The 57,671-nt window shown below is 40.9% G+C and carries 44 protein-coding genes and 2 rRNA genes (2 of these 46 running past the window's edge); 24 read left to right on the top strand and 22 right to left on the bottom strand.

Annotated features, from left to right (window positions below; translation table 11 throughout):
* Window positions 1-13: the 3' end of a T9SS type A sorting domain-containing protein gene (locus R8N23_RS03290; RefSeq protein ID WP_318170137.1), read on the top strand. It extends 332 nt beyond the left edge of the window; 13 of the gene's 345 nt are visible here — the last part of the coding sequence; the start codon falls outside the window, past its left edge; it ends in the stop codon at window positions 11-13.
* 58 nt (window positions 14-71) lie between these two features.
* Here R8N23_RS03290 and R8N23_RS03285 read toward each other — a convergent pair whose 3' ends face one another.
* Window positions 72-2,072: an OmpA family protein gene (locus tag R8N23_RS03285; RefSeq protein WP_318170136.1), complete on the bottom strand. Its 2,001-nt coding sequence runs from the start codon at window positions 2,070-2,072 to the stop codon at window positions 72-74.
* A gap of 438 nt (window positions 2,073-2,510) precedes the next feature.
* On the opposite strand from R8N23_RS03285, the gene R8N23_RS03280 reads away from it, so the two are divergent.
* The 4 genes from R8N23_RS03280 to R8N23_RS03265 all read left to right on the top strand — a co-directional run bounded on the left by R8N23_RS03280 (window position 2,511) and on the right by R8N23_RS03265 (window position 5,300).
* Window positions 2,511-2,849 carry a T9SS type A sorting domain-containing protein gene (locus R8N23_RS03280; protein WP_318170135.1) on the top strand — a complete coding sequence of 113 codons (339 nt, stop codon included), beginning with the start codon at window positions 2,511-2,513 and terminating at the stop codon, window positions 2,847-2,849.
* Between the two features lie 129 nt (window positions 2,850-2,978).
* A complete protein-coding gene (locus R8N23_RS03275) occupies window positions 2,979-4,079 on the top strand; it encodes a histidine kinase (protein ID WP_318170134.1) in 1,101 nt (366 codons plus the stop codon).
* On the top strand, window positions 4,060-4,839 hold the full coding sequence (locus R8N23_RS03270; protein WP_318170133.1) for a LytTR family DNA-binding domain-containing protein: 780 nt from the start codon (window positions 4,060-4,062) through the stop codon (window positions 4,837-4,839). Before R8N23_RS03275 ends, R8N23_RS03270 begins: the two co-directional genes overlap by 20 nt.
* Before the next feature lie 74 nt (window positions 4,840-4,913).
* Window positions 4,914-5,300 carry an energy transducer TonB gene (locus R8N23_RS03265; RefSeq protein ID WP_318170132.1) on the top strand — a complete coding sequence of 129 codons (387 nt, stop codon included), beginning with the start codon at window positions 4,914-4,916 and terminating at the stop codon, window positions 5,298-5,300.
* A gap of 2 nt (window positions 5,301-5,302) precedes the next feature.
* On the opposite strand, the gene mutS is transcribed toward R8N23_RS03265, so the two are convergent.
* Entirely contained in the window at window positions 5,303-7,909 is a 2,607-nt protein-coding gene (gene mutS, locus R8N23_RS03260) for a DNA mismatch repair protein MutS (RefSeq protein ID WP_318170131.1), read from the bottom strand.
* A 118-nt stretch (window positions 7,910-8,027) separates the two neighbouring features.
* Between mutS and R8N23_RS03255 the strand changes: the two genes are divergently transcribed.
* From R8N23_RS03255 to R8N23_RS03235, 5 genes are all read left to right on the top strand, one after another.
* Window positions 8,028-8,558, top strand: coding sequence for an RNA methyltransferase (locus tag R8N23_RS03255; RefSeq protein WP_318170130.1), 531 nt, complete (start codon window positions 8,028-8,030; stop codon window positions 8,556-8,558).
* A gap of 63 nt (window positions 8,559-8,621) precedes the next feature.
* Window positions 8,622-10,025 (top strand): class II fumarate hydratase, encoded by a 1,404-nt coding sequence (gene fumC / locus R8N23_RS03250; protein ID WP_318170129.1) that lies wholly within the window; start codon window positions 8,622-8,624, stop codon window positions 10,023-10,025.
* Window positions 10,026-10,134: 109 nt separating this feature from the next.
* Window positions 10,135-10,752: an Ezrin/radixin/moesin family protein gene (locus tag R8N23_RS03245; RefSeq protein WP_318170128.1), complete on the top strand. Its 618-nt coding sequence runs from the start codon at window positions 10,135-10,137 to the stop codon at window positions 10,750-10,752.
* A gap of 100 nt (window positions 10,753-10,852) precedes the next feature.
* Entirely contained in the window at window positions 10,853-11,635 is a 783-nt protein-coding gene (gene map / locus R8N23_RS03240) for a type I methionyl aminopeptidase (protein WP_318170127.1), read from the top strand.
* 99 nt (window positions 11,636-11,734) lie between these two features.
* The gene (locus R8N23_RS03235; protein ID WP_318170126.1) at window positions 11,735-12,439 is read left to right on the top strand and encodes a hypothetical protein; all 705 of its coding nucleotides are present in this window, start codon (window positions 11,735-11,737) and stop codon (window positions 12,437-12,439) included.
* A 59-nt stretch (window positions 12,440-12,498) separates the two neighbouring features.
* Here the strand turns inward: R8N23_RS03235 and R8N23_RS03230 are convergent, their stop codons facing one another.
* Window positions 12,499-12,888: a DUF1573 domain-containing protein gene (locus tag R8N23_RS03230; protein WP_318170124.1), complete on the bottom strand. Its 390-nt coding sequence runs from the start codon at window positions 12,886-12,888 to the stop codon at window positions 12,499-12,501.
* Between the two features lie 161 nt (window positions 12,889-13,049).
* Here R8N23_RS03230 and R8N23_RS03225 point away from each other — a divergent pair, with 161 nt between their 5' ends.
* Window positions 13,050-14,309 (top strand): HAMP domain-containing sensor histidine kinase, encoded by a 1,260-nt coding sequence (locus R8N23_RS03225; protein WP_318170123.1) that lies wholly within the window; start codon window positions 13,050-13,052, stop codon window positions 14,307-14,309.
* Complete coding sequence (locus tag R8N23_RS03220; protein WP_318170122.1) at window positions 14,306-14,989, top strand: response regulator transcription factor; 684 nt, start codon at window positions 14,306-14,308, stop codon at window positions 14,987-14,989. The genes R8N23_RS03225 and R8N23_RS03220 overlap by 4 nt, the downstream gene beginning before the upstream one ends.
* A gap of 66 nt (window positions 14,990-15,055) precedes the next feature.
* Here the strand turns inward: R8N23_RS03220 and R8N23_RS03215 are convergent, their stop codons facing one another.
* The 4 genes from R8N23_RS03215 to R8N23_RS03200 form a co-directional block, all read right to left on the bottom strand.
* Window positions 15,056-17,299, bottom strand: coding sequence for a TonB-dependent receptor (locus tag R8N23_RS03215; protein WP_318170121.1), 2,244 nt, complete (start codon window positions 17,297-17,299; stop codon window positions 15,056-15,058).
* A 5-nt stretch (window positions 17,300-17,304) separates the two neighbouring features.
* Window positions 17,305-17,664, bottom strand: a complete 360-nt coding sequence (locus tag R8N23_RS03210) for a cation transporter (protein ID WP_318170120.1) — start codon at window positions 17,662-17,664, stop codon at window positions 17,305-17,307.
* A 90-nt stretch (window positions 17,665-17,754) separates the two neighbouring features.
* Window positions 17,755-18,138: an HYC_CC_PP family protein gene (locus R8N23_RS03205; RefSeq protein WP_318170119.1), complete on the bottom strand. Its 384-nt coding sequence runs from the start codon at window positions 18,136-18,138 to the stop codon at window positions 17,755-17,757.
* A gap of 37 nt (window positions 18,139-18,175) precedes the next feature.
* The gene (locus R8N23_RS03200) at window positions 18,176-19,123 is read right to left on the bottom strand and encodes an NAD-dependent epimerase/dehydratase family protein (RefSeq protein WP_318170118.1); all 948 of its coding nucleotides are present in this window, start codon (window positions 19,121-19,123) and stop codon (window positions 18,176-18,178) included.
* Window positions 19,124-19,295: 172 nt separating this feature from the next.
* Between R8N23_RS03200 and R8N23_RS03195 the strand changes: the two genes are divergently transcribed.
* Both R8N23_RS03195 and R8N23_RS03190 read left to right on the top strand, forming a co-directional pair.
* Window positions 19,296-19,748: an Lrp/AsnC family transcriptional regulator gene (locus R8N23_RS03195; protein WP_318170117.1), complete on the top strand. Its 453-nt coding sequence runs from the start codon at window positions 19,296-19,298 to the stop codon at window positions 19,746-19,748.
* Window positions 19,749-19,788: 40 nt separating this feature from the next.
* Complete coding sequence (locus tag R8N23_RS03190; protein ID WP_318170116.1) at window positions 19,789-21,156, top strand: Gfo/Idh/MocA family protein; 1,368 nt, start codon at window positions 19,789-19,791, stop codon at window positions 21,154-21,156.
* On the opposite strand, the gene R8N23_RS03185 is transcribed toward R8N23_RS03190, so the two are convergent.
* The gene (locus R8N23_RS03185) at window positions 21,153-22,235 is read right to left on the bottom strand and encodes an aminoglycoside phosphotransferase family protein (RefSeq protein ID WP_318170115.1); all 1,083 of its coding nucleotides are present in this window, start codon (window positions 22,233-22,235) and stop codon (window positions 21,153-21,155) included. The genes R8N23_RS03190 and R8N23_RS03185 overlap by 4 nt on opposite strands.
* Before the next feature lie 36 nt (window positions 22,236-22,271).
* Entirely contained in the window at window positions 22,272-24,725 is a 2,454-nt protein-coding gene (locus R8N23_RS03180) for a TonB-dependent receptor domain-containing protein (protein ID WP_318170114.1), read from the bottom strand.
* 197 nt (window positions 24,726-24,922) lie between these two features.
* On the opposite strand from R8N23_RS03180, the gene R8N23_RS03175 reads away from it, so the two are divergent.
* The 7 genes from R8N23_RS03175 to R8N23_RS03145 all read left to right on the top strand — a co-directional run bounded on the left by R8N23_RS03175 (window position 24,923) and on the right by R8N23_RS03145 (window position 35,761).
* Window positions 24,923-25,930 (top strand): sensor histidine kinase, encoded by a 1,008-nt coding sequence (locus R8N23_RS03175; protein ID WP_318170113.1) that lies wholly within the window; start codon window positions 24,923-24,925, stop codon window positions 25,928-25,930.
* Window positions 25,931-25,933: 3 nt separating this feature from the next.
* On the top strand, window positions 25,934-26,629 hold the full coding sequence (locus R8N23_RS03170; protein WP_318170112.1) for a LytTR family DNA-binding domain-containing protein: 696 nt from the start codon (window positions 25,934-25,936) through the stop codon (window positions 26,627-26,629).
* 70 nt (window positions 26,630-26,699) lie between these two features.
* The gene (locus tag R8N23_RS03165) at window positions 26,700-28,154 is read left to right on the top strand and encodes a carbohydrate porin (protein ID WP_318170111.1); all 1,455 of its coding nucleotides are present in this window, start codon (window positions 26,700-26,702) and stop codon (window positions 28,152-28,154) included.
* Window positions 28,155-28,300: 146 nt separating this feature from the next.
* Window positions 28,301-28,639, top strand: coding sequence for a PadR family transcriptional regulator (locus R8N23_RS03160; protein WP_318170110.1), 339 nt, complete (start codon window positions 28,301-28,303; stop codon window positions 28,637-28,639).
* Window positions 28,636-31,332 carry an ABC transporter permease gene (locus R8N23_RS03155; protein ID WP_318170109.1) on the top strand — a complete coding sequence of 899 codons (2,697 nt, stop codon included), beginning with the start codon at window positions 28,636-28,638 and terminating at the stop codon, window positions 31,330-31,332. The genes R8N23_RS03160 and R8N23_RS03155 overlap by 4 nt, the downstream gene beginning before the upstream one ends.
* Before the next feature lie 142 nt (window positions 31,333-31,474).
* On the top strand, window positions 31,475-32,692 hold the full coding sequence (gene dinB / locus R8N23_RS03150) for a DNA polymerase IV (RefSeq protein ID WP_318170108.1): 1,218 nt from the start codon (window positions 31,475-31,477) through the stop codon (window positions 32,690-32,692).
* A gap of 60 nt (window positions 32,693-32,752) precedes the next feature.
* Window positions 32,753-35,761: a DNA polymerase III subunit alpha gene (locus R8N23_RS03145; protein ID WP_318170107.1), complete on the top strand. Its 3,009-nt coding sequence runs from the start codon at window positions 32,753-32,755 to the stop codon at window positions 35,759-35,761.
* 13 nt (window positions 35,762-35,774) lie between these two features.
* Here R8N23_RS03145 and R8N23_RS03140 read toward each other — a convergent pair whose 3' ends face one another.
* On the bottom strand, window positions 35,775-38,609 hold the full coding sequence (locus R8N23_RS03140; protein ID WP_318170106.1) for a glycosyl hydrolase: 2,835 nt from the start codon (window positions 38,607-38,609) through the stop codon (window positions 35,775-35,777).
* A gap of 180 nt (window positions 38,610-38,789) precedes the next feature.
* The gene (locus tag R8N23_RS03135; protein WP_318170105.1) at window positions 38,790-39,386 is read right to left on the bottom strand and encodes a hypothetical protein; all 597 of its coding nucleotides are present in this window, start codon (window positions 39,384-39,386) and stop codon (window positions 38,790-38,792) included.
* 161 nt (window positions 39,387-39,547) lie between these two features.
* Here R8N23_RS03135 and R8N23_RS03130 point away from each other — a divergent pair, with 161 nt between their 5' ends.
* Complete coding sequence (locus R8N23_RS03130; protein WP_318170104.1) at window positions 39,548-40,462, top strand: hypothetical protein; 915 nt, start codon at window positions 39,548-39,550, stop codon at window positions 40,460-40,462.
* Between the two features lie 73 nt (window positions 40,463-40,535).
* On the opposite strand, the gene R8N23_RS03125 is transcribed toward R8N23_RS03130, so the two are convergent.
* The 7 genes from R8N23_RS03125 to R8N23_RS03095 all read right to left on the bottom strand — a co-directional run bounded on the left by R8N23_RS03125 (window position 40,536) and on the right by R8N23_RS03095 (window position 50,687).
* A complete protein-coding gene (locus tag R8N23_RS03125) occupies window positions 40,536-41,426 on the bottom strand; it encodes a hypothetical protein (RefSeq protein WP_318170103.1) in 891 nt (296 codons plus the stop codon).
* A 58-nt stretch (window positions 41,427-41,484) separates the two neighbouring features.
* Window positions 41,485-42,354: an NmrA family NAD(P)-binding protein gene (locus tag R8N23_RS03120; protein ID WP_318170102.1), complete on the bottom strand. Its 870-nt coding sequence runs from the start codon at window positions 42,352-42,354 to the stop codon at window positions 41,485-41,487.
* A 144-nt stretch (window positions 42,355-42,498) separates the two neighbouring features.
* Entirely contained in the window at window positions 42,499-43,635 is a 1,137-nt protein-coding gene (locus R8N23_RS03115) for a hypothetical protein (protein ID WP_318170101.1), read from the bottom strand.
* A gap of 82 nt (window positions 43,636-43,717) precedes the next feature.
* Window positions 43,718-44,497 (bottom strand): helical backbone metal receptor, encoded by a 780-nt coding sequence (locus R8N23_RS03110; RefSeq protein ID WP_318170100.1) that lies wholly within the window; start codon window positions 44,495-44,497, stop codon window positions 43,718-43,720.
* Window positions 44,497-45,036: an NUDIX hydrolase gene (locus R8N23_RS03105; RefSeq protein ID WP_318170099.1), complete on the bottom strand. Its 540-nt coding sequence runs from the start codon at window positions 45,034-45,036 to the stop codon at window positions 44,497-44,499. The genes R8N23_RS03110 and R8N23_RS03105 overlap by 1 nt, the downstream gene beginning before the upstream one ends.
* Before the next feature lie 2 nt (window positions 45,037-45,038).
* A complete protein-coding gene (locus tag R8N23_RS03100) occupies window positions 45,039-45,401 on the bottom strand; it encodes a carboxypeptidase-like regulatory domain-containing protein (protein ID WP_318170098.1) in 363 nt (120 codons plus the stop codon).
* A 63-nt stretch (window positions 45,402-45,464) separates the two neighbouring features.
* On the bottom strand, window positions 45,465-50,687 hold the full coding sequence (locus R8N23_RS03095; RefSeq protein ID WP_318170097.1) for a PKD domain-containing protein: 5,223 nt from the start codon (window positions 50,685-50,687) through the stop codon (window positions 45,465-45,467).
* Window positions 50,688-50,886: 199 nt separating this feature from the next.
* Between R8N23_RS03095 and R8N23_RS03090 the strand changes: the two genes are divergently transcribed.
* On the top strand, window positions 50,887-51,924 hold the full coding sequence (locus R8N23_RS03090) for a type IX secretion system membrane protein PorP/SprF (RefSeq protein ID WP_318170096.1): 1,038 nt from the start codon (window positions 50,887-50,889) through the stop codon (window positions 51,922-51,924).
* A gap of 37 nt (window positions 51,925-51,961) precedes the next feature.
* Entirely contained in the window at window positions 51,962-53,200 is a 1,239-nt protein-coding gene (locus R8N23_RS03085) for a M48 family metallopeptidase (protein ID WP_318170095.1), read from the top strand.
* Here the strand turns inward: R8N23_RS03085 and R8N23_RS03080 are convergent.
* The 4 genes from R8N23_RS03080 to R8N23_RS03065 all read right to left on the bottom strand — a co-directional run.
* Window positions 53,193-54,248: an NAD(P)H-dependent glycerol-3-phosphate dehydrogenase gene (locus R8N23_RS03080; protein WP_318170094.1), complete on the bottom strand. Its 1,056-nt coding sequence runs from the start codon at window positions 54,246-54,248 to the stop codon at window positions 53,193-53,195. The two genes, R8N23_RS03085 and R8N23_RS03080, sit on opposite strands and share 8 nt — an antisense overlap.
* A complete protein-coding gene (locus R8N23_RS03075; protein ID WP_318170093.1) occupies window positions 54,226-55,836 on the bottom strand; it encodes a 1-acyl-sn-glycerol-3-phosphate acyltransferase in 1,611 nt (536 codons plus the stop codon). Before R8N23_RS03075 ends, R8N23_RS03080 begins: the two co-directional genes overlap by 23 nt.
* Before the next feature lie 537 nt (window positions 55,837-56,373).
* Window positions 56,374-56,485, bottom strand: a 5S ribosomal RNA gene (rrf, locus tag R8N23_RS03070).
* A 160-nt stretch (window positions 56,486-56,645) separates the two neighbouring features.
* Window positions 56,646-57,671, bottom strand: a 23S ribosomal RNA gene (locus R8N23_RS03065); it runs 1,860 nt beyond the window's last position.

The raw sequence follows: 57,671 nt of genomic DNA, 5'->3' as shown, positions 1-57,671 counted from the left end.
TGAAAAGGAATAGGTTTTAGCAAGGAGCGAGTTATCAATACAAAAAACCCGTCCATTGGACGGGTTTTTTGTTAATAATATCTTATTTCTACTCGTCTGTTTTTTGCATCTGCCTCCTCGGAGTTGGTTTTGTCAATAAGCTTCGTTTCTCCATATCCCACCACCTTAGCTTTTTTGGCATCAAAGCCATGCTCAAACATATAGTCGGCTACTACTTTCGCTCTTCGCTCTGACAGCTTCTGATTATAAGCCATAGGACCTTTTGGGTCTGTATGTCCGCTGATTTCCACCCTATATCGTCCAGTTTTTAGCAAGTCTTTATAAAGCTCATCCAAAACTTCTTTTACAGAAGAACTTAACTCAGTACTATTAAATTCAAGATAGACGGTAACAGTACCAGGACCTGGAGGTGCATGTGCAATTCTAACCTTCTCATAGTGATTTTTTAAACTGTCAGACCAGCTGGATATTTCATCCTTAGCTATGGATTTTATGTATGGCTTTTCTTCAAAATCATTCTTCATTTCGACATGAATGAGCTGAGGACCGGCTGCAGCTGATGCCACAGCACCTTCACTTGGGATTTCCAGGTCGAAACCTAAGTTGTCTTCTTCCCTAAAAAATACATCCAGAAAATACTCACCCTGAGACAATTGTCTGTCACCATCAACCACCGTAATTTTCATATTCTTATTTACTGGAGCGTATATTTCATATTTACCATTTTTATCCGTGTAAGTACGGAAATACAATGAGTCATAGGCAATTTCAACCGCTGCGTTTGGTACAGGCTCTTTAGTCTTTTCGTCCGTGATGGTTCCCCCAATTAGAATTTCATTGAACAACAAAATCCTATACAAATCCAATGAGCCATAGCCTCCGTTTCTTGTCGAGCTTATAAAACCAACCTTTCCATAGGTGGAGAAATAGATGTCCTCCGCTACCGTATTGATTGGATAGTCCAAGTTGATTGGCTTATTCCATTTCTTTTTTGTTTTGTCATAGGTCGTTTTGAACACATCGTAGCCTCCCAAAGATCCATGCCCTCTCGAACTGAAGTACAAAGTACTATCATCTGCTAAGAATGGTGAGTCTTCATCAAAATCAGTATTCAATTCTGCAATTGGTTCAGGCTCGCTCCAAGTACCGTCTTCCAATTTGTAGGCCGTAAACAAATCCAGATTATGTCCATAGGTATGAAAATCTGAAGCGAAGATGATACTGCTCTCATCATCTGTGATGTGACAATGAGTGTCTGTAGCTACTTCGTCAGCATGTAGCTCGAGCGGTCCATCTTCTTCCCATACGTTGCCGACCCTATGAGATTTAAATAATTGCCCGTCATGAAAAGTAATCAGCTTCGTATGATTTCTATAAACCTGCACAGTTGCATCATGTCTTTGTTCATGATTGGTGTGAAATTCGAAAGGATCCGCCACATGCCATTTATTCAAACTATCAATTCTGGTGTCATGAATAGCTTCGAAGGCCAGCCCATCATGTGCAGTATACTCACTAGAGTCATTTCGACTAGTAAAAAGTAATTCACTAAACCCATCATACATAACGGGTGCATACTCTCTGAATTTTGTGTTTACCTCTGGACCAAAATTCTGCACCACATAACCCTGTGCGTCATGATAGTGATGCATCACATTCTCTATCCTATCGTGCATTTCTTTTACATGGTAGGTAGCCGTATCAGTGACAAACGACAGCTCAACAAACGCTTCTTCAAATTCCTCTAAATAATAATGCGAGATAGCTAATAAATAATCGAGGTCTTGGGTTCTGTCTTTAGCCAGCAACAGCACATCTTTAGCCGCGTGTGGCTCGTGCAACTCCAAATGCACTTGCGCCTGATAAGCAATCAGGTCATGATCCCTGTAGCCCGAATCCAATAACATTTGAAACTGTTCCTCGGCTTTGACATAATTTCCATTTTTAAAAAGCCGAACACCTTTTTTATACGCCTTGTGACCGGACGCCGGATCTTCAGGATTTTGGGCACTAATGCCCAATGTAGATGTCAAAAAAAATAAGAGAAGTAATAGCTGAGCGAGCTGTTTCATTGCAGTAATGAGGGATAGATGTATCGATTAATCGGCTAATTTAACTTCATTCAGCGAATCCTAAAACTCTTACGCATTAAATCGACTTAAAAAATTGTTTTATTTTAAGAATTAATTGTACCAAATAATTTTTTCATCATTAAATACTCAACATTTAAATTTGGTAGAATACCCGACCGAACATTTTCTTTTTAAAGAAAATCACATTCAAATAAAGTCCATTACAAGCTATTCACGCATTTTTCTGCCATTTGTCAGGTTTAGTCATTCTCAATTGCAGCCAATAAAAAACTGGACTAATTGGGTCATTTAATTCAACTATTAGAATTTAAAATTCACCTTCAAAAAATTAAAGCTCACCGATTTCAGCTTTTGAGAATGCAGATTGACCTCTATCCTTGCCATGTAATAATTGTTCACAACGAAATATATACACTTATGAAAGCTTTAAAATTAACAGTAATCGCAATCTTCGCTCTTACTACTGCAGCTTTGGCTCACGTGGACAAAGCAGGAAAAGAAGAAAGAACAGAAGTAAAAGTCAACATCTTCTCTCATACCAATGACATGGTATACCTACAGTTAGAAAATCCTGCTGACAGCAAAGTGCAAATCGCTATCATAGACCAAAAAGGAGAAACCCTTCACAGCGAAACCGTAAAAAAAGATTTGACCATCTTGAAAAGATTTGATGTATCGGCGCTTCCTTCTGGAATGTATTCCTACAAAGTATCCAACGAAGATTACACCATTATAAGAAAAATCGAGAAGAAGTAACACTTCAAATTGATCCGCTGGTTTGGTCAGCATAACCGGCTAAAAAAAATTAATCGTTAAGTAGTTTTGTTTTTGTATCATGCTGAGGATCCTGGTCTGGCCACCAGGATCCTTTTTTTATTACCTTTCATGGATCAACTATTATTGGCAAACAAAGCATTGAAAATTCCTGGTACATATTCAAATAGCAAATTCAACTATTGGCGCTGGCTCAGTATTCTTATTATGGGTATTGGCACTCAGTTTTTTGTAGATTTTATCTACAGTCTATTTTACGAAGAATATGGATTGCGCTTTGAATGGCAAGAGTATCTAATTGCTATTGTCATCGCCTTCATTATACTAGAAGGTGTCCGCTGGGTCAATAGAGGGCTCGAAAGGTATATGCCTTGGGTAGAAAATATCTCAAACAGATTTTTTGCCCAACTCGTTACCAACAGTTTGTTTGTGGTTTTGGCCGTAACTGGCTTGAAATTTCTATTTGATCATCTCCTGGGCAAGCCAATCGTACGCCCCATGTTTGATGATGTGGTGGTGATTACGACTACTTTTTCCATTACCGTAATCGTGGTGGCTATTGAAATGGGCCTCTATTTTTTGAATAGATGGAGACGATCTATGGTTGAGCTCGAAAGATTCAAAAAATCCAGCTTGGAATTCCGTCATGAAATGCTCAAAACACAAGTAAATCCGCATTTCTTATTCAATAGTCTCAACACACTATCCTCCTTAGTCTACTCTGATCAAGAAACCGCGTACCATTTTATAAGACAACTGGCTAGTGTTTATAGGAATGTGCTTGAACATAGAAATAAGGGCCTGGTAACTTTAGAAGAAGAGCTCAAGGCCACATCTTCTTATATTGACCTCATGCGATTACGCTTTGGAGACAAGCTCAACCTCCAATTCAATATATCTGAAGACAAAAACTTGCACCAATTGCCGCCTCTGATGTTGCAGTTGTTGATAGAAAATGCGATCAAACATAATGTAGTATCTGAAAAATACCCATTATCCTTATGGATCTCCTTGGAGGATGATCAAGTAGTCATTAAAAATTCACTTAGGCTAAAATCCTCGAAAGGTTATTCATCTAAAATTGGATTGGATAATATTTGCAGTCACTATGATATCGTGACTGACAAGAAGGTGGTTATTGAACAAACGGAAGAATTTTTTACAGTTAAAATTCCATTGCTGAATCCGGATTATGAAGGTGTTAATTATTGAAGATGAGAAGTTTGCTCAGGAAGAACTGAAAAGGTTTCTAGAGCGAATCGAAGACTATAAAATAGAGGTAATGGATTGCCTCGAGTCTGTAGAAGATGCTGTTGAATGGTTTGACGCCAATGATGAGCCAGACTTGGTATTTATGGATATCCAGCTTTCAGACGGTTTAAGTTTTGAAATATTCAACCAAAAGCACATTACGTGTCCGGTCATTTTCACTACGGCGTTTGAAAATTATGCGATCCAGGCCTTCAAAGTCAATAGTGTCGATTATTTATTAAAACCTATTGACGAAAAAGACCTTAAAGCAGCCATAGACAAGTACAGTGCGATTAAAAATCAGTTTTCGGCTCAAAAATCACCGGCTCTCAGTTCTGTTCAAGTAGAAAAGTTGCTCAACATGAGCATGGAGGCAGTAGAATATAAGAAGCGTTTTATCATTAAAACAGGTGATCGACTGAGGCATGTGTCTGTAGATGACATTGCCTATTTCTATTCTGAAAATGACTATACCTATCTTGTGGCCAAAGAAAACGCCAGATTCATTATTGATTACAAGTTGGACGAACTAGTGGAACTCCTAGACCCTAATGAGTTTTTCCGACTGTCAAGGAAGTTTATTACCAATATCCATTCTGTGAAAATGGTGAACAAATATTTCAATAGTAGGTTGGAGGTAATTCTGGAACCAGAACCTAAAGACCAAATATTGATCAGCAGGGTGAGAGTTCCTGAGTTTTTAAATTGGCTTGAAAGATAACATTCAAATAATCATCGCAGAATGTAAAGTGATTGTTTCGTATTAATTTTACCTCACGAAAAAAATTAACTGACATGAAATTAGTCGCACTTGCCTTCATTCTAAGTTTATCCTTCACTCAGGCCTACGCACAAGAGGAAGATAAGATATATTCTCTAGCTGATGAGCAACCGACCTACCCTGGTGGAATGTCGGCTTTTTTCAAATACATACAATCTGAGATGCAATATCCAGATGCTGCAAAAACAGCTGGTGTAGAAGGCCACGTATTTGTAGAATATGTCATTGAAAAAGACGGAAGCGTCTCAGGAGCAAAAATTCTTAAGAGTTTAAATGGGGATTGCGACAAAGAAGCGCTTCGCTTAATTTCTAATTCTGTCAAATGGACGCCCGGTAAAATAGACGGAAAAGAAGTCAGAGTGAAAATGGCTCTGCCATTGAACTTTAGATTGCCTAGATAAGTTTAACCCTTCCCTTTCAAAATATTTTTAATCTCATTCAGCTTGAGTAGTGCCTCTACTGGAGAAATGGTGTTTACATCGAGCTTATTCAAAAGTCCAAGTACCTCCTCAAAATGAGGGTCACTCTCAAACATACTTAGCTGGAAATTGTTTTTTGGTAAGGACTCAATCTTCTCGTCATGCTGCTCTTTAATTTTGTCCTTTTCTAGATGTTGGAGGATTTCGTTAGAACGAATAACCACTTCATTAGGCATGCCAGCCATTTGTGCCACATGGATACCAAAACTGTGTTGACTTCCCCCTTCTTTTAGCTTCCGCATAAAAATGACACGGTTGTCCAATTCCTTAACGGAAACATTAAAGTTCTTAACTCGGGGAAAGTCCTCTGCAATTTGATTGAGTTCATGATAGTGGGTAGCAAACATAGTTTTAGCATGACACTTAGGATGGTTATGCAGATGCTCGACAATCGACCACGCAATAGATACGCCGTCGTAGGTACTTGTACCCCGGCCAATTTCATCCATCAATACCAAACTGTTTTCACTCAGATTGTTCAATATACTGGCAGTTTCGGTCATTTCTACCATGAAAGTAGATTCGCCTTTCGACAGATTGTCCGACGCACCTACCCTTGTAAATACCTTGTCGATAATGCCAATCTTAGCATAAGTAGCAGGTACATATGAGCCCATTTGCGCCATCAATACAATCAAAGCAGTCTGACGTAGCAAAGCCGATTTACCCGCCATATTTGGCCCTGTAATAATCATAATCTGCTGTGAGATGTCATCAAGAAAAACCGAATTGGAGATGTATTCTTCCCCTGCAGGCAATTGAGTCTCAATCACCGGATGGCGACCTTCTTTGATATCAATAGCTTTTTCGTCATTCACTGATGGTCTACAATAGTTTTGCTTGACAGCCACCTTGGCAAAAGAAACCAAACAATCGATCTGTGCAATGTTGCGGGCATTGTTTTGTATTTCGGCAACATAATCCGAAGTAAAAGCCACCAGGTCATTGAAGAGTCTTAGCTCTATACTGCTTAGCTTTTCTTCAGCATTTAATATTTTCTCTTCATATGTTTTGAGCTCTTCGGTAATGTATCGCTCGGCGTTGACCAAAGTCTGCTTTCTGATCCACTCTTCCGGCACTTTGTCTTTGTGCGCATTAGAAACTTCCAAGTAATATCCGAATACCTTATTGTATGCAATCTTCAATGACGAAATTCCGGTGCGCTCTTTCTCTCTTTCTTGAATTTGAAGTAAGTAGTCTTTCCCTGAAAAGGCAATCTTTCTCAATTCATCCAGCTCAGTGTCAATGCCGTCTTGGATAATATTTCCTTGCGTAGCATTCAGAGGTAGTTCTTCTTTTAGATTGAGATCAATTTTTTCAATCAACTGCGCACATGGATTGAGCTTGTCTCCAAATTTCTTTAAATACTCATCCGAAGTGGCATCCAGTATTTGCTTGATAGGCGCAATATTTTTCAGTGCCTTTTTAAGGTGTAGTAACTCTCTAGGGTTTATTCTCAACGCAGCTACTTTTGACACTAGTCGCTCCACATCACCTATTTGCTGCAGATGAGAGAGTATTTGATCAGTAGTTTCGCTATCTCCAATCAAGGCTTCTACCACATTATGACGAGCCTCTATCTCTGCCTTTTCCTTCAATGGGAGCACCATCCATTTCTTGAGCAGACGAGCCCCCATAGGTGTACAAGTATCATCCATTACATGTAATAATGGTACACCATCGGCTTGTTGCGCATACACCAATTCAAGATTGCGAATGGTGAATTTATCTAACCATACATATTTATCTGTGTCTATTCTGGAAACAGAGGAAATGTGACTGATCTCTTTGTGCTCGGTTTCTTCGAGATAAAAAAGAATAGCCCCAGCTGCACAAATTCCTTCTTTGGAACCTTCGATACCAAAGCCTTTTAAGTTTTTGGTATTGAAATGAGCATTCAACTTTTCATAGCCAAAGTCAAAACCATAGATCCACTCTTCCAGACAAAAGGTGTTGAAATCTTCACCAAACTGTTTAGTAAACTGCTCCTTATTCTTTTTGCAATAAATAACTTCTGAAGGATTGAAACCTTGAATGACTTTGTCGATATAAGACAAGTCTCCAGCAGAAACCATAAACTCTCCAGTACTCAAATCCAAAAAGGCAATACCATGCAAATCTTTACCAAAAGCAATAGATGCCAGGTAGTTGTTTTTCTTTTGATCGAGTACATTGTCATTTAGTGTCAGACCCGGAGTCACCAATTCTGTCACTCCCCTTTTCACAATGCCTTTGACAGACTTAGGATCTTCGAGCTGATCGCAAATTGCTACTCGATTACCCGCTCTTACTAATTTAGGCAAATAAGTGTCCAACGAATGATGAGGAAAACCCGCTAGCTCAATATGTGATGCTGACCCATTCGCTCTTTTGGTCAATACAATGTCCAAAATTCTGCTGGCCTTTACAGCGTCTTCTCCGAACGTTTCATAAAAGTCTCCCACTCTAAACAACAACAAAGCATCAGGATGCTTAGCCTTGATGGCATTGTATTGTTTCATTAAGGGAGTTTCTTTCTTTGTGGTAGCCATTTTTCTTTCGGATCAAACCACGAATTTAATAAGTCGGGGAAAGTATTGACACTTCACCAAGCAGAAATTCTACGAATCATTTTTATTTGCATCCTAAAGAACAAAAGGCCACTCGTTTATGCGAAAACTAAAGAATGAAGAATTGAACCGTCACTCGATTGAAGAATATAAAGACGTGAAGAAAAATGATGTCATTCTCATACTCGACAATATCCGTAGCTTAAACAATGTAGGTTCAGCATTCAGAACTTCAGATGCCTTTAATATTAAAAAAATATATCTGTGCGGCATTACCGGTCAACCGCCACATCGCGATATTAACAAAACCGCGCTAGGCGCTACTGAAACTGTTGAGTGGGAACATATAAACAACACGTTGGATGTTATTGGAAAGTTGAAAGCGGACCAATGGGAAGTGCTGGCTGTGGAGCAAGCGGAAGGGAGTTTGATGCTCAATGAATTTCACCCAAACAAGGAAGGCAAGTATGCCTTTATTTTCGGCAATGAGGTTTTTGGTGTAGAGCAGGAAGTGGTTTCTGCGTCTGATCAATGTCTGGAAATACCACAATATGGCACCAAACATTCGCTAAACATATCTGTGACCATCGGTGTTGTGCTCTGGCACTACATTTCCAAAATTACTAGCTAAAGAAATCTATTAAAGACTGACAAAGCGTACTATCTTTGTTTTAAGTATTGCAAATCATACATTATGGAATATAGAATCGAAAAAGATACCATGGGGGAAGTGAAAGTCCCTGCTGAAAAATATTGGGGAGCACAAACCCAACGTTCGTTGATGAACTTTAAAATAGGCGGCGAACATATGAAAATGCCAATGGAAATTATCCGTGCATTTGCCATCTTAAAAAAATCTGCCGCTGAGACTAACACCGAGCTCGGTGTGATGGATAAAAGCAAATCTGATCTCATAGGAAAGGTATGTGATGAAATACTCGCAGGTCAGCTCGATGATCAATTTCCATTAGTGGTCTGGCAAACAGGATCTGGCACCCAGTCTAACATGAACTCAAATGAGGTAATTGCCAACCGTGCTCATGTGATCAATGGAGGTTCATTAACTGATGACAAAAAAGCCATTCACCCGAACGACGATGTGAATAAATCACAGTCATCCAACGATACCTTCCCGACAGCCATGCACATCGCCGGCTACAAAATGTTGGTAGAAACTACTATTCCTAAAGTTGAGAAACTAAGAGATACTTTGGCCAAAAAAGTACAGGCTTTCAAGGATGTAGTGAAAATCGGAAGAACTCACTTCATGGATGCTACACCATTGACTTTAGGTCATGAATTTTCTGGCTATGTGGCTCAGTTAAATTTTGGGTTGAAAGCACTGAAAAACACACTTCCTCACCTTTCAGAATTGGCATTAGGAGGCACAGCTGTGGGTACCGGTCTAAATACACCAGAAGGATATGCGGAATTGGTAGCTAAGAAAATTGCAGGTCATGCTGGCCTACCATTAGTTACAGCGGAGAATAAATTCGAAGCTTTGGCAGCACACGATGCGATTGTAGAATCTAGCGGAGCATTGAAACAGTTGGCTGTAAGCCTAATGAAAATAGGTAACGATATCAGAATGCTATCTTCAGGACCAAGAAGTGGCATTGGGGAAATTACTATTCCGGAAAACGAACCTGGCTCATCTATTATGCCTGGAAAAGTGAATCCTACTCAGTGTGAAGCACTAACTATGGTTTGTGCGCAAGTCATCGGCAATGATGTTGCCATCTCAGCAGGAGGAATGACAGGTCATTTTGAGCTGAATGTATTCAAGCCAATGATGATCTATAATTTGCTAAATTCTGCAAGATTGATTGGTGATGCCTGTGAGTCCTTCAATGACAATTGCGCTGTGGGTATCGAGCCAAATCACCCGGTGATTGAAGAAAAACTTGAAAAGTCACTCATGCTCGTGACCGCTCTAAATACGCACATAGGCTATGAAAATGCCGCCAAAATAGCCAAAAAAGCACATAAAGAAGGCAAAACACTTCGCGAAGCTGCGCTCGAATTGGAATTATTAACAAATGAACAGTTTGACGAATGGGTAGTTCCTGCTAATATGGTAGGTAGCTTGAAAAAATAATCAAATATTTCAAAAACTTGAAAAAGTACAATTATTGACTAAATTGGCCTATATTTAGATTAATTTTTTTGTACATTAGTCATTATAAGTAGGATTAAATCATAAAACCATGAAGAATATACTAGCAATTTTTTCCCTTTTGATGTTTGTGGGATTCGCCCAGACAGCGGATGCTCAGATGTCGAAACAAGAAACGAAAGAATGGAAAAAAAGAATTAAAGCACTTAGCCCAGAGCAATACAAAGCACTTTTGGAGGAGAATAAGTCTCTGAAAGGTCAGTTGAGCAGCTTGAAAAAAGAAGTGGCAGGCGTGGATGATCGCATCAAAGAAAAAGACGATCAAATCGCTGACTACCAAGATCAGGTTTCTAGCTTGAGAAGAGAATTGGCCGATGCCAAAAAGAAAGCTAAAGAGAGCACAGGTACTGAAAGTGAGGCCTCATCAGGAGCTCAAACTGCTGTAAGCACCAAAGGCGTTCTATTTAAAGTTCAAATTGGAGCATTCAAAAAGAAGGATCTATCTAAATTTTCACAAGGCAACCCGTCATTCCAGTTGGATGAAAAAGATGGCGTGATGAAGTACACTATCGGGATGTTCAAAGATTACTGGGAAGCCGATACTTTCAAAAAATATTTGAGAGAAATGGGAGTGAAAGATGCATGGATTGTAGCTTTCAAGGATGGTAAAAGAGTGCCAATCAAAGACGTGTTAGAAGGAGTAATCTAAATAAAACACAAAAAGAAAATTGAAACCCGTCCCGATAGCAATCGGGGCGGGTTTTTTATTTAATTCCTATATTTTTGCACTCCAATATTTTAAAATATACATGATCAAGTATAAAACCAGGGAAGAAATAGAACTGATACGGCAAAGTGCATTAGTCGTATCTAAAACCCTTGGCCTAATGGCCTCAAAGATTCAACCAGGAATTACGCCATTACAGCTTGACGCTTGGGCTGAAGAATTCATTCGAGATCAAGGAGCTGAACCCGGTTTTTTAGGTCTATACGATTACCCTAATACCATTATTACTTCTGTAAATGAACAGGTGGTGCATGGCATTCCTACTAACAGGCCACTTGAAGAAGGTGATGTTGTAGGTGTTGATATTGGCGCTAAAATGAACGGTTTCTATGGAGATCATGCCTACACATTTGAAGTCGGAGAAGTAGACCCTAAAACTAAAAAACTACTGCAAGTCACAAAGGAATGTCTTGATCTGGGAATTGCACAAGTCAAAAAAGGTAATCGCATGGGTGACTTGAGCTACGCCATCCAGCAGCATGCCGAAAATAACGGCTACGGAGTAGTTCGTGAGCTCGTAGGACACGGGCTAGGGCGTGAAATGCACGAGTCTCCAGAAGTGCCCAACTTTGGAAAACGAGGAAGAGGCCCCTTATTTAGAGATGGCCTGGTCATCGCGATAGAACCCATGATCAATATGGGAACGAAAAACGTAAAGCAGTTGTCTGATGGCTGGACCATAATTACAGCAGATAAACTGCCGTCTGCACATTTTGAACATGATGTGGCCTTTATTGACGGCAAAGCAGAGATATTATCCACATTTGACTATATAGAAGAAGAATTGGCAAAGGTAAATGCCTAGCTTTTGTATTCAATTCTCATATTTTTTAATAGTTGAGTCCAAGTCCTATTTTTTTTCTTATCTTTAAAATGTGAATATTTATACTTTTAAAAGAATATTATGAATCAACCCGATGCGTCTTTAGTAGAGATGTTGCACTATGCTCAATATCTCGCTGAATTTATAGCAATTATACTCGTTAGCGGATCATTAATTGGTTATCTATTTTATTACGGCGTGATACAGGTAATATCTGGCCGATCTACCAAATACCGTTTCCGAGCTAAGAATGAGATCAATGTACTTTGGACTGCTTCTTTAGGTCTTGTAGCAGCTGGTGCCATTTTTATCTCAGCTATCTTAATTAAGGATAGGGATCTAACAAACTCAATAGCTTTGGGGATGAAGTTAATTTTACCTCTTGGCTTTGCCTTTTTGGTTGGATCAGCGATTAATTCTTACCTAAGAATCTATTACCCATCTATTCTTGAAGATAAGTTGGCAAAAATTCGATTTAAAGAGAGAAAAGCGCCAAGTGGAAAACCAATGAGGTTACTCAACGAGGAAGAGGAAGATGCATACTTGACTAAAGAAATGATTCACGAAGAAGAACTGAATCACTTTGATTATGACGTTTGGTTGGATGAAGATACCAAAGTCACCGTCATTGAAAAATATGTGGGTAATCCTAACAAGCTATGTCCAAGCTGTAAATTCAGAACTTTGAGACTGGAAAGCGAAGAAGACGAAGGCAAGTACACCACTCAAAAGTACAAGTGTACCTATTGCGGAAACAAAGAGACAGAGACTATTGAAAACGATTAATATCTTTTCTATAGTCAAAGAAAAAGGCTCTGAATTTTCATTCAGAGCCTTTTTTGATTTTATTGTACCACTTCACCTTTGATTTTCAAAATAATTGGCCCTTCACCAGTACTCGCATTTACAGTTACGGTTTTGCTAAATACGCCAACTTTAGCGGCATTATATGTGGCCTTTACTTTACCAAACTCACCAGGTAGGATTTCACCTCTAGTGTATTCGGCAACCGTACACCCACACGAACCTTGAGCAGATAAAATATACAAAGGCTTGCTGCCCGTATTCTGAAATTCAAATTCGCCCGTTACCGGCTTGTTAAGCTCAATCTGACCAAAGTCATACGCGGTCAAATTCCAAGACATCACGGCCTCTACACTATTACTTTCAATTGTTGTGAAATTGAATGAAAGGGCAGCTACTACCAACGTCAAAATTGCAAGGTACTTTTTCATAGTATTATTGTTTAAGTTTAAAATAATTACCCTCCAAAGGTGAAATAGTAAGATCAGAAGCTGTGTTAATAGATTCCTATCAATTGTTAATGTAATGTTAAAGTCTATTCAATTCAGCTATTTTTATTTTAGAATAAAGTCCTTTGGGTAAGTAAATAGCCATGAATAGAAAAACTTTCAGACTAGTGGTGTTTTTAGCCGCCATATCCATTGGTGGTATTTTGTTTATTCAGATTTTTTGGGTGGGTAAAGCATTTGACTTGAGCAATAAGCAGTTCGAACACAACGTGAACCTAGCGCTGCTCAATGTGACAAGCACCTTGTGCGAAATCAATCAAAATGAAATATTGCCTGATCCCATAGAGCAGCTATCTTCTAATTACTTCATTGTCAACCTTAATAATAAAATTGCTCCAGAGCTTTTGGAAACCATATTAAAAAGCGAATTTCAGAAAAGAGAGATTGCAGAAGACTTTGAGTACGGCGTATTCGACTGCACCAATCGCGAAATGGTATATGGACGATACATCAACTTGAAAGAAAATTCGCATTCCGCACCCGCCTCTTCAACATTTCCCCAACTGAACAAAGACGCGTATTATTTCGGTGTCTATTTCCCCAACAAAACTTCGACCCTTGCCGGGGAAATGTGGATTTGGGGGTTTTCCTCAATAGTGCTATTGATTGTGGTGGTTTTTTTCGGCTACACACTCATGGCCATATTCAGACAAAAGAAATTGTCTGAAATACAGAAGGACTTCATCAACAACATGACGCACGAATTCAAGACTCCCATATCTACGATTGCACTTTCTTCTGAAGTATTGCAATCAGAAGAGATAACGAGTCAACCAGAAAGGCTATCTCAATACGCACAAATAATAAAAAAAGAAGCCACAAGATTGCAAAATCAGGTGGATAGAGTGCTACAAATGGCTACGGTAGAAAAGGAATCCATTACTTTGACCAAACAAGAATTTGATTTAAACGAATTGATTGAGCAGTCTATTCAGAGTGCTCAATTGAATTTAACCCATGGTGGGCAAATTACCTTTTCTAAAAAGGCTTCAGAAGCCATGATTTCAGCAGACAAAGTCCACCTCACCAATATCATTTACAACCTCCTCGACAATGCTAACAAATACAATGAGAACATCCCGAACATAAGTATCTCCACGATATCTAAAGAGCATACAGTCTCTATAATTGTTCAAGACAATGGAAAGGGTATCGACAAAAAAGAACAGGAATTGATATTCAAAAAATTCTATCGCGTGCCGACAGGCAATGTTCACAATGTTAAAGGTTTTGGTCTGGGCTTGTACTATGTGAAAATGATTGTAGAGGCGCACGGTGGAAAAATTTCACTAGAAAGCTCAGACGCTGGAACCACATTCACCCTAGACTTGCCACTATCATGAAAAAAAACATACTACTCGTTGAAGATGACGAAAGTTTAGGGTTTGTAATTCAAGATAGTTTGAAGAACAAAGGCTATCACGTTTCACTCAGTAAAGATGGTGAAGCAGGGCTAAAAGATTATGATTCAAAAACGTTTGATCTTTGCATTTTGGATGTGATGCTTCCAAAAATGGACGGCTTTTCGTTAGCTGAAAAAATCAGGCAACGCAGTAAAGTAACACCCATCATCTTCCTGACGGCTAAGGGCATGCAGGAAGACAAGTTGGAAGGTTTTAAAATTGGTGGTGACGATTATATGACCAAACCCTTCTCAATGGAAGAATTGGTTTATCGAATAGAAGTATTCTTGCGCAGAGGTGGGGTTCCAGCAAAAGAATCGACAGTTCGGCAATTGGGTCAGTTTTCTTTTGACACCAACAGTTTTTCGCTTTCCATAAACGGGCAAATTCAAAAGCTTACTCGGCGCGAAGCAGAAATATTGCAGTTCCTATCAGATCGTATGGATACTTTGGTGAAACGAGAAGAATTACTGATTGCCCTATGGGGCGATGACGACTACTTCAAAGGCAGAAGTTTGGATGTATTTATTTCAAAACTCAGGAAATACCTCAAAGCAGACGAAAATGTAGACATCGAAAACTACCATGGCGTCGGATTCAAACTGGTGGTGAAAGAATGAGGGTCGGAAGGATGAAGTCCGAAGACCGAAGTCAAAACTTCCGTCTTCGGACTCCCAACTTCTATGTTATTTTATTCTATATCTCAAGCCGGCATAAGTGTTCCTCCCAAATATAGGGCCCCAAACCAGCGAGCTATCAAAATAATTTCCAAAAGGATCTTCGCTAGCAAGGATGGGATTGTCTTGGGTATAATTCAACACATTCTCCACACCGACATACACCTCAAATCTTTCACTCCAGCTCTTCGTCACCTGCACATTCATTAGGTAGAAATCTGGGGATTTCTGCGGTAGCTGATACTCCAATGGATTGCTGCCTGTATATGGAATTCGCTTCTCTCCCTGCCAGTTGAATGTATAATCAAACTTCCAATCCGATCGAGTTTCATAACCTAAATTGAGAAACGCCCGATGGGCAGACACCAAAGGTTTCTGCAAATTAGTATCTCCATACGTGGTATTGACGTCGAACCACCGGTAGCCAATTCTCATATCTACAAACTTCAAGATTTCATAATCCACCTGCGTTTGAAAGCTGTTTGAATATGATTGGCCATTCAGATTATAAAAAGACACCTGCTGTGGGTTTTGATCTAAATCCACCACGATCTGATTTTCGAAATTGGTTCGATAGTATTCTACACTAAAACTGCCATCACGATAATCCAGTCTAAACTCCTGAGTCAAATTGATACCATAGTTCCACGCTACTTCTGCATCCAGTCCATAGGGCTTGTCGCTCCCATCACCCTGCACGATCAGCGCTCTTGAAGAAGCCAATAACCCAATATTTTCAGCGATGATACTAGCCGTGCGCTGACCACGTCCCATAGATGCTCGCAGCACGGTTTGATCTGTCAACGCATATCGCAAATGTATCCTGGGCGTAACAAACGCACCATATAAATTATGATGATCTACTCTGATCCCTGCCATCGTATTGAATTTGTCCAGCAAAGAATAGCTATACTCAAAATAGGCCCCTGGTACAATTTCAGTTCTGCCATAATCATTGGCATTTAAGACCTCGTCATATTTATCATATTGAATACTGGCGCCCGTCTTGAACTGGTGATCTGTATTTCCAATCATGCTTTGGTAAATCAAATTACCATAAAGATTCTGCTGATTGGCATCATATACATTCAACCCAAAATAAGAATCCTGATCATGATACACACCAGATAGCTGCAGACCAACAGATTTCCAGGGCTGATCGATATAGACTTTGCCCAATTTAGCCCAGCCCTCATATCTATTGGTTACTAGGTTCATGCCCCAAGCGTTGGTGGTACCACGATCCGTATCTTGGTCAAACCCAACCTGCCCTCCAAGATTATCAAGGTAGGTAGCTTTGATACCAAATTGCGCCATAAAACCATTCACACCAATATACTTCCAGCGATTGAGACCGATAAAATGCTGACTCAGTGGATTGTCCAAAAACCCATCTTTGTTTCGATCTCTCTCAATCGCATTGGCTTTAGTATGAAGCAGTACGGCTGTCGACCAGTTTTCACCTACCATTTGGCTCCAGTTCAAATTGGCCTCGAACCGGCCGCCTTCGTTGGCATAGAGATTAGCATATAGCTTATCCGTATCCTCCGGTTTCCTCAACTCCACATTGATCTGCCCGGCCACACTTTCAAACCCGTTGACTACCGAACCGGCGCCTTTATTGAGCTGGATGCTTTCTATCCAAGTGCCTGGAATGTACACCATGCCATAGATGGCCGACAGTCCACGAACATCGGGCATGTTTTCCTTGGTAATCTGTGTGTATGGCCCAGCCAAGCCCAGCATCTGGATTTGGCGAGTACCAGTCACAGCGTCTGTAAACGATACATCCACGCTTGGATTGGTCTCAAAGCTTTCGCTCAGATTACAACAAGCCGCTTTCATCAGCTCTTTTTCACTAATATGCTCTGATTTCAATGGATTCAAATAATCGATCTGAACGGTCTTCTGACGGTATTCTACCTCCACTTCATCCAGTGTCACATCTGGCAACAATTGAATGTCAAGATTTTGCTGACTCGATGCTGCGAGCGTGTCACTTTGATAACCGATGTAGCTCACCACCAACTGATCTTTTCCGCTAATAAGATCCAAACTAAACTGGCCATTGGCATCAGATGGAGCACCTTTGCTGGTTCCTAGCCAATAGACATTGGCACCTACCAACGGCACACGTTTTCCCGCCTCGTCCAACTCGTATACTTGTCCAGACACGGTGGAATCATTGGCTTGCGCCAAGACTGAAGCAAATGATCCTAAGACCACCGCTATCAATAATATACTTCGCATCATGATACTTAGTGTTTGTCTATGCCGTCGTTGTAGGCGCAACATTTTGGCAATCGATCATAAGCTTCTGAATCTGCAGGCACCTGTTCCGTGGCATGACCTGCCATGGCAATGGCTTCGTGGATTTCCTTTTCGGTGACTTTATCCTCACGATAGACCGCTTTGAATACACCAGTAGAATTATCCCATTCTGCCATTTTTACCCCTTTGATGAGTGCAGCTTCTTCGATTCTTTCTTTGCACATTTCACATACGCCTTGCACCGTAAATTCACAAGTGGCTATGGATTTGTCTGATTTTTGGGCCTTCGCCAAAACAGGAAGAGCGACCAAAAACAGGATATATATTAAGTTCTTATAAGTTTTCATTGTTGTTAATTTTTTGATTGAAAATAGAAATTTGCCTAACAGACAGGATGATGACCTGAATCAGTTGGGCGATAACATTTGAATCAAAAATTAACCGTAGAAGGTAAATGAGCAGTACTTGACGTACGCTGGAATATGGGAGGGCGGGTCTACATCCGTAAACCCAAAAACTAATTGATCTGGATTATTTCTTTCCTGAATCAATAAAGAGGGAACATTAATGACTTGGAAAAAATTGTTCTCAAATGAAAACGAGTAGTGGCTTACGACCTTTTCTTCCTGATCCTGTGGTAGATCTACTGTTTCGTTTTCACAGCAGCTGTCGATGTTCATATCACCACAGCAGCAAACTTCAGCCGTCTGAACCAAATCGATAGATTCGATCGAGCCCATACATTTGTGAATAGCCACAGACGCATCTGCCGCAATAAGCAAATAAAAAAGTGATAATATGACCGCCGTAGCTTTACGCATAAGTTATTCTTGCTTACGCAAAACTAAAGAGAAGGATTTACTCAGCAGTAGAATATTGCAATTTTAAGTTCTTGATCATGTCAGCCGTCATGGATTTCAGATCATAGGCTGGTTGCCATCCCCAATCTTCTCTGGCTCTTGAATCGTCTATGCTTTGTGGCCAGCTTGCTGCTATTTGTTGTCTGAAGTCCGGCTCATAGGTGATCTTAAAGTCAGGATATAATTCCTGAATAGACGCAGCAATCTCTGCTGGAGAAAAGCTCATGCCAGCCAGGTTATACGACGTCCTTGTTTTAATACTTTCTTTAGGCGCTTGCATCAATTCGATGGTGGCGCGAATCGCATCGTCCATGTAAATCATAGGCAGCGTGGTGTTTTCCTCTAGGAAACAAGAAAAATTCTCTCCTTCTATCGCCTTGTGATAAATATCAACGGCATAATCAGTAGTACCTCCACCAGGCAGCGACTGGTACCCAATCACACCAGGATATCTCAAAGAACGAACATCCAGACCATATCGCTGAAAATAATACTGTGCCCAATTTTCACCAGCGGCTTTGCTAATACCATATACAGTAGACGGGTTGAGAAAGGAGGCCTGTGGTGTGTTGGTCTGATCTACTTCGCTGCCGAAAACAGCTATTGAACTCGGATAAAAAACTTTCTTTACACCATTCAATCTGGAAACTTCCAACACATTAAACAAAGTCTTCATGTTGATCTCCCAGGTGCCGAGTGGGTTCTTTTCGCCATTAGCAGAAAGAATTGCGGCCAGGTGATAGATTTCCTCAATTTGATATTGCTTCACGACATCTTCTATGCGACTAGCATCTGTGGCGTCTATCACTTCAAATGGTCCGGTGATATTGTCCAACATGCGCATATCCGATCGCACTACTTGGTCATTACCATATATATTTCTTAAAGCCTGGGTCAGCACAGTACCGAGCTGTCCGCCTGCACCAATGATTAAGGAACGTGCCATGATTGTTAAATTTTTGGGTTAATGTTCAACATTCATATTTAAAGCAATTTTAGTACTTATCCTTTTTAATTGTAAGATGCACCATAATAATAGCTGCCATATAAATTATTGTCCATAATTATTACTTTTACAGTCTAATTAAACAGGAATAAAAAGCAAAAATTACGGAGCAATGGACGAAATAGATAAGACCATATTGAGAACCCTGCAAAAGGATGCTAAAGTAACTGCCAAAGAAATAGCCACTCAACTCAACCTTACCATTTCACCGGTCTATGAAAGAATACGTAGGTTGGAAAAGGAAGGGTACATCAAACGCTATGCGGCCATTTTGGACAAAGAGCTCATCGGCCGATCCGTCACCGGACTTTGCCAGGTATCCATGCAGTATCACAATGCTGCCTTTATCGACAATTTCGAGAAGCAGATCCAGGATTTGGAAGAAGTTCAAGAATGCTACCACATGGCAGGACAGGTGGATTTCATCCTAAAAATCAATGTGAAAAGTTTGGAAGACTACCATGAGTTTGTGCGATACAAACTTTCGAAGATCGAAAACATTGGCGTACTCAATACTACATTCGTTTTGAAGGAGATCAAACATACGTCTGAGTTTTACATCTAATTTTTTAGATTAGTGCTTTCCATTAAAACATCATCACCTCATGATATCACCCGAAAACAATAGAAGAGCATTCATCAAAAAATCGGCATTGGCAGGTCTTTCGCTTTCCCTACTGAACCCAATAGAACTATTTGCTGAAAAAAAAGATAAAATAAAATTGGCATTTATTGGAGTGGGAGCCAGAGGAACCAATCATGTACAATTGGCTCTGGAGAGAAAAGATGTCGAAATCACGGCGCTGTGTGATATTGATGAAGTGGTCCTCAACAGAGCTGCAAATATGGTAGTAAAGGCCGGTGGAAAGTCACCTACACTTTTTGGCAAAGGAGATTATGCCTACCGTGATCTATTGAAACTCAAAAATGTTGATGCGGTGATTATCTCTACACCTTGGCTTTGGCACACGCCTATGGCGGTAGATGCTATGAATGCTGGTGTAGCCGTAGGGCTAGAGGTAGCTGGAGCTGCTGATATCCAAGAGTGCTGGGATCTGGTAGAAACACAGGAGAAAACCGGAACGCCATTTATGATATTAGAAAACGTCATCTACAGACGTGATGTGATGGCTATTTTCAATATGGTGAAAAAAGGCATGTTTGGAGAAATGATTCATCTGGAAGGTGGCTATCAGCATGACCTTAGGGCAGTAAAATTTAATGATGGCAGGCAGCTGTACGGAGGTGGTGTAGAATTCGGAGAAAAAGGAATGAGTGAAGCACGGTGGAGAACACAACATTCGATTAACAGAAACGGTGAACTTTATCCCACTCATGGACTTGGCCCAATTCATATGATGACAGACATCAACCGCGGCAATAGATATTCCTACCTGACCAGTACGGCATCTAAATCCAGAGGCCTCCATGATTACATCGTGAACCATCCAAAAGGTGGTGAAGAACATCCCAATGCTGATGTGGAATTCAAACTTGGAGACGTAGTTACGACTGTAATCAAAACAGTAAATGGCGAAACCATTACGCTCAATCATGATACAAGCTTACCAAGACCCTACTCTCTTGGCTTCAGAGTTCAAGGAACCAAGGGCATTTGGATGGATCTCAATAACTCTCTTCACATAGAAGGAGTGAGTCCAGCACATAAATGGGAAAGTGATGAAAATTACATGAAGGAGTATGATCATCAGTTATGGAAAAAATATGAGAGTCAAGCTGCTGGTGCCGGACATGGAGGGATGGACTTTTTTGTAATCAATGCATTCATAGAAGCGCTCAAAAGAGAGGCACCAATGCCACTAGATGTATATGATTGTGCCACTTGGTCTGCGGTTACCTGTTTATCTGAGGAGTCCATTGCCAAGGGAAGTGCACCAGTTCAGTTTCCAGATTTCACTAAAGGAAAATGGATCAAAAGAAAACCTGATTTTGGGATGAATGATGATTACTAAACAGCTTTAATGATAGCAGCCATCTCAGAAAGGCGATCCAACATCTGTCTGGTTAGCCTGAGCTGACATCTGGCTCTATCCAGATTATGTGTTTCATGTTTGATTTTATAGTACACATCGCCAGCCAGATAATCTGTCAAAAACCGAACACCCATGATATATGCCAACAGCGGACCAGATAATGCCAACGATTCTAACTCCTGTACGGTAAGCACTGGTTTTAAAACTTCTAAATAGCCTTGTGCAAAGCCATTGAACTTCTCGATGTCAATATCCACTAGGCCCAAATCCTTTTCATCCTCCTCAGTTGTACTGGTGGAAGTGCGTACGCCATCACCAAAATCATAATGGATTACCCCGGGCATCACTGTATCTAAATCGATTACACAGTGACTTGAAAAATCTTCCTTCAGAAGCACGTTATTGAACTTGGTGTCGTTGTGGGTGACACGGTCCTTTATTACACCTGACCTCCTCGATCGCTCGATCTCGCTCATTTGTTCGGCCACATCATTTACAAATCGGATTTCCTCTCTGCATGCTGAAACCCGATCAGGATTTTTATTTGAACTAACCACTTCATTGAAAGTCGTTAGCCGTTTGATGATATCATGAAAACTAGGAATTGTTTCTTTAAGATCCTGTACTGGAAAGTCATCCAACAGCAGTGCGAATTGTCCAAATGCTCTAGCTCCTTGATAGGCCTGTTCGGCCGATTCAACATAGTCATATGACCGATACCCTTTTAGAAATTTTACAACACGCCAAAAACTTCCATTTTCATCCTGAAAGTAACTGAGGCCACTACTCGTTGGGATAATTTTTAACGTTTGACAAGTGTCTTGCAACGCGACTGAAGAAGAAATTTTCTCATTCAAAAATTGAGTAACAAGCTCCATGTTGTGCATGAGGCCAGACACATCTTTGAATACTTGATGATTGATTCGTTGAAGTAGAAAGTCAACGCCTTCCGGATTTTGATTTCGAACCCTAAAAGTATCATTAATTAAGCCTCCACCGAATGGCTCAATAGACTCCACTTGAATGTTGGCAGCAAAAGCGTCAAATACCTGTTTCATATTACAAAATACTTCTTTGACGTAAAAGTATGTAAATCAAAAATCTCCATCATCCATATCGTCGCCTCCATTGCGACCGCCTTTGGATCGTGACTTCTTTTGGTTGATTCGATAGGTAAAAGACATTCCTAATTGTCTACCTCGTCTTTGATATTCACTTTCTTCTATGAAATTGGTGGAGAACGTAGAAGATCTATACTTACGCGAATTGAGAACATCTCTCACAAAAAAGACCAAGGTACCATTGCCCTTCATCACATCCATATTCGCGCCAAGATCCATAGCGTACATGGCCTTTCTCTTGCCTTGGGTTGTTTTTTCCGGTGCACGATACCATCCACTCACCTGTATGTTTACTTTATTTATTTTCACTTTGTTGTTTAGTCGAAATCTGGCTGTATAGGTATCTCTTTCTAAGATCACATCTTTGTATTCGCCTTTGGTAATCGCACGATAAAAATTAGCATTACCGTTGATATTTAACCAATCCAGTGGATCTACGCTAAAGTTGGTCTCGATACCATAAGCGTTTTCTGTACCAATATTGTAAGGCGTGGACACTGTAGAGATACCGTCCTCAGAGGTTTCGATTCGTTCTATCACGCCTGTGGTGTATCTATAATACCCACCCAAATAAATGGAGGCTTTCTCCAAATTATACAACCACCCTAATTCATAAGAATCTGCGTATTCCGGATCCAGGTCTGTATTACCTGTACGTATATTTCTAGGATCACTAAAAGAAGAAAAAGGATTCAGATACCAAAAGCGAGGGCGTGATATTCTCCTACTATAACTCGCCTGTACAGATTTCATTTTATCAAACTTGTAAGACAAAAACGCACTTGGGAAAGCATTGAAATACCTCTTATCATTGGCTTGATCTGTTTCTCGCTGATAAGTACTAATGAGGGTCTGTTCTACCCTGAGCCCTAGTTGATAACCCCATCGATCCATTTTGTTTTCGAAAATACCATAAGCGGCATGCACGTTTTCATCATATTCGAATCGATTAGAGAAATTTTCATAAGGATACCAATCTCCCATATCGTCGATTTGTTCTACGAGATAATCACTACTTATTTTACGAATGTTTCCTCTATATCCAGCTTCCATTTTTTTACCATCGGCCAGTGGCTTTACATAATCGACTTGCATCAAAATATTCTTATCCCCCTGGACATTCAGCGACCGTTGATACATGATTTGATCGGAGTCCGTCATTAGATTGGCCGAGTCAATGCTAGATTGCTCAGTTTCATCATTGCTTCGAAATTGGAAGTCAGCAGTCAGTTCATGTCCTTCGCCCTCCATGATTCTACGATAGCTAAACTGGTATTCGTAGTTGTCGTCGTCTTCCTTTTCGACATCCTTCCTGAATGTATTGGAAAGAAGAGCATCATTTACATCCCAATCATGATAGATGATATTCGCGATGTTTTCTTCGTCCGATATTTTAATCATACCAGAGGCTGTAAGAATATTGTTTTCGTTGATGTAATAATCAGTGCCCAGCCTATAAGTATGAGAAGTGCTACTTCTCAACCTTTCGTTGTCGATGTGTGTAATAAGCGTGTCTGTCCCAAAACCAATCCGGTTAGAATAGCCGTTACCTTCATTCTCCCGGTAGTTGATTCCATAGCTTCCGAATACATTGAAATTTCCCGCTCGATAATTCAGACTTCCAGAAAATCCATAATTAGCCGGATAGCCCAAATTGGTAGTAAACGAACCATTAAAACCTTTTTCTCTTTCTTTCTTCAAAATGATGTTGATGATCCCAGCACTACCGGAGGCTTCGTATCTGGCAGAAGGATTAGTCACTACTTCTATCCGTTCAATCAGATCACCTTGCAGCGAGCGCAAACCGTTGCTATCGCTAATGCCCACCAAGCCAGACGGCTTGCCATTTACCAAAATCCTAACATTACTACTTCCTCTCAAACTTACATTGCCATCTACATCGACCGAAACTGAAGGAAGATTGTCCATGATCTCGGAAGCATTGGCGCCTATATTGCTCAGATTTTCACTGACGTTGAACACACGCTTGTCCAGCTCCAGCTGCATCTGGTCTCTTTTGGCCGCCACAACTACCTCATCGAGCGTCTCGGCGTCTGGCGACATTTTAATTGCACCCAAATCAATCACTTTATTTTCTCGGTTGAGTACCAGGTCGTTCACAAACTTCTGCTCATAAGAAATGAATTGCAACCTCAAATAATATCTACCTGGTCTTGGTGCCAAAGAAAACCTCCCCTGAGTATCAGTAATACATCCATCGACCAAAGCACTATCCTGCACAGAAAATAAGCTAGCCGAAGCATACTCCAATGGAACTCCAGTTTCAGAGTCAATCAGTTGACCCATGATTTTGAAGGGAATCCCACCTGGCTCTCCTCCAGGTCTTTGTCTGGGCTGGGCCTGAAGACTTGCAAATGTTTGAAGACCGAACAGAATAACTAAGAAGGCAAAAACTCTGATGTTCATGTTTAAGTATTTGAATGCAAAACAAAGAAACGGTAAGTTCAGAGCAAGGCTACAATTAATCTGTGAACGGCAATACTTTACGGTTCAACGACAGAGATGTACAAATCTCAGCTAATCATGTTGATGAACCCCAGAATCGTGTCGTTGACCGGAAATCATTGTCAAAACCCTTTTCTACTTGATATATTTGAAGCATGATGCCCAAAAAGAAGTCAATTATTAGCATTAGGGAAGCCATTTTCCAGCTCGTGTTAAATTCGGTAGTCTTTGTGTTTTATGGCTACAGCCGAAACAATCCTCAATTCGAAGAATACGAATACGTGTTCTTCCTCAACTACGCAGTGGGCGCCTTAATCATCAATTACTGGTTGCTACCTTCTTACATTTATACCAAAAAGTATTTACAGTTTAGTATATACTTCATTGTGATTGCTATGGCCATGATGTTTATGGAGGAGTTTGTACTTGAACAAATCTACTTTCCAGACACCCGCGGCCAACGTTTTTTCGCTTTGGGAAACTTGCTAAGTATGCTCCCGATCATAGGTATACTTTCGGGATTCAAATTTGCCTGGGATGCACTGGGCAAGCAGAAGGAAGTGGAAGAATTGAAAGACACAGTCAAAGAAAGTGAATTGCAATTTTTAAAGTCTCAAATCAACCCTCACTTCCTTTTCAATAACCTAAACAACCTCTATGCACATGCCATAGAAAACTCTCCACAGACTCCTACGATCATACTCGAATTGTCTGCAGTGATGAGATATATGCTATACGATTGCCAGGCCAAGTATGTCTCCTTATCCAAGGAGATCGAGCACCTCAGCAATTTCATCAACCTCAACAATCTACAAATAGAGGGAAGAGGAAAGGTTAATTTTGAAATGCCAAAAATTACTCAAGATCATAGAATAGCCCCTTTGATACTGATTGTATTTGTGGAAAATGCATTCAAACACAGCTCATCCAGTCAAACGGAAAACATTGAAATATCAATAGAACTAGAAGTAAAGCAGGGTCAATTGCATTTTACATGTGCCAATTCTTATATGGACCAGACCAACACTCAGGATATCAATAGTGGCATTGGCTTAGAAAATGTAAAGAAAAGGCTGCAATTGCTATACCCTGAGGCTCATACTTTAGATATAATAAAATCCAAGAATGAATATCAGGTTAAGTTGAAAGTGGACTTGAACCATTAAAAAATGAATTGCATTATCATCGAAGATCAGCTACCCGCACAACGTATCCTCAAAAGGTACATTGAAGATATTGGTACGCTGAATTTGGTGGGCACCTTTTCTAATGCCTTGCAAGCCCTAGACACGATCAACTCGCAAAAAATAGACTTGCTGTTTTTGGATATTCATTTGCCTAAACTATCGGGCATAGACTTCTTAAAAACTCTTCCCAATTCCCCATATGTAATATTGACCACAGCTTTTTCAGACTATGCTTTGGAGAGTTATGAATTCAATGTTGTGGACTACTTACTCAAACCCTTCTCGTTTGAGCGATTCGTAAAGGCGGTATCCAAAGTGACCACTTTAACAAATGCTGCTCCTCCCGCGAAAAGCGAAGAAAAACACAATCTCGACCTATTCATCAAATCGGGATATGAGCACATACGTATTAGTTTGACCGATATCTTCTATATCAAATCCGATGCAGACTACACAGAAATTCACTTATCAGACAAAAAGCATCTGTCCTCCGAAAGACTAAAGAACTGGGAAGAAAAATTGGGCAATCAAAGATTTCTTAGGGTTCATAAATCTTTCCTGGTCAACACAGACAAAATCGTCAAACTTGTAGGCAATCAGATTCATCTAAATGATGACACAACTATTCCCATTGGCAGAGCTTACAAAGAAGTTTTATCACAAAAATACTTGCAGTAATCTCATTCTGATGAAGAAATAAATTGATTAAATTAGAGACACCTCCATGTGATCAAAACCTAAACATCAGATGTCAAAGTACCCATCGAGCTATCAACCACTTACCTATTTTCGTCTAATTATCATTCCACTATTTTTTACCCTCACCTATGATACAATGGGGCAAATCATGTATCAAAACGTGTCAAACAAAAATGTTGCACTTGGCTCTTATGGTCGCGTAGGCGTGGATTGGTCATTTGAAAATGGTGGTTCCATTGGAAGGCGTTTAAATCTTAATAACATGGGCAGTATTGGTGGTCGTATGGAGGAACAAGACTATCTCGAATTAGCTCCAGCACTCTACTTCAACCCTAGCGAAGAAGATAGTACAACCATCTACGCTCAGATGAGATTTTCTGTCTATGCCAATAGTCTAACCACCTTTGGAAACAGCAGTACCTCTAGCCTTGGTGGTCTAACCATTGCGATTCCAGAAATGTATGTAGAAGCACGAAATATCCGAGGCAAACCACTAAGTATTTGGATAGGTGCCAGATTATACCGAGGACCAGATGTACATATTGCAGATCATTTTTATTTCAACGATCACAGTAGTCAGGGCTTTGGGGTAGAATGGAAAGGCTCTCGATTCATGGCCTTATTTGTAGAATCTACGGACACCACCTCGACTGTACCTCCATATTTTTACCTAAATATAAAAACCGGTACTCCGAGTGCTGCGCTTAGACAAAGAGTAGTGATAGCTGCCGAACAAGATGTCACCTTGTCTCCAAACGACGCAATCACATTTTTGGGTGAAGTGCACCGCATGGCACATGCCGATAATGACACTTCCTCTGCACCAGTTGATGAAGCGCTCAACTTCCCAGCGGACATCGGATTTGTAATCGGCGCAAAATATCAACGCAATCTGCCCGGCTTACTCGATGGCTCATTCAATCATTTGGCTGTACGCTACGGCACCGGTATAGCCAATGGAGGAGATGGAGGCCTCTCCCGAACCTGGCTGACTTTTGGTGCTCCGGACCTAAACAATCTGGATTTTAAAGGAGCTTCTTCCATTTACGTTGTGAATCATACAGTATTAAATTTTTCAACGAGCTATACCCTCAATACTTATTTCATATATACCAAAAGCAAAGGAGCTGCAGATAGTGACCATATAGCACCAACCTACTTTGGCAAAGAAGTATTTAATAGAAAAGAAGATCTTTCTATTGGTAGTAGAAGTGAGTTTTACATCACAGATTATTTTCACCTATTGGCCGAATTACATTACTCTCAACGAAAAGATGGCACAAACCCCGTTGCCAATATGGCCAAAATAAGCATAGTACCGGTGTATGTGCCTACCGGAAAGCGGGATACTTGGGCAAGACCCCACTTGCGCTTTGTGGCCTCTTTGGCCAGATACAACGACTATGCCATGGAAAGCTTATACTCACCATATCTTCAATTTGTGGGGGAAAAACGTTGGGGATATTACTTCGGCGTGAAAGCTGAATGGTGGATTTTCAACTGATCAAACAAAAATAAATTCCTATCGGATGAAACTTTTGATAGGTTAATTACATCTCCTTAATATCAATACTACAAAATAGTCTTTGCTGATTGCTCAATCTATTTTAGTTTAGCAATACTACAAAGTAGTTATTGAAAAGAATAGTTATGAAAGAATATCAATTAGGCGAATTTGAAGAAATAGTAATGCTCACCGTTGGCGTACTGTACGATGAAGCATATGGAGTAGCTCTCAAAAACGAAATTGAAGAAAGAGGCCAAAGAAGTGTGAGCATCGGTGCACTGCAATCCACGCTACGTCGACTAGAGAAAAAAGGCTTTTTGGATAGTAGGCTGGGTGAACCTGATAAAGAAAGAGGGGGCAAACCAAAACGCTTCTTTAGAATCACGGCCTACGGCAAAAAAGCACTTACTCATTCAAAAGAAATTCGCTCAGAGCTTTGGGACTCAATACCCAAAATCGCCCTTGACCTAAAAATAAGATGATAAAAAAACTAGCATCTAAATTTTTCAAATTCTATTGCCATCCAGATTACTGGGTGGACATATCTGGCGATCTGGACGAGATCTACAGACATAATGTTAGAACGCGGAAGAAGTATCCTCAACTCAGGTACTTTATGCAGGTGCTTCAGCTTTTCAGACCCTCTCTGATCAGACCAATTACAGAAAACTCAATAATAAACTCAAATCACACCATCATGTTAAAAAACTACTTTAACGTGGCTTTTAGAAGCCTACTCAAAAATCGAATGTATTCATTCATCAACATATTTGGACTGGCCATAGGGTTGGCTGCCTTTTTGATGATTAATCACTTTGTGGCCTTTGAAGAAAGCTATGAAAATCATATCATATACAGGGAAAACATCTACCGTGTTCAACTAGATGTATACCAAAATGGTGAGCTTGTCTACAAAAGCTCAGAAAACTACCCCGGTGCAGGGCCCGCCATGTTGGAAGATTTTCCAGAAGTCATCAGCTCAGCCAAGCTCTATAACATGGGCTCCAAAAACAATGTGATCATCACTTCTGAAAATGGAGAAGAAACCCCTCAAGTACTGAAGCATAAAAGATTCTTGTATGCCGAAGCTGCATTCCTACCCATGTTTTCTGTTCCCATGATTCAAGGAGATGCTCAGACTGCATTAGAAAAACCTCATACGATTGTGATCTCAGAATCTATGGCCAAAAAGTACTTTGGCAATGAAAATCCAATGGGCAAATTGCTCCGCTTGGAGGACGATGATTTCAACAATGAGCTATGTACGGTAACCGGTGTATTTCAGGACATACCAGAAAACACCCATCTCAAATTCGATGTGCTGATTTCATTCAACACACTATACACCAGAGATACAAGCGGAAATGGATGGGCCAAAAGACGATATGGCAATGGCTGGGGGAGAAAAGACTTTTACACCTATGTACAACTAAAGCCTAATGCCGACCCCAAAAGACTAGAATCTCAGTTTCCGAATCTGGTAGACAAATACAAACCAGAGAATAAAGAAAAAAACATGAAAGATGTACTGTCGTTGCAGCCACTCAAAGACATTCACCTATACTCTCAACTCACGGATGAAGCAGAAGTAAATGGCAATGGTGATGGTGTATTTTACATTTCTATCATCGCCTATTTCATCCTAATTATTGCTTGGGTCAATTATATCAATCTGAGTACCGCCAGATCATTCGACAGGGGTAGAGAAGTAGGGTTACGAAAAGTAATGGGCTCCTATCGATCATCTCTTGTCGCTCAGTTTTTGATCGAATCATTAGTGATTAATGGCTTGGCTATGCTCGTAGCTTTCATTCTTATTTTTTCAACTGGCAATCTTTTTCATAATCTGAGTGGCACCCCACTAGACTATGTCATTTGGTCGCAATCGTGGTTTTGGATCATGGTGGCTAGTGTAGTCTTTATTGGATCGCTTTTGTCAGGTATTTATCCGGCATTCGTTATTTCTTCATTCAAGCCAGCACAAGTGCTTCATGGCAAACTTAAAACTTCTTCTGGAGGGGTAGCTTTAAGAAAAGCCTTGGTGATTTTTCAATTTGCTATGTCTGTAGCTCTTATTGTGGGCACGGCCACTGTATTTGATCAGATGGAATACATGCAATCCAAAGATCTAGGGTTCGACATGGAACAAACCATTGTCGTGGAGCGTCCACCCAAACAGGACACTTCTCGAGAAGTGAGGTCCAATAGAGTCAAATCTTTCAAAACGGGGTTGAAACAAAGGTCAGAAATTATATCTGTGGCTGGTTCTACTCTACTACCAGGCAAAAAACTGAGGTTTAAAACACCGATCCGCACGAACCTGCAAAGTCAAGATGAGGCCGTGCCTTTGAGCGTTGCAGGTATTGACTTCGATTTTGCAGAATCCATGAATATGGAAATCATTGCGGGTCGTGCGTTTTCAGAAGAGATGCGTGATGATTTAGATAGTTTGGTCATCTTAACGGAAAATGCCTCTCGAGCCTTAGGTTTTGAAAAACCAGAAGACGCCATAGGCAAACGAATAGAAATAGAAAGGTTTCGCTGGAGTCCGTCTGTCGTAGGCGTCATGTCTGACTATCATCAAGAAAGCCTAAAAGAAGAAAAGCCGAAGACTTTAATCTACCTCAGTGGTACAGGTTCTGAATATTTCATGATAAAAGTGAATATGGACCAATCTAGTCAAGCCATTGCCTCCATCGAAGAACAATGGTATAGAAGCTTTCCGGGCAACCCATTTCACTATTTCTTCTTAGATGAATATTTCAATAGCTACTACGAATCCGAGCGCCAGTTCAAAGACCTATTTGCCACCTTCTCTATTCTTGCCATCATCGTTGGTTGCTTGGGACTGTTTGGCCTGTCTTCATTCACAGCCATTCAGCGCGCCAGAGAAATCGCCATCAGAAAAGTGCTGGGCAGCTCCATTCTCAATATTATCCAGCTGCTCTCCAAAGAATTTTTGATCTTGGTTGGCACAGCTACTTTGATTGTTTGGCCTCTCAGCTACTATCTCATGGATCAATGGCTCGACAACTACCCTTATCGAATAGACATCGGATGGACTTCGTTTGTTTATTCGGGCGTAGTGGTACTATTGGTTACCGCCATTACCATCAGCTATCAGACACTCAAATCGGCTACCGCCAATCCGGTGGATGCGCTGAATCATGAGTAAGAGTCTTTAAAAACATTCACTTATGAAAAGAGGTTATCCCAAATGGACAGCCTCTTTTTTTGTTTGGATTAGAAGATGTTTTACTAATTATTTTAGTTATTACTATATTATTTAGTATTTTTGTCAAAAACTTCAAAAGAATATGAGCTACCAAAAGTCCATTGTACACATGGATCTGGACACCTTTTTTGTCTCTTGCGAACGGCTGATTGAGCCTAAGCTGATAGGTAAGCCGGTATTGATTGGTGGGACTTCAGATCGAGGTGTGGTAGCTTCCTGTAGTTATGAAGCTCGCACTTTCGGTATTCATTCAGCCATGCCTATGAAAATGGCCTTGCAGCTTTGTCCGGAAGCCATTGTCGTTCGGGGCAATTCGATGCTCTATACCGAAAAATCTAAAGCCGTTACCCAAATCATTCAAGACAATGTTCCTCTATTCGAAAAGTCATCTATCGATGAGTTCTATATTGACTTAACTGGCATGGACCACTTTTTTGGTTGTATGCAGTGGGCCTCTGAGCTCAAAAAAAAGATAGTAAAGGAAACCCGCCTGCCCATCTCTTTTGGTCTATCACAAAATAAAACGGTCTCTAAAGTAGCCACCAACGAAATCAAGCCTGACAATCAATTACAAATTATGCCTGGTCAGGAAAAGGCCTTTCTTGCGCCACTGCCAGTAAAAAAAATCCCTATGGTAGGAGAAAAAACCTACCATGCCCTTCGCCAGTTAGGTATTAGATACATTCGAACGCTTCAAGAGATGCCCGTCGAGCTGATGGAAAGAACCTTTGGTTTATCCGGCATCAAAATGTGGCAAAAAGCCCAGGGTATCGACAATTCTCCTGTCATCCCACACCAAGAGAGAAAATCCATTTCTACAGAAAGAACCTTTGATAGAGATACCACCGATGTAATCAAACTCAAAGCCATCATGCTAGCCATGGCAGAAAACCTGGCCTTTCAGCTTAGAAGAGGGCAAAAACTAACTGCATGTATTACGGTGAAGGTTCGTTATTCAGATTTCAACACCTACACCTTACAAAACAAAATTCCTCACACCTCTGCCGATCATTTACTGATTCCTAAGGTTTTGGAAATGTTCGATCGGCTATATAATAAACGCCTATTGGTCCGATTGATCGGTGTTCGTTTCAGTCATCTGGCAGAGGGTCATTACCAAATCAATTTATTTGAAGATAGCGAAGAGATCATTCGTCTCTACCAAGCCATGGACAAGATCCGAGACAAACATGGAGACAGGAAAGTGATGCGAGCTTCAGGCATTGAGGCCCGAACTATTAGCCGGTTCAATCCTTTTACAGGAGAGCCGCCGCCACTGCTAGCGAATCGAAGGAGATAAATAAAATTGAATGTCATACTGAGGTTCTCGAAGTATGGACATTCATCAACAATTAAAACTATGTACCTCAATAGTCATTCCTATTTCAGTTTCAAATATGGGGTCATGTCGACCGAGACGCTACTAGAAGAGGCTCAACAAAATGGTATTACAGCTTTTGCTCTTACCGACATCAACAGTACGGCAGGTTGTATGCGCTTTATCAGAGATGCTCCCAAATATGGCATCCATCCTATCGTAGGCGTAGACTTTCGTGAGGGTACTACACAGCGATTCGTGGCTATTGCCAAAAACAATGAAGGTTTTCAGGAAATCAACATTTTCTTATCCAAACATCTTCATAACCAGTTAGAAATTCCAGACCAAGCCCCTAAGTTTAAAAATGTTTATGTCATCTATCCGTTTAGTGCGAATCTCGCACATCAACTATTGGCTCATGAGTATATTGGTGTTGCCCCACATGAAAGACTGAAAGTCCCTTTTTCAAAATGGAAAAATAAATTAGACAAACTGGTGATCTTTCCCACAGTCACTTTCAGGCATCAGCGTGATTTCAATATACACCGTTTGCTTCGGGCCATAGACAAAAACACACTGCTCAGTAAATTGCCCAAAGAGGAGGAAGGTGCTCCCTCGAACTTATTATATCCGAAATCTGAGTTATTGGATATTTACAAAGACACACCTGATCTCATTCACAATACAGAAGAAATCATTAAAAATTGTTCCATCTATTTTGAATTTGGAGATCAGTACCCTCACAAAAATATTCAGACCTACACAGGGTCAGATGAAGAGGATTATGCACTCATCAGACGTAAATGCCTAGAAGGGCTCCCCTATCGATACCCTAATCCTGACTATAGAATTTACCGAAGACTGGCTACCGAACTCCAGCTCATCAAACAAAAGGGTTTCGTCTCCTACTTTCTGGTAAACTGGGACATCATCAACTATGCATTGAAAAAAGAATACTTCTATGTAGGAAGGGGCAGCGGTGCCAACAGTATTGTGGCTTATCTCCTTCGAATCACTGATGTGGATCCCATCGAATTAGACTTATACTTTGAGCGGTTCATCAACCTCTATCGCAAAAATCCTCCTGATTTTGATATCGATTTTTCGTGGCGTGATCGAGACGATATCACTAGGTACATTTTCGAAAGATTTGGCTATGACCATGTCTGTCTACTGGCCACCTACAACACTTTCAAGTTTAAAGCTGCGGTACGCGAATTGGGCAAAGTGTGCGGATTGCCTCCTCATGAAATCAGTAGACTATCGGCTATCGATCGAGAAAACCTTAGTGTTGCAATTAAAAACTATGATGGCCTTGCCCGGTCGGTTTTGAAATATGCTTTTTTAATGGATAGTATTCCTAGCCACTTGAGTGTGCATGCCAGTGGCATCATTATTTCAGAAAAGCCCATTTACCGCTTCACAGCGACCAGTATGCCACCCAAAGGGTTTCCTATCACTCATTTTGATATGGTAGAAGCAGAAGATGCCGGGCTATTCAAATTCGATATTTTGAGCCAACGTGGTTTGGGTAAAATCAAGGACACTTTGGCCATTGTCAAAAAAAACAACCCTAATGACTCTGAGATAGACATTCATGATACCAAACGATTTTTTAAAGATGAAAAAGTAAAAGACCTATTGCGAAATGGAAAGGCGATCGGCTGCTTTTATGTAGAATCTCCTGCCATGCGCATGCTTCTCAAAAAGCTACGAGCAGATCATTATTTAGGACTGGTAGCAGCAAGCTCAGTCATCCGACCCGGGGTTGCCAAGTCCGGCATGATGAGGGAATATATTCTTCGATTTAGAATTCCCGAAAGGAGAAAAGACGCACACCCCATATTGGCAGAACTCATGCCTGAAACCTTCGGTGTGATGGTTTATCAGGAAGATGTGATCAAAGTAGCTCATTATTTTGCCGGGCTTACTTTGGGAGAGGCCGACAGGCTCCGACGAGGCATGTCGGGCAAATACCGATCTCGAGATGAATTCAAGGAGGTAGAAAAGCAATTCTTCATCAGCTGTAAAAAAATGGGACATGATGATAAGTTGACTCACGACGTCTGGTATCAAATCATGAGTTTTGCTGGATACGCTTTCGCTAAAGGACACTCGGCTTCTTATGCTATCGAGAGTTATCAATGTCTATATCTGAAGGCACACTATCCGCTGGAGTATCTGGTAAGTGTAGTTAATAATGGAGGAGGGTTTTATGGTATCGACCTGTACGTACATGAAGCACGTATGCATGGTGCCAGCATTGAAGCCCCTTGCATTAATACTTCTCGAAACGAAACCACTATAAACGGCAAAACCATTCATCTTGGTTTTCACATTGTGAAAGAATTAGAGAAAGAGACGATAACGGAAATTCTATATAAGCGAGAAGATTATGGTCCATTTCAAAGCTTGGAACAATTCACCAGCTGTGTGGCGATCTCCCTGGAACAACTGAAAATCCTGATCAGGGTAGGAGCCTTCAAAACCATAGATTCGAACAAAAAAAAACTGCTATGGCAGGCACATTTACTGCTGTCCAAAAGCTCAAAATATACGACTCCTACGCTCTTTCAAAGCAAGGTGAAAAAATACAAATTGCCTTCCTTATATCACGACCCCAGAGAAGATGGGTTTGATGAAATGGAAATTTTACATTTTCCTCTTCAAGACCCATTCAGTTTGGTCAATGAATACGCTGCTTCGGATATTATCCTCGTGGAAGAAATGCCCAAACACAAAAACAAGGTGGTAACGATGTTGGGCTATATGGTCACTCGCAAACAAACCAGAACTTCAAACAATAAAAATATGAGTTTTGGTACTTTCATCGATCAAGCAGGCGACTTTATAGACACGGTGCATTTTCCATCTTCACTTCGTCAATATCCTTTTAGAGGTAAAGGGGTTTATGAAATCAAAGGGAAAGTGGTAGAGGAATTTGATTTTGTATCCATAGAAGTAACCTCCATGATCAAGGTTCACTACGTGAATATGGATGACCTCGAGCCACTCCCCGAGCACCATACACCTATACTAATCAAAGCTTGAGCCCGCTTAATTATTACTCTTTCACCACCAATTTTCCATTCGCAATCCTTCCACCCACATTGAATTGTATGGCATACTCTCCTGCCCCTAAATAGACTTTTCCATTTTTTGCCGGAGGCGTTCCGTCTTCTGCTGCATCGCCGGATCGAGAAAGATCATAAGCATAGAAATTGAGCCCGGCTGTCAGGTCCATACTGGTGACGAACATCGTACGTTCTCCATCCAAAATTTTGAACTGGCCCTTGCCTGCAGCAGCACTATAAATCACCACTTCACAGTTAGGTTCATCGTACCCATACCATTGGCTACCGTATTGATAATCCCCCCAGCCATCACTAAATTTCATGTCTTCGACAGACAATATTTTGAGTGCCTCTTTCTTCCCCAATTCAGTTAAACTCTGAATGGCCTTCACATCCGCTACATACACCGATCGACCATGTGTACCCACTATCAATTCGTTTTCTCTGGGGTGTACAGCCAAGTCATGCACCGCCACATTCGGTAAGCCACCAGCCAGCGACATAAAAGTATTGCCCCGATCAATGGAAGCATAGGCTCCATGATCCGTGCCTACATAAAGCACCTCCTCTTTTACTGGGTCTTCTGCGATTACATTCACCGATTCTTTCGGTAGCGAAGTCCCTATATCGCGCCAAAGTTTTCCATAGTTTTCCGATACATATACCAGTGGTCTAAAATCGTCATTTCGATAACCATTGAGCGTGAGATACACCCGTCCTTCTTTGAACTTAGAAGGCGCAATACTACTCACCCAATAGTCCTTGGTCAAATTCGGGTCAATGATTGTCCAGGTCTCTCCACCGTCCTGCGACACTTGCACTATGCCATCGTCTGTGCCTATATAAATCAGTCCTTCCTTCATCGGAGATTCTGTAATCGTGGTCAATGTCCCATAACTCACATTGCCGTCCTTTCCACCTTTGGTTAGATCTTTCGTTGATTTATCAAAGTCATCTCCTTGATTAGTGGATTTGTGTAATCTGTTCGACCCCATATACACTACATCCTGATTGTGTCTAGATAGATGAATAGGTGCTTCCCAATTCCAGCGATATGGCTTTTCTCCCAAGTCATGCATGGGAGTGATTTTCTTTTCATCACCGGTGGTTTTATCTATTCGATAATAGTGACCAAACTGATAACCGGTATACACTGTATTATTGTCTCTGGTGTCTACTTCTGTCTGCATACCATCGCCCCACATCAACATCTGCCAGGGGTACTTACCAGACATCTGCCAGCCGGTAGAAAATTCATAATTGCTAGGCCCCCACCAGACACCATTGTCTTGTAAGCCTCCATAGATATTATATGGCTCGGCCATATCGAAGTTGATGTCATAAAACTGCCCAACGGCATGTGGGTGACTTTTGACCCAAGTCTTACCATCGTCGTAGGAGATATTTACTCCTCCATCATTTCCGCTAATCAAATGACCGGAGCCAGAAGGGTCTACCCACAAGGCCTGATGATCGCCATGCTGATTGTCACCCTCAATATTTTTCCAGGTTTTCCCTCCATCCTCTGTTTTGATAATGGGAACACCCAAGGCATACACATGATTTACATTGGCAGCTGATACTCGTACTTCTCCGAAGTAATAGCCATAGGAGTAAAACATGCCATCAATAAAATCTGCATGCGTCTTTTTCCAGGTAGCCCCAGCGTCATCAGATCGGTACAATTCCATCCCAATGACCGGTGTATTAAACAATTGTGCATTAGCATCATCGAAATAAGTAGCGACCTCTGCGGGCTTGGCCTCTCCGGATTTCACCACCCGCTTGACCTCTGCAAAATCATACTTCTTAGGAAATCCGTTGTCCTTGAGATAGTCATTAAGTAACGAATCATCGAGCGCCAAAAAAGTAGCCTTATCCATCGTTTTGATTTGACCTTTGGTCAAACCGTCAGTAAGAGGTGCTTCCTGTTCTTCAGGTCTTCGATCCTGATTGTCCAGGATGGCATAGAGAATTTTTGGGTTTGAAGGATAAATCGCTAGTCCTATTCTGCCCGTGCCTGCTGTATCAGGAAAGCCGGAGTTGCCTCCGCCAATCTCTTCCCAGTGCTGTCCACCATCGGTGGATTTGTAAATACCACTGCCTATACCCGAACCTTCAAAATTCCATGCTTTCCGGTCGCGTTGCCACATGGAAGCATATAGTACATTTGGATTAGCAGGATCAACGACCAGATCAATAGCTCCCGTTTTATTATCGACAAATAGCGTCTTGGCCCATGTTCGCCCACCGTTGTTGGATTTGTAGATACCACGCTCTTCATTGTCGGAGTACAAATGACCAACGGCTGCCACCCAAACAATTTGGTCATTGGTGGGGTGCAAAATTATTCTTCCGATGTGTTGTGTATCTGCCAATCCCAGGTGAGACCAAGTCTTACCATTGTTGGTAGATTTGAAAATTCCAACACCTGAATAACTGGATCGGCTCGAATTGTTTTCTCCTGTTCCTACATAAATGGTTTTTGTTTTCCAGTTGACTGCAATATCCCCAATAGACATGACCATTTGATCGTCAAACAATGGCTCATAGCTTACGCCTCCATTTTTCGTTTCCCAAAGGCCGCCTGACGCGTAAGCCACATAAAAGTGTGAAGGGTCTTTAGGATCAACAGCCAAATCTGTCACCCGCCCACTCATTATCGTAGGGCCCACATTCCGGAAAGGAATGTCTTTGAGCAGTGAGCGCGTCAACATTTCCTTTTTCAGCGTTTTGTTGTTCATTCTGTCTGTGACTGAAGTCGCTTGCTGGGCAAAGGAATGAATAGAAAGCGTGCAAAAAATCAGTAGGGCTATCTGTCTCATGGATTTCATTTTTCGGTTTTGGAACAGGTAGAAATTTAGACATAAAAGTTTAGCCCTCCTAGGGAAATTGTTTGGGTGTACTTGAGATTTGTTTAAAGCAGATGGTATCCCCAAACTCACCAACAAAAAAGCCCCATCCGATTACGAATGAGGCTTACACTGGTGAATTATCTTTCAGAATTAGATTTTAATTCTATGCTCCTGCAACGTATTCAATGCAGTCTGCAATTCTCTTTTTAGTTTGGTCTGGTTGTCGCGAGCTCTTTCTTGATGAGCCGTATACTCTTCCTCCACTTTAGCCAGCATTTTTCTGGCCTCACGTGTAATTTTATTATTGCGTAGGTAGATCAGGTATAAACCTGCAATTCCCACGATCAGTATAAGGATAATGAGCCAAACGAAAGTGTTGTATCCCGATTTGCTCATTTCTATGCCTACGAAAGCGATGGAATCATTCAACTCTTCACTAGCAGTCAGAGAAGCCTGGGTTTGCTCTAGTTCCTGATTCACGGCAACCAATTGTCCCTGCAATGATTTTACCTCCGCTCTGGCCGCGGCAATTTTTTCTTCTTTTACTTTGATGGTGTCGGCTACTACTTTCCAAAAGTTCTTCAACTTTGGCATTTTCACCAATTTGTATTCCTGCCATGAAGAGGTTTCATTGGCATAAAACTGATCAAATTGCTCCTGAATGTTTTGCTGACCTTGTACGGCACCAGTCACGGCCAAAACAAGGAAGAAGGATAATAAGTTTTTTCTGAATATGGATAGCTGCATGATACGGTGTATTACGATTGTGCTGTTTTAAAAATGCAAAAATATGAATATTTTATCTTCTAATATTCCTATGCTTATTTATAACTATCAAAGTTCTGTAATATTTTATGGTCGGCAGCATCTGTGAATAGTTTTTTACTATTTTGGCATCAAAAAATAGCATGGCCCAATACGACATCGTTTTACTCACAGATTCCAGATTTACGGTTGACAATCCACCGGATCAATATGCAGACAATGTGGTTTTGGAAGACCGCCTGTTATTTGATGCTTTTGATCGAAAAGGACTCAAAACCTTCAAGACCAACTGGGACAATCCGGACTTTGACTGGACTTCTACGAAGTGTGTCATGATCCGCACGACCTGGGACATCTACGACGATGGCAAGTTCGAACAGTTTCAAGCTTGGCTCGAACGGGTGAAAGACCAAACCCGGCTAATTAATGATTACGATACGATCCAATGGAATGTAGATAAGCACTACCTGAAAGATTTGGAGGCACGTGGCATTAAGATTCCACCAACTATTTTCATCCCTCAAGGCGACAATCGGTCACTAGAAGAAATTGTGGAATCCTCTGGTTGGACGAACCCCATTTTGAAGCCGGCCATCTCGGGCGGTGGCAGACATACGTACAAACTCTCAGATGAAAAACTGAAAGAAGTGTCTGGCACCTTTAGTGAGCTAATTCAAAACGAGTCCATGCTCTTGCAAGAGTTTCAACACAACGTGGTGGACAAAGGCGAACTGACCTTGATGGTCTTTGATGGGAAATACTCTCATGCCGTACTCAAGAAAGCTAAAGCCGGAGACTTCCGGGTACAAGATGACTTTGGTGGTACGGTACATGCTTACGAACCTTCTCCTGAAGAAATAGCCTTTGCCGAACGAGTGGTGTCTGTCTGCGATCCTATTCCGCTCCAAGCCCGCGTAGATTTCATCTGGGACAACGAGGGCGACCTCTGTGTCTCCGAGCTAGAACTCATCGAACCTGAGCTTTGGTTTAGAAATAAGAAAGGGTCAGCTGAGGCTTGTGTAGAGGGGGTGGTTAAGAGGTGGTTTTTGAGCTCCTAAAGCACCTTCAGTATTTTTTAAAGAATCAATACAATTCTATTTTTTTCGTTATCAAAGTAATCCTTTCATTCATTTACAGTGATTTAAAAAGCCACCCAGCAATATGTTTATATTCATCTTTTTTAAGATTTTGAGAATAGACTATGGCATCTGGGTTTGAAAATGTTATATAATAATTACGGTAGTCCGGATCTTGGCTAGAACCAGGCATAATTAAGATTGGAATTGTCATTTCAACAGAAACATTGTTGCCATTTAATTTACCAGGGATCCATTTGTGATTTTTTTCTTTAAGAATTTGAATATACTTATCTTCAAACCTCTGGTTTGAATAAACTTGAACCTGATAATCCCTTTCATGACCATTTTCATCAATTATAAACCTTATTACACTCATAGAAACTGAATTGAATGTATTTGTGCATTCATTCAATATTTCCATTAATTCTAACTGATATACTAAGGGACTACCTTTTAGTAAAGGGGGTTGGTCTAATTGAGATTGTAGAATTTCATTTTCAGCCGTTATATCATATTCCTTTTCATAATAATCTCGACTTGGAATTATCTTTCCTCCACGAGCAACGATGCCTCTGAAATTTGGATTGCTAGCTTCGCTATAACTCCAAACAATGATGTCAGAATGAATAGCTGAAAAATCTGTTATTTCGTTAGTTGAAGCATTCAACGAATAATTTAATTCTCCAAAAGCATTATAATAATCCCATTTTCCTACTGGCTTAGAGTTTTCATATTGGCCGCGTACCAATACTGATTCTTTAATCATATGCCCATCTTTGATTTTTAGTTCATATTCGCCCTCCTTCACTGATTTTTTTGATTTCAATACAAAAAATGATTCTGCCAAAAAATCGGTGCTCTTAGATTTCTTCTTTAGCTCACTTTGAGCATAAGCATTTAAACTTAATAATAGAATGAATTGAAGTACTGTTATTTTTTTCATATTGATCAACATGTAATTTGACTATTCTGATGGCCCTTAATCTCGACAAGTCATCAATTTATAAAAACTTATCCTTCTCCCTTTCAATAAAGCTTTTTATTGATGTTGGTTCTTTGCCGGTGAGCTTTTTGCACCAATCTGATAGCTCAGGCTCCTTTTGCACTCTAGGTAAAAAATGAAGTAGGGTCATTACAAGCGCAAAACCAGAAGAGACACCTTCTTTCTTCTTCTTGAAATAAAAAGAAATGGGGTTCAAACTTTTGAATCTTAAGTTTAAGCCCAATACTTTATTCATCAAGTCAATCACTTCTGGGAAACTCTTGTTCTCTTGTCCAGTGATCTCGTAGGCGTCCTTCTTATATTTATCGAATGACAAAATAAGATGAGCCGCCGCTTCTCCTATGTTTTGCACATCCACCCAATTAAACTTGGCATTGGCCGATGGCAATGTGATGGTTCGATACTCCACTATTTCAGGCAGCAAGGTCGTCGTAAGGTTTTGCATGAAATAGCTAGGCCTGACAAAAATATAGTCGAAACCAAATGACTGAATCAACCTTTCAATTTTGTTGTGAGGGATCACTTTGCTCTGTTCCGCACCCTGAACAGACAGGAATACAATTTGTTGAATACCACAAGTTTTAGCAGCAGCTAACAGTGGCTCGAAATACTTTTGTACATCTGAAATATGAGGCGGACGAAGTAGAAAAAGAATATCAATAGTCTGAAAGGCGTCTTCGAAAGAATTGAAGTCCTCGAAATCAAAAGTCCTAAAACTCAGGTCGGGAAATTGAGAAAACTTAGGTTTAGCACGATCTATGTCTCTTACTGCTGCAATGATCTCAGCTTCTGAAGTCAATTCAGTTAGATAACGAATAACCTCCGCTCCAATATTACCTGTTGCTCCTGTGATTAATATTCTGCGCATCTGAATCAGAAAAAGAGGCTTTATTTCACTTTTGCAATTCTAATTGAACAATTATTCCAAATGTGCCCATTGGAATCCAAGAAAAAACCCATGACGCCTAAGCACCATGGGTTACAATCAATAAACCTAATCTGATTTTATTTCTTAAAATTTAATAGAGACGTTGTAGCCAACCCACATTTTTACATTGGTGCCTGAGAAGGTCTCGTTGTAAAAGGAACCCATATCTATGTCGTTGCCGTATCTACCGGACTCCTGATCATAGACCTCGGTGACATAAATGTTGAGCACCGGACCAGCGGAGAAAGCCAGATGATTGGCAAACTGATAGCCAAAGTTCCAGCTGAGTCTATTAAGTAAGTTGATCTCATCATAGTGATCGCCTTCAGGGTTGATGCTTTGGGTAGTCAACTCCACACTGGAGTTCCAGTTCTTCTTCAGCTTGAACTCTGTACCAAAGCCACCACCATACGTCCATAGATAATCATCTTCCTTGGCCTGAGAACCCACGAACAGCACACTGTAGAGTCGGTTAGTTCCAGAGCGAAAGGCAATATTGAAATCGATCACCTCATTGTGCTCCAATGCAAATTGAAGTTTACCTTTTTTGACGATGTTGATCAAACCTACAGTCACACCTCGCTCGACAGTATCTGCTATGTTGATCAATCCAATTTGAGTTCCTTTGACATGTCTCGCACGATTGACCAAACCTCCAATTTGAACACCCTGTACATTCTGCGCCCAGTTTCCCAAGCCAGCCAATTGAGCACCTTTGATGCTTTTTTTGCTGACATTGAGCAATCCTGCGCCCTGTACACCATTGATACTATCAGCCAAATTCATATATCCTGCAAACTGTGCTCCCTGAACCTCTTGCGCGGTAACATTCAAAAAACCAGCATATTGCATCCCTCTTACTTTGCCATTCACTGTATTTAAGAATCCACTGAATTGCGCTCCTTTGACATTTCCGCCTACGGTATTTCCAAAGCCAGCAAATTGAGCCCCTGATATATTGGCTTTGTTGATGTTGTATAATATGCCAAATTCAGCACCATCAAAGCTATGTTCATAGCCTACAAGAATGTTTAATGAAAACTGATTAGTGTACCCTTCTTTTGGACCCTTACTGGTACCGAATCCAGGCACGAACGAAATCTGAAAGGGCCTTTCTTTGACTTCTGATTGATCTTCTCTGTTTTGACCTTGAGATTCAAATACTGCGAATAGCAGTGCGAGTAATAAAATTAATTTTGAGTTGCTTTTAAATGAGTTCATATCCTTTGTGTTTTTATACACTCAGGGAAACCAAGAGAAATTTTACCCCCACAAAGACATTCAAAAAATTAGGAGGAATCGACTAACGACGTCTGGAGACGGGCAAACTCATGAGATATTTCGGTGAATAAGTCAGGCGACTGCCGTACCAACTAAACATTTCACCATCCACCAACAACACCTCGGCATTAGGGAATAGCGCTTGATATCGTTGAATATGTTTTTCTTTAAAAGGGAAGGGCTCTGAGGACAAAAAGATATAATCGGGAGAGAGGTTTTTCAGCCTTTGCTCATCCAGCTCTGGATATCTATCCAAATGTCCTACCGCATTCTCTAAGCCCAGCCATCTCAACAAAAAGTCGATGAAATTATTCGACGCTACCACCATCACAGGGTCTTGCCATATTAGATAAAGTACATTGCCTTCCAGCTTGTCCTTTATATCTTCAAATCCTTGTTGAATATTCTCTACAAGTTGTTTCGATTTAGAAACACTATTGGTCATCAAACCAATATACTGAATGGTATTAATCGCATCATTGAGATCGAATATATCTGAGATATATACCGGATAGTCTTCGCATAGCTGTTCTATCCCTTCTTTGTAGTTTTCCTCTTTGTTGGCAATGATCAAATCTGGATTTAAAGCTTTGATTTGATCAAAGTTGAACTTCTTTGTGCCACCTATTTTAGTAGCTACTTGCTGAGCATGCGTGGGGCGAATACAAAATTTGGTTACTCCGACTATCCGATCTTCTAAACCCAAATCAAACAATAACTCAGTTAAGGAAGGTACCAAAGAAATGATCCGCTGTGGGTTTTCGATGGAAATTGTCCGTTGAAGGTCGTCAGTAATTTGCATTAAAACTTTAGGGATTTTTCTTTCATTCTCAACACAGAAGCATCATCACCTACATACTTCTCTAAACTATCTATGTCGATCCAAGCCACTTCATTAGACTCTTCATTTTTTTTCAATTGATCTGGATGGTTAACCACAAAAGCAAACCTGATGTCGTAATGATCGTGCTCTGGTATTCCCTTCCTTTCGGGAATCTGATGAATGTCAATATCAAAAAAAGAATCTGTAATTAACGTAATGTCAGTGATTCCAGTTTCTTCTTCCAATTCCTTCCTAGCCACGCGTTGCACATCTTCATCTCCGTCAGCATGTCCGCCAGGCTGTAGCCATCGGTTCAGCTTTTTGTGGTGAAGCAAAGCTACCTGCTTATAGTCAGGAGTTAGCACCCAAGCTGAGGCCGTAATATGCCCGAATAGCAATGAGCGTTCAAAACAGTTGTTAAAAAAAAGCAGGTTCAAAAACCTGCCTTTGTATTTTTCCTCTTCCGGGTAGGTCGTTTGATACGCCTCTATCTCGGATTGGAGCCACTCTCGATTCATTCTTACTGTACTATCGTATTGACCTTGTTGATACGGCCTTCCACTAATTTTTCTGTTTGCACGCCACCACCAACATTGGTCTTGCCATCATAGTCCGCATGAACAAAATAGCTCCCTACCTCTAATTTCTTAAACACGACTTCCCCGTCTTTGTCAGTCGTCTTTTTCACTAATAGATTCTCACCTGCGCGATAATCTTCTTCAGTCTTAAACAAAGACACTTCTGCTCCCTGGACGGGGTTGCCTAGCTCATCTATCACCAACACTTTCAGCGAAGTTGGCAAAAGATGTAAATCCGCATAGGTATAGGCTGATATACCCAATGCAAAAACTGTTAACAAAGAAATAATCAAATACTTTTTCATCATTTTTTAAATTTTTCTAACTACAATTTATCATTTATCGTGCCGAAAAACTAGTACGTGCATTTATCTGAGTAACGCAACTCCACCTCGCTGTTCTATCTCTCCTAACTCAGGCATTAATGAGCTGGTAAAACGCATCACATAGATATAGCTATCTATTTTGAGAATCTTACCACGATAGGTACCATCCCACCTGAAGCCGATATCTTCAGATTGAAAGACCAACTCACCCCAACGGGAATAGATTTTAATTTCAAAATTGTCCACATAGGGGTTAGGGTACACAAAAAATTCATCATTGAATCCTGGTGACGTATCTGGTGTAAAAGCATTTGGCGCATACACTCTAGGAAGACAATCATCAATCACTTCTACGGCATCCCGAATACAGGTAAAACCATTACTCAGCGTCACTTCATATACGCCTCCTTCACTGGTATTCAATATTCGATCAGTAGAAATCAGCACATCATCATTAATGATAGTCCATTCGTAAGTACTAAACTGGCCTGGATCCAAATCCACCGAATTGTTCGCCGGGTCGGGATCTTCGCTACATATCATTTCCCTATCACCGAGCAAGAGTTGATCTTCGGTAATAGGCACAACCAAAATACTCAAGGATGCATCTGCTTCACAGGTACTAACATCCGAACTTACGTGAATTGCATATGTTCCGCTTTCTCCTACTGATATTTCGGCATTTTGACTTTCTAAGGTCTCTCCGGTTGGCCCGGTCCATGTAAAGGTGACATCCTCTGTAATGTTGGAATACGCCGTAATGAATACTTCTTCGTTGTTGTCACAATTAGGGGATGCGGCAGCAAATACCGTCAACTCACTATAAACATTCACATCTTTGGTAGTGGTTCCAGTACAGCCTGTCCCTTGATCCAAAACCAAAACCTCATAAGTGCCTGAGGAAGTGACTCCTCTTCTCGAACCATTGGCTCCATTATCCCACTGGTAACCCCCATTCCCCACCAATCCATTAGTGACATTGGCAAATAGAATTAAAGAACTTTCACATTCTGCTCCCTCTTCCAAAATCTCAACAATTGGCGCGGGGCTTTGAACTACATTGACAGTCTCAGTTACCTCGCAATAGCCTGCCCCTGAAGAAGTGACGGAATAACTACCTCCAGCTGAAACCGTAATTGTTTCTCCTAGTGAAGACCCAACGACTCCAGGACCACTCCACGTATAGGTAATAGCCGGATCTACCGTAGTTGGGTAAATACTGATTTCGCCCTCTGTTCCACAAATGTTTTGTGGTGTAGTTCTGTATTCCGCCAACGGGCTGCCGTCTAGGACAATATCATCTAGCGTTTGTGTACAACTCAATCCGCTGATCAACTCTACCACAGTGATAGAGTAAGTGCCTGAATCTAGGTTGTTCACCGGGAAGGTAGGTGCTGGCGAAGCCAGAGCATTGACCACCGAACTACCGAATGCATCAAATAACTCATAACTGACACTTGCAGGAGCCGCACCTAATTCGAATGTTAATATCCCATCACCTGGACAATCTGGTGTAGGCACATAATTATCAATGGTAAATCCAGCACCTGCATCATCTACAGTTGCTACTTGACTGAGAGAGCAACCTGTTAGGGTATTGGTTACTGCAATGGAATAACCACCCGGATTAAGTGTGTTTGGCGTAGTGATCAAAGCTGGACCTGCCAAGGCCGTTGTGCCTATAGTAGAAGGGCCCGTGACTGTATAATTAAAACTTCCAGTTTCTGTGACATCAATATCTATGGTTCCATCATTGTTTCCACATCCTGTGGTTGTACCCCCAATCGTAGTAAATTCGGGATTGTTCTCAATTATAAAAGTCACATCATCGGTCGTTACACAATTGAGGATATCCTCTACTGTCACTTCAAAAACATATACGCCAGGCACTGAAGTATCCACTTCTTGCGTACGCAATACATTTCCATTGGCTGAGCCATTGAGATTCCATAAATAGGTAGAGCCTGGGTTTAACGCATCCAAGTCTGCAAAGGCTACATCCTGACATATCGTTTGGTCAGCACCCAGATCAACTTCCGGTCTGGTATCATCAATAAACGACTCCCTAGGGTCAGATTGACATCCATCAGAATTTGTAATAAAAACAGAAATCAATGCCGGTTGGTCAACCACGATGGTTCGTGTCGTTTCTCCTGTGGACCAGGTATAAGAAAAATCTGCCGTATCAACTGGCCAGGCTTCCAGTGTTAATGGCCCATTACAAATTGCCGCTGCATCCAATAAGGTAGGCTCCGCAGGAATTGGGAAAATTTCTACAGGTTCAATAAATAATGTATCTAGTCCACATCGATTAGTTACTTGCAGGCTTACATTATAGGTGCCCGAAAGATTATAAATATGGGTTGTGTCTTCTACTGCTGCTGAAGTGCCATCATCAAATGACCAGAAAAATTCATCAATAATGGAGGTTCCTGTCCCATCAAACTGGGTCTCAAGGCCTAAACATGGATTCGAATAGGCTATTCCCGGATTTTGAGAACTCAGGGGAAGCTCTTGTACAAAATTAGGGAGACCTAATCTACTGGTTCGTCCCATAAGATCGAATCCATTTTCGCTAAATGAAGCGGCCGCGTTGTCGCTATTTGGACTGTTGATTTGACCTACAGATGTTTGACCATCAACAGCCATATAAATTATTCCGTCTGAGCCTGTTTGTAGTGCTCCATACTGAAGTGCACTTGTGCCCAAAGTGAATTTGGTTGCTTCTATATCTGCCTTGGCAGTAGGCGCATACAAACTATCTAAATCATACTGTAAAAGTGTGGACCCGCCACCTCCATTAGTACTTACATACAATCTTTGTAAGCTGGAAGAAAATTCAATACCATAAACCAAAGCTGGTGTTGGTTCTTCTATATCAATTTTTACTAAACCTGAAATTTGTCCGGTGCTATCTGCCACACTAAATAGCTCAACAAAATTTTCAGTCTCGTCCTGAAAGGCCACAGCGATTACTCCTCCTGCCGCCGCATATTTCATTTGTGCTTTTCCTGTTTTTTCTTCGTCAAACCGCATGGCACTTCCTGCGGAAGAAGTAATTGGGGCTCCAATACCATTGGGGGTTATGGGATAGGACCTGAATTGATTGTTTCCAAATTCATGGGTAACCAACCAAGTAAAACCTTGTCCCAAGCCAAAGGCCGCTATTCTTTCCGTGCTGTTTGTGAATAAGGACGCATCTTTTACAATAACCTCTCCTTGTGCCGTATCTAGTCTCATATCTACTACAGCATATTTCATGTCATAGGTAAAATCTCCATACACAGGATCTGAGGCAAAGACATAGAAAATGGAACTGTCTTGAGGAAGCGGTACAATCATTACTCCCTGACTTGAATTGGGATCTCCTCCAATATTATCACCATTATCCATCACTCGATGATTTTTGTTCCAAATGGTTTCGCCATTGGTATAAAACAGAACATCACCATTTAGATCGGAGATTGAAGATGCGCCTTGAGCGGAGCTCATCAGATTGGCGTCAGTGATTGCAGAAGTAGCGGGTGGATTAAAGTCTATTCCCGCGTTCTCTCCAAAGTACCATTGATTTCTAAAAATATTGGTATCCTCATAGGTATCCACTTTGACATAGTCATAGTTAATACATCCCGTAGCAGCACTTTTTACAGCTACTGAGTATAAACCTGTCGTATCCACATTGATTGATTGTGTAAACTCTCCCGTATTCCAATAATACCATTCGCCTCCAGGACCAGCATCGTAAGTGAAAATTTCTCCCACACACCTGACCGTATCCATGCCCAGATCGATTTGAAGGTCATTATCTACGACGCCGATTGTTTGGCTGTATGTTTCAATTACATTATTTATCTCTACGGTCAATGAAACAGTATATGTTCCCGAAGCCTGATAAGTATGAACCGGGTTGATCGCATTGGTAGTAAACCCATCCCCCATATCCCAAGTATAAGTTTGAGCAGGTGGCTCCACATTGGAGAAAAATTTCGTGGTCCTTAATGCACAGGTATCCAAATAGGCAAACCCAACGGAGTCAAAGGTTTCAAAATGTGGCGCTGCAAAATGTGGAAACTGCGTGCCACTTATCCCTGAAGGGCTGAAAGCCAAACTGTCATACCCAACATTGAAAAAGGTGCTATCTGCGTTATAAATACTATCGGCTTCCGAGATAACTCCAAGTTCAATAGCGGTTGCACTCGTTTGCTGATACAGGTGATAAATATTATTATCAGGTCCTCTTTGCACACCATAGCTTCTGAACACCGGCTGGAAAAGAATGGAATTTACTGTATTCAAGGGATCAGACAGGTTATACTGATACAGGTTGGCCACCGTTCCAGCGCCTCCATGTCGCGAAATATAAAGATTATTTCCACTAGAGGACCATTCGACATCATATACTGCCTCGGTACCAGAGTCTGCATTACCTGTATTGAGTATAGCTGCATTCAAAGTCAGTGCTCCTGTGAATAAATCAAAGTCGTACAAGGTCACATTCCTATTGGCATCCTTTGGTGCTACGGCCAAAATCGAATTATTTGCATCATAAGCAAATGATGCAGCCTCAAAATCAGGGGCAGTAACATCATTCAGGTTAAATACTTGAATGGCGCCTAAAATTCCATTGTTAATTTCCAGTACTTGAAAATCGAATGTTGTTCGATCATTGGTAATAACCCAATAGTTATCAATGTCTCTTTGAATGACAATCATCGCCTCAGATGGGTTAGTTAAGCCAGTTCCCAGGTTTTTTCTAGCTGCATCTACATCACCCAACGGTGGTTCGCCTCCGGCAGCGTTTCCTACCAAATTTCTATCGGCTACCGTGTATAAAATCTCAGGGCCACTACTACCGGGGTTGGTAAATATGTAATATTCTCCATCGGTATAAGGCATCGGCATGACTGAAGCTGATCGATTCATGCTCGCATCCCCGCCCAACCCGGCTCCATTCGGCACTAATTCATGATTTGAATCGTAAACGTTTTCTCCATCCGAATAAAACAAAAGATTGCCCGTAACGGGGTCAGAGATAACCGCACCACCGCCAGTGCCATATGGAATAAACTGTAAAGTGTCCAGCTGAGCTCTCGCATCTGACTTATTGAAAGTAATAGTTGTGGTAGAATTTCCAAACAACCAATTATATTCTGAATAGTTTTGTGCTTGAATGGAGACGTTGAATGAAATGAACACAAAGAATGTTACCCAAACAGGGGCACTTTTTCGTTTCACCACGTGAATCATTTCGATAAGGGTTCTCAAATCTTTAACTGTCCTTTTTAATTAAATGAGGAGTATGATAATCAAGGGCTAAAAATAACTCAATTACCAATACTAACGATGACAAAATATATTTCAATGCATTTAACCCAACAAAAAACAATTGATTTCTCATTTGGGACAATATTTTATATTTTGCAACGATTCTATTTAGAGGCATAAGCCTTATTCAAACAAACAGATGCAAAGAATTTCATTAGTCTTACTAATAATAGCTTCACTGCTTAATACTAACAAGGCCTGGGCGCAAGACCCTCAGTTTTCACAGTATTACTCAGCTCCATTGTATCTAAACCCTGCGCTAGCAGGAATCACGCAAGAGGGACGTGCAGGACTCAACTATAGAAATCAGTGGCCTTCGATAGATGCCAATTTCGAGACTTTCTCCGTTTATGTGGATAATAACTTTGATGAAAAAAACAGTAGTGTCGGTCTTCTTTTTGTGAATGATAAGGAAGGGTTAGTTGGTCTTCAATCAAACGAAATTGCCCTGCAATATGCTTATCAAGTCAATGTGAATTACAAATGGGTATTCAGACCTGCATTTCAGGTTTCCTATACCTCTCGAAATGTGAACTTTAATAAATTAATTTTCGGTGACCAGCTGGACAACAATGGAGTCACCGGCAACCCAAGCGCTGAACAGTTTAATACAGATTGGAAGGTAAATTATTTTGATATTGCACTGGGCGGGGTCGTATATTCGGCCAGAGCTTGGCTAGGCGTATCCATGCATCACATTCGTGAACCCAATCAGTCTTTTTTAGGCGACGAAAGTCCACTTCCTCAAAAACTTTCCATCCATGGCGGGTATATGATTCCTTTGAACACAGGATATACCAAAGGGGAGACAGTATCTGGTGCCAGAAGAAGTTTATCTCCTACCTTCAACTATCGCGCACAGGGAGAGTTTAATCAATTAGATCTTGGGCTATATTTCACTTGGGATCCAATCATATTTGGACTTTGGTATCGAGGTATTCCGATCAAATCTCCAGAGGGCGGTGGATCCAATAATGAATCCTTAATTTTCATGTTTGGTGTAACTCAAAAGAAATTCACCTTGGGCTATAGCTTCGACTATACGCTGTCTAATTTAGGAATTCAGAGTGGGGGTGCGCATGAAGTATCGCTGATCTATAGCTTTAAATGGGGTGACCCTCGCAAACCGTCACGATCGGTAAGGGAATTGAAGTGCCCGTTACCAATGATTTTCTAGTCCCTCAAAATCCTTAGATTTGCGCAAAACTAAGCGCATGGATTACCAAACAATTCTCTATCTCCTTATTGGAATTTTAACCTTCGACTTTTTACTAAATAAGGTATTAGGCATACTGAATAATAAAAGTAGAAAACAGCCTATTCCAGTCGAGTTGGATGGTATTTATGATGAAGAAAAATACACCAAATCTCAGGCGTATCAAGCGGAGGTTTTTAGGTTTTCTATCATTAGCTCTACGTTTAGTTTTCTCTTAATGCTCCTGGTCCTTTGGTTTGGAGGTTTCGGTTGGTTAGATGAATATTTGAGAGGGCTAGCTCCCGTTGAACCTTTAACTTCATTGTATTTCTTTGGAGTCGTCTATTTCGCGTCTGATCTGATTGGTATCCCATTCGATCTTTATGGTACTTTTGTCATTGAAGAAAAGTATGGGTTTAATAAAATGACAGCCAAAACTTTTGTTTTGGACAAATTGAAGGGTTATGTACTCACGCTGATCATAGGAGGGATCATTGCGGCATTATTTATTGTTCTGGTTATGTTCTTTGAGGAGAATTTCTGGATTTATTTCTGGGTGGCCATCAGTGCTTTTATGATTTTCGTCAATATGTTTTATACCTCCCTGATTATTCCTCTTTTCAATAAACTAAGCCCGTTGGAAGATGGCGAATTGAAAAGTACAATTACCAGCTATAGTCAAACTGTAAATTTTCCCCTCAACAATATTTTTGTGATTGACGGATCAAAGCGCTCATCAAAAGGCAACGCCTTTTTTTCTGGTTTAGGTAAAAAGAAAAAAGTGGTGCTATACGACACATTAATTGAAAAACACACCAATGAAGAACTGGTAGGGGTCTTGGCGCATGAAGTTGGTCATTTCAAGAAAAAGCACATCATTTGGTCAATGCTGCTAAGTATTTTACAGACTGGGTTTATGCTTTGGCTTTTATCGAAGTTTATTTTCAGTAGTGAAATTTCTTGGGCACTTGGCGGCAACGTTACGGCGCTTCATTTAAATGTATTTGCATTCGCGATCTTGTTCTCTCCAATATCCACGATCATTGGTATGTTCATGAACCTATTTAGTCGAAAAAATGAATATGAAGCAGATGCCTACGCCGTGAAAACTTACAAAAAGGAGCCGCTAATTACTGCTCTCAAGAAACTCACCTCGGATAGCTTAGGTAATTTGACGCCTCATCCCTGGTATGAATTTATGAATTACTCACACCCTAGTCTGCTCAAAAGGATTAGAGCCATGCAGGCTATCAAATAAAGTCTATTTCAGACCTGAAAGGAAATTTCATGAAGTAGGTATAAGCTTCCTGAACGCTCATCTCCCCTTCTATAATATTGTGAAGTGTTTCGGTAATGGGTACTCGGATATTGTAGCTTTCGGCCAATCTATCAATAATCTTGATCGTATTGACTCCTTCAGCTACCTCTTCCATAGATTGAATGATATCTTCCAACGATTCGCCTTTGGCCAATCTATAGCCCACGGTAAAATTTCGACTGAGTTTAGAACTGCACGTTGCTACCAGATCTCCTACACCTGCAAGGCCCAAAAAGGCTTTGGTGTTACCTCCCAACGCATTTCCGATATAAACCATCTCAACCATTCCTCGGCTGATCAACATAGCTCTTGAATTCTCTCCAAGTCCCATACCACTGATCATTCCTGTACCTATGGCGATAATATTTTTCAGTACACCGCACAATTCAATCCCTATGAGATCATTGCTACCGTATACCAGAAATCTATCATTCTTAAGGAGCTTTTGCCCTTGGTCAATCACTTCTTCAAAGTGACTCGCCACCACAGTAGCTGCAGGTTGCTTCTCTTCAATTTCTTTGGCCAAATTGGGGCCAGCTAAACAACCCACTCGAAGTACCGAAGTTTCCTCAAGGATAACCTCGCTCATGGTTTTCACATGTTTTCTTGAAAGTGGGTTCTTTTTAGATATCTCTTCTCCCTTGGCTATTGTTAAATCAAGGCCCTTCGTACCATGAATTAATATATGATAAGGCTTGAGGAAGGGAGATAAATCCCTTATCATTTGTCGGAAATTGGCTGAAGGAACAATTGGAAATATAATTTCACATCGTTTGCCTACCGCTGAAATATCATTGGTTATCTCAATTTTCTCTGACAAAGTATGAGAACCAATGCTCCTTGACTTGGCAAATTTCTCTGCTTTTTCTTTATCTCGTACGTAAAGTAAAACAGGGCTCTTTTCTGCCAACATATTGGCTATTGCAGTCCCGAAACTACCAGCTCCGATTACACCTACTATTTTTTCAGAGGTACTTTTCGAGCTCATAGCCGTCTAGCCTATTGTGGTAATAATACAGCAAATTCATGTTATGGATCACCACATCACCTTGCTTGGAAAAACCCAATGGTGGCTGTGCATGATACATCCCTAAGTTCTTGATTCCATGCTTGATAATTTCGTCCTTTTCTCTATTCAAATGATCGGCCAAACCTACTTCACCAGCATCCCTCATCGCTTTTAAAGCATCTAGTAGGTTTGATAAACCGGCTTTAAAATCATCATACTTAATTATTAACTCGTCATCAGACAATCTCAGCAATCCATATAGATCAAGAGCCTGATGTTTCCTCCCAAGCATTCTGAACGCTGTAAAAGCGATCAAATGACTTGAAAACACTCTATTATGTCTATGGAATTCTTTAACTATTTTCTTACCCAAGATTCTATTGTACTCTTGCTCACGTTGAGCATCTTCAGTAATCTCTCCGTTGGACTTGAAATAGTCTTTTAGATCAATCTCATTCCCATGTTTATCAAGGCTTTTTCCGTTGATGTCAACTTCATTCCCCAACACGTCTAAGGCATTTCCAATACTCACAGATATATCTGAGCCTCGGGTAAAGAATTTCATTAAGAACTTAGAAATCTTGAAAGATGTTGTGAACTCATCGTTCTCTTCATAATAGCGTTCCTGGCCTTTACTTTTTAAATAATCATTGATCAAACTAGGAGCTTCAAGTACAAAATGATAATTCAATGTAACGGGTACAATGAATATCTTCTTTTCATCAGGATTCTCTTCGAATTGGAATATTTGCCTTTGGGCCTCTATCGTCGTACCCAGCAATCCAAGCTTCAATGCTTTTTCAATTTTCCCACTTCGGGATCTCGTTCCTCCTGGAAAAAAGAGACTATGACATCCTTCTCGAAGAGCTATCGTCGAATATGACTTGAGGCATTCTAAATATATAGAATTCTTCTTACGGCGATCCACCTTATACGCCCCCACACTATTCATGAAGTAAGCAAATACCTTAAGGTTGAATAGGTTTAACCCCGCGCCATATATGAAAGGCGGCAATCCAAGAAATTGAATTATCCAGCCTATGAGCACTGAATCTATATTACTGAAATGAGTAGGCACCATAACTACAGTACCCAATTTGGCCAGTTTTCTTAGTTCATCAACATGTCCTTTGATATGAATTTTATCGTCGAGGTCTAATTGATTACTAAACAATGACCATGGTCCTTTTACTCGTGCTGCGTTTAATAAGCGACCAAAACCAAGTGTCACCAAGGTACGAGCCACATGGTAATGGGAAGGGTTGAAATTACCAGCTATTTCATTTCCATAGCGGTTGATAATCTCTCTTAAAATTTCTTTTAGATGGATGTCTTGATCCTTTTTCGGCGTACCGTCCAGCTTAACTACTCGCTGCTGAACACCATCCCAAAACTCATAATCATCTTTCGGGTCCACCTTCCAAGGGTGCTTCTTGGCTCGTTGCTTTTCACGAAATGCAGTCATCTCGATCTCTTCTCTCAGAGTTCTTCCTCTGTTGAGCGACATCATATTATCGAAGCTTTCCTCTACTACTAGTTGGATAAACTCATCTCTCTTCTTAGCCATCTGCATGACTGGCCAATTCTGAGTACTCTTTAGAATGGGTTTATACCTCGCCTTTTTATTCCTTCTCCTTATCACCAATGGCTTCATAGAATTAAATTAAAAAGGATGAACATACATTCACCCCTTTAGAACCGGCAAATTAACGAATATTATGTGATTTATGGCTTATAAAGACCAATGATATTCACGTTTTGAAATGGTCATTTGACACTAAAAGGATTTCTCAATTTCCAGAATTCACTTCGTCCTATTCTATAGATAAGTCTCTAACAAACAAGTTGTTTCAATTTCGGACACCCAAATTAAGACTTTATAGCCAACAAGTAGAGATCCAAAGTGTAGCACTCTCCTATAACTCCCTTTTGCATTTTCCAAAGATTTGTCAAAAACCTACAGGATATTTGACAAACCCGGAGCGTTGTATCGATAGACAGCTCGTTCCCCGCCGGCTACTCTCACCCGTATTACCGTAGTAGCATTTCATTTTTTGGACATAAAAAAAGGGATGCTGTAAAAACAACATCCCTATTTGATAAAATCTGGCGACGACCTACTCTCCCGCGTATTACCGTAGTACCATCGGCGCTGAGTGGCTTAACTGCTCTGTTCGGAATGGGAAGAGGTGGACACACTCGCAATAATCACCATAAAGTCTTGATGAGTGTCTAGTACTAAGTATATAGTACCAAGACATCATTTAATTTCTTTAAGTAGTAATCTCATTTGATTATTACTTTGTACTAAATACCTGGTACTTAGTACTGTTTTTGACATGAATATTGTGAAAGAAAGAACGTGCAAAGCACTGTTATAGAAAGTTTACAGGTAATTAGTACTACTCAGCTTTGACATTACTGCCTTTACACCTGTAGCCTATCAACGTCATCGTCTTTAACGACCTTTAAAAGAAATCTCATCTTGAGGAGGGTTTCGCACTTAGATGCTTTCAGCGCTTATCCTCACCGAACGTAGCTACCCGGCGGTGCAGTTGGCACCACAACCGGTAGACCAGAGGTTCGTCCAACTCGGTCCTCTCGTACTAAAGTCAGAGCCTCTCAAATTTCTTACGCCCACAACAGATAGGGACCGAACTGTCTCACGACGTTCTGAACCCAGCTCGCGTGCCACTTTAATGGGCGAACAGCCCAACCCTTGGGACCTTCTCCAGCCCCAGGATGTGACGAGCCGACATCGAGGTGCCAAACCTCCCCGTCGATATGAGCTCTTGGGGGAGATCAGCCTGTTATCCCCAGAGTACCTTTTATCCTTTGAGCGATGGCCCTTCCATACGGAACCACCGGATCACTATATCCTAGTTTCCTACCTGATCGGCTTGTTGGCCTCACAGTCAAGCACCCTTATGCTATTGCGCTCTACGCACGGTTACCAAACGTGCTGAGGGTACCTTTGAAAGCCTCCGTTACTCTTTTGGAGGCGACCACCCCAGTCAAACTACCCACCACACAATGTCTCCGACAAAGCCGGATTAGGCATCAGATAAATAAAGGCTGGTATTTCACCAACGGCTCCACCACGCCTAGCGACGCAGCTTCAAAGCCTCCCAGCTATCCTACACATCATTTACCCAATACCAATGTGAAGCTATAGTAAAGGTTCATGGGGTCTTTCCGTCCCGTTGCGGGTACGCGGCATCTTCACCGCGACTACAATTTCACCGAGCTCATGGCTGAGACAGTGCCCAGATCGTTGCACCATTCGTGCAGGTCGGAACTTACCCGACAAGGAATTTCGCTACCTTAGGACCGTTATAGTTACGGCCGCCGTTTACCGGGGCTTCAGTTCAGCGCTTCTCAACTAAAAGTCGATAACGCCCC

This window comes from Reichenbachiella sp., assembly GCF_033344935.1.
Taxonomy (GTDB): domain Bacteria; phylum Bacteroidota; class Bacteroidia; order Cytophagales; family Cyclobacteriaceae; genus Reichenbachiella.
Note: the sequence above shows the minus strand (reverse complement) of the source record. Positions and strands in the feature narration are given on the sequence as shown.

Excerpts from the sequence above, each read along its gene's own strand:
- R8N23_RS03100 (WP_318170098.1), bottom strand. The coding sequence starts at position 45,401 with ATGAAAAAGTATTTGATTATTTCTTTGTTAACAGTTTTTGCATTGGGT.
- R8N23_RS03220 (WP_318170122.1), top strand. The coding sequence starts at position 14,306 with ATGAAAAAAAACATACTACTCGTTGAAGATGACGAAAGTTTAGGGTTT.
- R8N23_RS03200 (WP_318170118.1), bottom strand. The coding sequence starts at position 19,123 with ATGGCACGTTCCTTAATCATTGGTGCAGGCGGACAGCTCGGTACTGTG.
- map (WP_318170127.1), top strand. The coding sequence starts at position 10,853 with ATGATCAAGTATAAAACCAGGGAAGAAATAGAACTGATACGGCAAAGT.
- R8N23_RS03215 (WP_318170121.1), bottom strand. The coding sequence starts at position 17,299 with ATGATGCGAAGTATATTATTGATAGCGGTGGTCTTAGGATCATTTGCT.
- R8N23_RS03130 (WP_318170104.1), top strand. The coding sequence starts at position 39,548 with ATGGCCCAATACGACATCGTTTTACTCACAGATTCCAGATTTACGGTT.
- R8N23_RS03090 (WP_318170096.1), top strand. The coding sequence starts at position 50,887 with ATGCAAAGAATTTCATTAGTCTTACTAATAATAGCTTCACTGCTTAAT.
- R8N23_RS03140 (WP_318170106.1), bottom strand. The coding sequence starts at position 38,609 with ATGAGACAGATAGCCCTACTGATTTTTTGCACGCTTTCTATTCATTCC.
- R8N23_RS03135 (WP_318170105.1), bottom strand. The coding sequence starts at position 39,386 with ATGCAGCTATCCATATTCAGAAAAAACTTATTATCCTTCTTCCTTGTT.
- R8N23_RS03265 (WP_318170132.1), top strand. The coding sequence starts at position 4,914 with ATGAAATTAGTCGCACTTGCCTTCATTCTAAGTTTATCCTTCACTCAG.
- R8N23_RS03225 (WP_318170123.1), top strand. The coding sequence starts at position 13,050 with ATGAATAGAAAAACTTTCAGACTAGTGGTGTTTTTAGCCGCCATATCC.
- R8N23_RS03285 (WP_318170136.1), bottom strand. The coding sequence starts at position 2,072 with ATGAAACAGCTCGCTCAGCTATTACTTCTCTTATTTTTTTTGACATCT.
- R8N23_RS03205 (WP_318170119.1), bottom strand. The coding sequence starts at position 18,138 with ATGCGTAAAGCTACGGCGGTCATATTATCACTTTTTTATTTGCTTATT.
- R8N23_RS03145 (WP_318170107.1), top strand. The coding sequence starts at position 32,753 with ATGTACCTCAATAGTCATTCCTATTTCAGTTTCAAATATGGGGTCATG.
- R8N23_RS03115 (WP_318170101.1), bottom strand. The coding sequence starts at position 43,635 with ATGAACTCATTTAAAAGCAACTCAAAATTAATTTTATTACTCGCACTG.
- R8N23_RS03190 (WP_318170116.1), top strand. The coding sequence starts at position 19,789 with ATGATATCACCCGAAAACAATAGAAGAGCATTCATCAAAAAATCGGCA.
- R8N23_RS03155 (WP_318170109.1), top strand. The coding sequence starts at position 28,636 with ATGATAAAAAAACTAGCATCTAAATTTTTCAAATTCTATTGCCATCCA.
- R8N23_RS03085 (WP_318170095.1), top strand. The coding sequence starts at position 51,962 with ATGGATTACCAAACAATTCTCTATCTCCTTATTGGAATTTTAACCTTC.
- R8N23_RS03125 (WP_318170103.1), bottom strand. The coding sequence starts at position 41,426 with ATGAAAAAAATAACAGTACTTCAATTCATTCTATTATTAAGTTTAAAT.
- R8N23_RS03230 (WP_318170124.1), bottom strand. The coding sequence starts at position 12,888 with ATGAAAAAGTACCTTGCAATTTTGACGTTGGTAGTAGCTGCCCTTTCA.
- R8N23_RS03235 (WP_318170126.1), top strand. The coding sequence starts at position 11,735 with ATGAATCAACCCGATGCGTCTTTAGTAGAGATGTTGCACTATGCTCAA.
- R8N23_RS03270 (WP_318170133.1), top strand. The coding sequence starts at position 4,060 with ATGAAGGTGTTAATTATTGAAGATGAGAAGTTTGCTCAGGAAGAACTG.
- R8N23_RS03180 (WP_318170114.1), bottom strand. The coding sequence starts at position 24,725 with ATGAACATCAGAGTTTTTGCCTTCTTAGTTATTCTGTTCGGTCTTCAA.
- R8N23_RS03245 (WP_318170128.1), top strand. The coding sequence starts at position 10,135 with ATGAAGAATATACTAGCAATTTTTTCCCTTTTGATGTTTGTGGGATTC.
- R8N23_RS03075 (WP_318170093.1), bottom strand. The coding sequence starts at position 55,836 with ATGGCTAAGAAGAGAGATGAGTTTATCCAACTAGTAGTAGAGGAAAGC.
- R8N23_RS03255 (WP_318170130.1), top strand. The coding sequence starts at position 8,028 with ATGCGAAAACTAAAGAATGAAGAATTGAACCGTCACTCGATTGAAGAA.
- R8N23_RS03110 (WP_318170100.1), bottom strand. The coding sequence starts at position 44,497 with ATGCAAATTACTGACGACCTTCAACGGACAATTTCCATCGAAAACCCA.
- fumC (WP_318170129.1), top strand. The coding sequence starts at position 8,622 with ATGGAATATAGAATCGAAAAAGATACCATGGGGGAAGTGAAAGTCCCT.
- R8N23_RS03185 (WP_318170115.1), bottom strand. The coding sequence starts at position 22,235 with ATGAAACAGGTATTTGACGCTTTTGCTGCCAACATTCAAGTGGAGTCT.
- R8N23_RS03210 (WP_318170120.1), bottom strand. The coding sequence starts at position 17,664 with ATGAAAACTTATAAGAACTTAATATATATCCTGTTTTTGGTCGCTCTT.
- R8N23_RS03195 (WP_318170117.1), top strand. The coding sequence starts at position 19,296 with ATGGACGAAATAGATAAGACCATATTGAGAACCCTGCAAAAGGATGCT.
- R8N23_RS03165 (WP_318170111.1), top strand. The coding sequence starts at position 26,700 with ATGTCAAAGTACCCATCGAGCTATCAACCACTTACCTATTTTCGTCTA.
- R8N23_RS03175 (WP_318170113.1), top strand. The coding sequence starts at position 24,923 with ATGCCCAAAAAGAAGTCAATTATTAGCATTAGGGAAGCCATTTTCCAG.
- R8N23_RS03275 (WP_318170134.1), top strand. The coding sequence starts at position 2,979 with ATGGATCAACTATTATTGGCAAACAAAGCATTGAAAATTCCTGGTACA.
- R8N23_RS03170 (WP_318170112.1), top strand. The coding sequence starts at position 25,934 with ATGAATTGCATTATCATCGAAGATCAGCTACCCGCACAACGTATCCTC.
- R8N23_RS03080 (WP_318170094.1), bottom strand. The coding sequence starts at position 54,248 with ATGAGCTCGAAAAGTACCTCTGAAAAAATAGTAGGTGTAATCGGAGCT.
- R8N23_RS03120 (WP_318170102.1), bottom strand. The coding sequence starts at position 42,354 with ATGCGCAGAATATTAATCACAGGAGCAACAGGTAATATTGGAGCGGAG.
- R8N23_RS03160 (WP_318170110.1), top strand. The coding sequence starts at position 28,301 with ATGAAAGAATATCAATTAGGCGAATTTGAAGAAATAGTAATGCTCACC.
- dinB (WP_318170108.1), top strand. The coding sequence starts at position 31,475 with ATGAGCTACCAAAAGTCCATTGTACACATGGATCTGGACACCTTTTTT.
- mutS (WP_318170131.1), bottom strand. The coding sequence starts at position 7,909 with ATGGCTACCACAAAGAAAGAAACTCCCTTAATGAAACAATACAATGCC.
- R8N23_RS03280 (WP_318170135.1), top strand. The coding sequence starts at position 2,511 with ATGAAAGCTTTAAAATTAACAGTAATCGCAATCTTCGCTCTTACTACT.
- R8N23_RS03105 (WP_318170099.1), bottom strand. The coding sequence starts at position 45,036 with ATGAATCGAGAGTGGCTCCAATCCGAGATAGAGGCGTATCAAACGACC.